This is a genomic window from Catenibacterium sp. co_0103, from assembly GCF_004168205.1.
Lineage (GTDB): Bacteria > Bacillota_I > Bacilli_A > Erysipelotrichales > Coprobacillaceae > Catenibacterium > Catenibacterium mitsuoka_A.
Window position 1 is genome coordinate 1 of the sequence record NZ_RCYB01000008.1, and the last position, 53,239, is coordinate 53,239.

Annotated in this window: 55 protein-coding genes, 1 tRNA gene, 1 riboswitch and 2 other annotated features; of the genes, 43 read left to right on the forward strand and 13 right to left on the reverse strand. The window is 34.4% G+C overall.

Features of this window, described 5'->3' with window-relative positions; all coding sequences use genetic code 11:
• Positions 1–123: 123 nt before the first annotated feature.
• From EAI80_RS02430 to EAI80_RS02445, 4 genes are all read right to left on the reverse strand, one after another.
• Positions 124–777: a trimeric intracellular cation channel family protein gene (locus EAI80_RS02430; protein WP_129980820.1), complete on the reverse strand. Its 654-nt coding sequence runs from the start codon at positions 775–777 to the stop codon at positions 124–126.
• Positions 778–819: 42 nt separating this feature from the next.
• On the reverse strand, positions 820–1,425 hold the full coding sequence (gene rpsD, locus EAI80_RS02435; RefSeq protein WP_129980821.1) for a 30S ribosomal protein S4: 606 nt from the start codon (positions 1,423–1,425) through the stop codon (positions 820–822).
• A 209-nt stretch (positions 1,426–1,634) separates the two neighbouring features.
• Positions 1,635–2,153, reverse strand: a complete 519-nt coding sequence (locus tag EAI80_RS02440; RefSeq protein WP_129980822.1) for an O-acetyl-ADP-ribose deacetylase — start codon at positions 2,151–2,153, stop codon at positions 1,635–1,637.
• Between the two features lie 212 nt (positions 2,154–2,365).
• Complete coding sequence (locus EAI80_RS02445) at positions 2,366–3,700, reverse strand: MATE family efflux transporter (RefSeq protein ID WP_129980823.1); 1,335 nt, start codon at positions 3,698–3,700, stop codon at positions 2,366–2,368.
• Positions 3,701–3,872: 172 nt separating this feature from the next.
• On the opposite strand from EAI80_RS02445, the gene EAI80_RS02450 reads away from it, so the two are divergent.
• The 5 genes from EAI80_RS02450 (at position 3,873) to EAI80_RS02470 (ending at position 9,689) form a co-directional block, all read left to right on the forward strand.
• Positions 3,873–5,615 (forward strand): septation ring formation regulator EzrA, encoded by a 1,743-nt coding sequence (locus tag EAI80_RS02450; protein ID WP_129980824.1) that lies wholly within the window; start codon positions 3,873–3,875, stop codon positions 5,613–5,615.
• A 49-nt stretch (positions 5,616–5,664) separates the two neighbouring features.
• Positions 5,665–6,801 (forward strand): cysteine desulfurase family protein, encoded by a 1,137-nt coding sequence (locus tag EAI80_RS02455; protein WP_129980825.1) that lies wholly within the window; start codon positions 5,665–5,667, stop codon positions 6,799–6,801.
• A gap of 4 nt (positions 6,802–6,805) precedes the next feature.
• Positions 6,806–8,002 (forward strand): tRNA uracil 4-sulfurtransferase ThiI, encoded by a 1,197-nt coding sequence (thiI, locus tag EAI80_RS02460; protein WP_022425401.1) that lies wholly within the window; start codon positions 6,806–6,808, stop codon positions 8,000–8,002.
• 82 nt (positions 8,003–8,084) lie between these two features.
• Positions 8,085–8,160 (forward strand) — tRNA-Lys (locus tag EAI80_RS02465).
• 107 nt (positions 8,161–8,267) lie between these two features.
• Positions 8,268–9,689 carry an HAD hydrolase-like protein gene (locus tag EAI80_RS02470; RefSeq protein ID WP_161220270.1) on the forward strand — a complete coding sequence of 474 codons (1,422 nt, stop codon included), beginning with the start codon at positions 8,268–8,270 and terminating at the stop codon, positions 9,687–9,689.
• A gap of 10 nt (positions 9,690–9,699) precedes the next feature.
• Here EAI80_RS02470 and EAI80_RS02475 read toward each other — a convergent pair whose 3' ends face one another.
• Complete coding sequence (locus tag EAI80_RS02475; RefSeq protein WP_055233635.1) at positions 9,700–10,233, reverse strand: NUDIX hydrolase; 534 nt, start codon at positions 10,231–10,233, stop codon at positions 9,700–9,702.
• Between the two features lie 73 nt (positions 10,234–10,306).
• Between EAI80_RS02475 and EAI80_RS02480 the strand changes: the two genes are divergently transcribed.
• The 16 genes from EAI80_RS02480 (at position 10,307) to greA (ending at position 27,145) form a co-directional block, all read left to right on the forward strand.
• Entirely contained in the window at positions 10,307–11,275 is a 969-nt protein-coding gene (locus tag EAI80_RS02480) for an RluA family pseudouridine synthase (protein ID WP_129980827.1), read from the forward strand.
• A 48-nt stretch (positions 11,276–11,323) separates the two neighbouring features.
• Positions 11,324–12,250, forward strand: a complete 927-nt coding sequence (locus EAI80_RS02485; RefSeq protein ID WP_129980828.1) for an ROK family protein — start codon at positions 11,324–11,326, stop codon at positions 12,248–12,250.
• A gap of 61 nt (positions 12,251–12,311) precedes the next feature.
• A complete protein-coding gene (gene mnmA, locus EAI80_RS02490; RefSeq protein ID WP_129980829.1) occupies positions 12,312–13,442 on the forward strand; it encodes a tRNA 2-thiouridine(34) synthase MnmA in 1,131 nt (376 codons plus the stop codon).
• On the forward strand, positions 13,442–15,631 hold the full coding sequence (locus tag EAI80_RS02495; protein ID WP_129980830.1) for an ATP-dependent RecD-like DNA helicase: 2,190 nt from the start codon (positions 13,442–13,444) through the stop codon (positions 15,629–15,631). Before mnmA ends, EAI80_RS02495 begins: the two co-directional genes overlap by 1 nt.
• Positions 15,632–15,777: 146 nt before the next feature.
• Positions 15,778–16,749, forward strand: coding sequence for a Na/Pi cotransporter family protein (locus tag EAI80_RS02500; RefSeq protein ID WP_129980831.1), 972 nt, complete (start codon positions 15,778–15,780; stop codon positions 16,747–16,749).
• Between the two features lie 42 nt (positions 16,750–16,791).
• Positions 16,792–16,989 (forward strand) — a binding site (T-box leader).
• A 32-nt stretch (positions 16,990–17,021) separates the two neighbouring features.
• Entirely contained in the window at positions 17,022–19,628 is a 2,607-nt protein-coding gene (alaS, locus tag EAI80_RS02505; RefSeq protein ID WP_129980832.1) for an alanine--tRNA ligase, read from the forward strand.
• Positions 19,629–19,685: 57 nt separating this feature from the next.
• Positions 19,686–19,943 (forward strand): IreB family regulatory phosphoprotein, encoded by a 258-nt coding sequence (locus EAI80_RS02510; RefSeq protein ID WP_006506263.1) that lies wholly within the window; start codon positions 19,686–19,688, stop codon positions 19,941–19,943.
• On the forward strand, positions 19,943–20,365 hold the full coding sequence (ruvX, locus tag EAI80_RS02515; RefSeq protein WP_006506262.1) for a Holliday junction resolvase RuvX: 423 nt from the start codon (positions 19,943–19,945) through the stop codon (positions 20,363–20,365). Before EAI80_RS02510 ends, ruvX begins: the two co-directional genes overlap by 1 nt.
• A gap of 3 nt (positions 20,366–20,368) precedes the next feature.
• The gene (locus EAI80_RS02520; RefSeq protein WP_129980833.1) at positions 20,369–20,692 is read left to right on the forward strand and encodes a DUF1292 domain-containing protein; all 324 of its coding nucleotides are present in this window, start codon (positions 20,369–20,371) and stop codon (positions 20,690–20,692) included.
• A 37-nt stretch (positions 20,693–20,729) separates the two neighbouring features.
• A complete protein-coding gene (locus EAI80_RS02525) occupies positions 20,730–21,821 on the forward strand; it encodes a beta-propeller fold lactonase family protein (protein ID WP_129980834.1) in 1,092 nt (363 codons plus the stop codon).
• A 79-nt stretch (positions 21,822–21,900) separates the two neighbouring features.
• Positions 21,901–22,932, forward strand: coding sequence for an endolytic transglycosylase MltG (mltG, locus tag EAI80_RS02530; protein WP_129980835.1), 1,032 nt, complete (start codon positions 21,901–21,903; stop codon positions 22,930–22,932).
• Positions 22,932–23,543, forward strand: a complete 612-nt coding sequence (locus EAI80_RS02535; protein ID WP_129980836.1) for a class I SAM-dependent methyltransferase — start codon at positions 22,932–22,934, stop codon at positions 23,541–23,543. Before mltG ends, EAI80_RS02535 begins: the two co-directional genes overlap by 1 nt.
• The gene (locus EAI80_RS02540; RefSeq protein ID WP_129980837.1) at positions 23,527–24,447 is read left to right on the forward strand and encodes a U32 family peptidase; all 921 of its coding nucleotides are present in this window, start codon (positions 23,527–23,529) and stop codon (positions 24,445–24,447) included. The genes EAI80_RS02535 and EAI80_RS02540 overlap by 17 nt, the downstream gene beginning before the upstream one ends.
• Positions 24,431–25,681, forward strand: coding sequence for a U32 family peptidase (locus EAI80_RS02545; RefSeq protein WP_129980838.1), 1,251 nt, complete (start codon positions 24,431–24,433; stop codon positions 25,679–25,681). The genes EAI80_RS02540 and EAI80_RS02545 overlap by 17 nt, the downstream gene beginning before the upstream one ends.
• The gene (gene udk / locus EAI80_RS02550; RefSeq protein WP_006506255.1) at positions 25,671–26,297 is read left to right on the forward strand and encodes a uridine kinase; all 627 of its coding nucleotides are present in this window, start codon (positions 25,671–25,673) and stop codon (positions 26,295–26,297) included. Before EAI80_RS02545 ends, udk begins: the two co-directional genes overlap by 11 nt.
• 368 nt (positions 26,298–26,665) lie before the next feature.
• Positions 26,666–27,145: a transcription elongation factor GreA gene (gene greA, locus EAI80_RS02555; RefSeq protein WP_022425416.1), complete on the forward strand. Its 480-nt coding sequence runs from the start codon at positions 26,666–26,668 to the stop codon at positions 27,143–27,145.
• A gap of 218 nt (positions 27,146–27,363) precedes the next feature.
• Here greA and EAI80_RS02560 read toward each other — a convergent pair whose 3' ends face one another.
• From EAI80_RS02560 to glmS, 5 genes are all read right to left on the reverse strand, one after another.
• Positions 27,364–28,158 carry an ATP-binding cassette domain-containing protein gene (locus EAI80_RS02560; RefSeq protein WP_022425417.1) on the reverse strand — a complete coding sequence of 265 codons (795 nt, stop codon included), beginning with the start codon at positions 28,156–28,158 and terminating at the stop codon, positions 27,364–27,366.
• The gene (locus EAI80_RS02565) at positions 28,151–29,074 is read right to left on the reverse strand and encodes an ABC transporter permease (RefSeq protein WP_129980839.1); all 924 of its coding nucleotides are present in this window, start codon (positions 29,072–29,074) and stop codon (positions 28,151–28,153) included. Before EAI80_RS02565 ends, EAI80_RS02560 begins: the two co-directional genes overlap by 8 nt.
• Before the next feature lie 13 nt (positions 29,075–29,087).
• On the reverse strand, positions 29,088–30,056 hold the full coding sequence (locus tag EAI80_RS02570; RefSeq protein ID WP_129980840.1) for an ABC transporter substrate-binding protein: 969 nt from the start codon (positions 30,054–30,056) through the stop codon (positions 29,088–29,090).
• A gap of 49 nt (positions 30,057–30,105) precedes the next feature.
• Positions 30,106–30,306, reverse strand: a binding site (T-box leader).
• Between the two features lie 109 nt (positions 30,307–30,415).
• Positions 30,416–31,663, reverse strand: coding sequence for a hypothetical protein (locus EAI80_RS02575; RefSeq protein ID WP_129980841.1), 1,248 nt, complete (start codon positions 31,661–31,663; stop codon positions 30,416–30,418).
• 75 nt (positions 31,664–31,738) lie between these two features.
• A complete protein-coding gene (gene glmS / locus EAI80_RS02580; RefSeq protein ID WP_129980842.1) occupies positions 31,739–33,538 on the reverse strand; it encodes a glutamine--fructose-6-phosphate transaminase (isomerizing) in 1,800 nt (599 codons plus the stop codon).
• 350 nt (positions 33,539–33,888) lie between these two features.
• Between glmS and EAI80_RS02585 the strand changes: the two genes are divergently transcribed.
• The 4 genes from EAI80_RS02585 to EAI80_RS02600 are packed head-to-tail and all read left to right on the forward strand — an operon-like array spanning position 33,889 to position 35,997.
• Complete coding sequence (locus EAI80_RS02585; protein ID WP_129980843.1) at positions 33,889–34,413, forward strand: hypothetical protein; 525 nt, start codon at positions 33,889–33,891, stop codon at positions 34,411–34,413.
• A 36-nt stretch (positions 34,414–34,449) separates the two neighbouring features.
• Positions 34,450–35,145: an AzlC family ABC transporter permease gene (locus EAI80_RS02590; RefSeq protein WP_022425423.1), complete on the forward strand. Its 696-nt coding sequence runs from the start codon at positions 34,450–34,452 to the stop codon at positions 35,143–35,145.
• A complete protein-coding gene (locus tag EAI80_RS02595) occupies positions 35,142–35,447 on the forward strand; it encodes an AzlD domain-containing protein (protein ID WP_129980844.1) in 306 nt (101 codons plus the stop codon). The genes EAI80_RS02590 and EAI80_RS02595 overlap by 4 nt, the downstream gene beginning before the upstream one ends.
• Positions 35,448–35,472: 25 nt before the next feature.
• Entirely contained in the window at positions 35,473–35,997 is a 525-nt protein-coding gene (locus EAI80_RS02600) for a flavodoxin family protein (RefSeq protein ID WP_129980845.1), read from the forward strand.
• Positions 35,998–36,084: 87 nt separating this feature from the next.
• Here EAI80_RS02600 and EAI80_RS02605 read toward each other — a convergent pair whose 3' ends face one another.
• On the reverse strand, positions 36,085–36,630 hold the full coding sequence (locus EAI80_RS02605) for an energy-coupled thiamine transporter ThiT (protein ID WP_022424243.1): 546 nt from the start codon (positions 36,628–36,630) through the stop codon (positions 36,085–36,087).
• A gap of 46 nt (positions 36,631–36,676) precedes the next feature.
• Positions 36,677–36,778, reverse strand: a riboswitch (TPP riboswitch).
• Positions 36,779–36,877: 99 nt separating this feature from the next.
• On the opposite strand from EAI80_RS02605, the gene EAI80_RS02610 reads away from it, so the two are divergent.
• The 13 genes from EAI80_RS02610 (at position 36,878) to scpB (ending at position 48,376) form a co-directional block, all read left to right on the forward strand.
• Positions 36,878–38,068: an acetate kinase gene (locus EAI80_RS02610; protein ID WP_129980846.1), complete on the forward strand. Its 1,191-nt coding sequence runs from the start codon at positions 36,878–36,880 to the stop codon at positions 38,066–38,068.
• Positions 38,069–38,224: 156 nt separating this feature from the next.
• Positions 38,225–38,788, forward strand: coding sequence for a DUF402 domain-containing protein (locus EAI80_RS02615; protein WP_006506926.1), 564 nt, complete (start codon positions 38,225–38,227; stop codon positions 38,786–38,788).
• A complete protein-coding gene (gene tsaE, locus EAI80_RS02620; RefSeq protein WP_129980847.1) occupies positions 38,769–39,215 on the forward strand; it encodes a tRNA (adenosine(37)-N6)-threonylcarbamoyltransferase complex ATPase subunit type 1 TsaE in 447 nt (148 codons plus the stop codon). Before EAI80_RS02615 ends, tsaE begins: the two co-directional genes overlap by 20 nt.
• Positions 39,208–39,813, forward strand: coding sequence for a tRNA (adenosine(37)-N6)-threonylcarbamoyltransferase complex dimerization subunit type 1 TsaB (tsaB, locus tag EAI80_RS02625; protein WP_022424244.1), 606 nt, complete (start codon positions 39,208–39,210; stop codon positions 39,811–39,813). Before tsaE ends, tsaB begins: the two co-directional genes overlap by 8 nt.
• Positions 39,804–40,241, forward strand: a complete 438-nt coding sequence (rimI, locus tag EAI80_RS02630) for a ribosomal protein S18-alanine N-acetyltransferase (protein ID WP_129980848.1) — start codon at positions 39,804–39,806, stop codon at positions 40,239–40,241. Before tsaB ends, rimI begins: the two co-directional genes overlap by 10 nt.
• Positions 40,241–41,254, forward strand: a complete 1,014-nt coding sequence (tsaD, locus tag EAI80_RS02635; RefSeq protein ID WP_022424246.1) for a tRNA (adenosine(37)-N6)-threonylcarbamoyltransferase complex transferase subunit TsaD — start codon at positions 40,241–40,243, stop codon at positions 41,252–41,254. Before rimI ends, tsaD begins: the two co-directional genes overlap by 1 nt.
• Positions 41,247–41,891, forward strand: coding sequence for a redox-sensing transcriptional repressor Rex (locus EAI80_RS02640; RefSeq protein ID WP_022424247.1), 645 nt, complete (start codon positions 41,247–41,249; stop codon positions 41,889–41,891). The genes tsaD and EAI80_RS02640 overlap by 8 nt, the downstream gene beginning before the upstream one ends.
• Before the next feature lie 5 nt (positions 41,892–41,896).
• On the forward strand, positions 41,897–43,282 hold the full coding sequence (asnS, locus tag EAI80_RS02645) for an asparagine--tRNA ligase (protein ID WP_129980849.1): 1,386 nt from the start codon (positions 41,897–41,899) through the stop codon (positions 43,280–43,282).
• A 42-nt stretch (positions 43,283–43,324) separates the two neighbouring features.
• A complete protein-coding gene (locus EAI80_RS02650; protein ID WP_192923988.1) occupies positions 43,325–44,752 on the forward strand; it encodes a metallophosphoesterase in 1,428 nt (475 codons plus the stop codon).
• Entirely contained in the window at positions 44,749–46,128 is a 1,380-nt protein-coding gene (locus tag EAI80_RS02655; RefSeq protein ID WP_129980851.1) for an NAD(P)-dependent oxidoreductase, read from the forward strand. Before EAI80_RS02650 ends, EAI80_RS02655 begins: the two co-directional genes overlap by 4 nt.
• Positions 46,129–46,247: 119 nt before the next feature.
• Positions 46,248–47,051 carry a folate family ECF transporter S component gene (locus tag EAI80_RS02660; protein ID WP_129980852.1) on the forward strand — a complete coding sequence of 268 codons (804 nt, stop codon included), beginning with the start codon at positions 46,248–46,250 and terminating at the stop codon, positions 47,049–47,051.
• A gap of 10 nt (positions 47,052–47,061) precedes the next feature.
• Positions 47,062–47,799 (forward strand): segregation/condensation protein A, encoded by a 738-nt coding sequence (locus tag EAI80_RS02665; RefSeq protein ID WP_022424251.1) that lies wholly within the window; start codon positions 47,062–47,064, stop codon positions 47,797–47,799.
• On the forward strand, positions 47,786–48,376 hold the full coding sequence (scpB, locus tag EAI80_RS02670; RefSeq protein ID WP_129980853.1) for an SMC-Scp complex subunit ScpB: 591 nt from the start codon (positions 47,786–47,788) through the stop codon (positions 48,374–48,376). Before EAI80_RS02665 ends, scpB begins: the two co-directional genes overlap by 14 nt.
• A gap of 14 nt (positions 48,377–48,390) precedes the next feature.
• Here scpB and EAI80_RS02675 read toward each other — a convergent pair whose 3' ends face one another.
• A complete protein-coding gene (locus EAI80_RS02675) occupies positions 48,391–48,753 on the reverse strand; it encodes a hypothetical protein (protein WP_022424252.1) in 363 nt (120 codons plus the stop codon).
• Between the two features lie 113 nt (positions 48,754–48,866).
• On the opposite strand from EAI80_RS02675, the gene EAI80_RS02680 reads away from it, so the two are divergent.
• Both EAI80_RS02680 and EAI80_RS02685 read left to right on the forward strand, forming a co-directional pair.
• Complete coding sequence (locus EAI80_RS02680; protein ID WP_129980854.1) at positions 48,867–49,421, forward strand: DUF5662 family protein; 555 nt, start codon at positions 48,867–48,869, stop codon at positions 49,419–49,421.
• Positions 49,422–49,451: 30 nt separating this feature from the next.
• The gene (locus EAI80_RS02685) at positions 49,452–50,195 is read left to right on the forward strand and encodes a pseudouridine synthase (protein WP_129980855.1); all 744 of its coding nucleotides are present in this window, start codon (positions 49,452–49,454) and stop codon (positions 50,193–50,195) included.
• A 29-nt stretch (positions 50,196–50,224) separates the two neighbouring features.
• Here the strand turns inward: EAI80_RS02685 and EAI80_RS02690 are convergent, their stop codons facing one another.
• Positions 50,225–50,401, reverse strand: coding sequence for a ferredoxin (locus EAI80_RS02690; RefSeq protein WP_022424255.1), 177 nt, complete (start codon positions 50,399–50,401; stop codon positions 50,225–50,227).
• 117 nt (positions 50,402–50,518) lie between these two features.
• Here EAI80_RS02690 and EAI80_RS02695 point away from each other — a divergent pair, with 117 nt between their 5' ends.
• From EAI80_RS02695 to der, 3 genes are read left to right on the forward strand one after another with little or no spacing between them, the layout of a single operon-like run.
• Positions 50,519–51,139, forward strand: coding sequence for a hypothetical protein (locus EAI80_RS02695; protein ID WP_129980856.1), 621 nt, complete (start codon positions 50,519–50,521; stop codon positions 51,137–51,139).
• Positions 51,140–51,151: 12 nt separating this feature from the next.
• A complete protein-coding gene (cmk, locus tag EAI80_RS02700) occupies positions 51,152–51,814 on the forward strand; it encodes a (d)CMP kinase (protein WP_129980857.1) in 663 nt (220 codons plus the stop codon).
• Positions 51,815–51,825: 11 nt separating this feature from the next.
• Positions 51,826–53,133 (forward strand): ribosome biogenesis GTPase Der, encoded by a 1,308-nt coding sequence (gene der, locus EAI80_RS02705; protein ID WP_117459621.1) that lies wholly within the window; start codon positions 51,826–51,828, stop codon positions 53,131–53,133.
• Positions 53,134–53,239: the final 106 nt, after the last annotated feature.

The window sequence follows — 53,239 nt, forward strand, 5'->3', positions numbered from 1 at the left end:
GGAGCCACAGTGTGACCCCCACAGATTTAAAGGTGCTGTTTCCAAGACCCCCAAATATTTAGAGCGAAGGTCTGACCTCCACAAAAATTAAAGACCCAAAAAAATAGGTTCTCACGCGAGAACCTATTTTTGTTTGTCTTCATAGTATTCAATTGTTGGTAAATCCCATCGATAATGGGCTGCCAGTACTCTGATAAGTACAACTATAATAAAGCCTAATATAACTGCAGTATTCGTTTCCCAATACTTTATAAATAAACATGTAATGATGGAACCAACGATGGAAGCAGATGCATAGATCTGTTTCACACATACCTGCGGTAATTCATTTGCAAGAACATCACGGATAATACCTCCACCTACACCTGTCATCACACCAAGGAAGGCAGGAAGAAATATTCCTGTATGAACTGCCATACCTGCATTCACTCCGTCCATTGTGAATGCAGCAAGACCTAAAGTGTCAAAGATAAATAATAATTGAGTTGTTAGAGATTCAATACTCTTTCTAGTTGTTTTCTTATGAAAATATAATATTAAAATTGTCAAGTTGGCAGTCACTAATGCAATGATTACAAAGATTGGATTTCTAAACATAACAGGGGGAGTGACACCAATCAGTACATCTCTGACCATCCCTCCACCAACTGCTGTACAGAGTGCAAGAATATTTATACCAAACAAATCCATCTTTTTCTTACTTGCAACCATAACACCAGAAATTGCGAAAGCAATCGTGCCAATAATATCCATGACTAAATTAAATGTTGCATTCATACATACTCCAATAAAAAAGCAGCCCTAAGGCTGCTAATAGAATTAACCAAGTCTGTTATAGTATTCGACGATTAGCTGTTCGTTGATTTCCTGATTTAATTCAGATCTTTCAGGAAGTCTAGTGAATTTACCAGTTCTCTTTTCAGCATCTACTTCAACGAAGCCAGGAACATGAGTCTGAGCTTCTAAAGCTGTCTTGATAACATCTAACTGCTGAGATCTTTCCTTAACAGTAATAACGTCACCAGGATTTACTCTACATGAAGGGATATCAGTCTTGATACCGTTTAATAAAATATGACCATGGTTTACTAACTGTCTAGCTGCTCTACGAGTAGTTGCAAATCCCATTCTATAAACTACGTTGTCTAATCTTGATTCAAGTAAGAATAAGAAGTTTGAACCAGTTACACCTTCCATCTTAGAAGCGCGGTCGAAAGTGTTGTGGAACTGCTTTTCGTTAATACCATACATATGTCTTACTTTCTGCTTTTCTGCTAACTGAAGACCATATTCAGTGCTCTTGTGTCTCTTCTGACCATGCTGACCTGGAGCATAAGGTCTCTTGTTTAATTCTTTTCCGTTTTCCAATACTGAGAAACCAAGTCTTCTAGACTTTTTCCAGATTGGGCCTGTATAACGTGCCATTGACGTTACCTCCTTATTGTTTTATTTGCATAAAACAATAACAATTCATAACTCACCCTGCGTATGTTCTTATTAAGCATTTCTCTTGCGGTAAGATACTTTGCATCCCTAAGTCAAGAACGTAGCTGCACGACTGTTATGTACCGCTATTCATTTTATTGCGAGTTTGATTATACTGAATAAAGTAGTGAAAGTCAAATAAAAGTTGATTAAAACAACATAAATTTCTTCGATTCTGCTTCATATACAGATTGAGTATGAGAATTAAAGAGAACCCATTCTACCAAATCAAAATCATTAGTATGTTCTTTTAAGAATTGAGATACTGTCTCGAGTGCAATATGCGCCGCTTTTTCAACCGGGAAATGATAGACACCAGTAGAAATAGAAGAGAAGGCAATCTTTCTAATACCATACTCCATTGCAAGCTTCATCGAATTATAATAACAATTAGCCAGTAATTCTTCTTCATTATGATTTCCACCATACCATATTGGTCCCACAGTATGAATCACATAATCACAAGGAAGATTATATGCTTTTGTGACTTTAGCTTCTCCTGTCTCACATCCATGAAGTGTCCTACATTCTTTAAGTAGTTCACCTCCAGCAGCCTTGTGGATTGCGCCATCTACGCCTCCACCACCTAAAAGAAGATTATTCGCTGCATTCACAATAGCCTCTACATCTGTTACTTTTGTGATATCACCTAGAATTGTTTTAATCATATGTTACCTCTTTCTGCAAGCTTCTAGCATAAAAAATGGCCAGGGTAGCCTGCTTGATAATAAAATCAGAATCAGCTGGAATCCTAGTCTCAGATAATACTTCATCTGATTCCTTTAAAACAGCATATAAACTATAAGTTTTCTTATGGATATTCAGTTCAATATCAATTATACCACTACAAAAAAAGAATATCGGAATAATATCGATATTCTTATACATGATCTAACCAATGTACACGGAAGTAATAAATAAGTAAACCAATCATACAGATCACCCATGTAACTGGCCATCCTGCAAATACAATACCAATGTTATGAGTTAAAGGTACTGCAATCGCAAGATAAATCTGTCTTAAAAAGACAAAAGTACCTACCATGAAATACATAGGAATATTAGATAAACCAACACCTCTTAATGCACCAGATATAATCTGTATGACAGGTAATGTAAGATAACCTGCTGCGAATATTCGAGCCATTAAATAACCATATTTAATCACTTCAGGATCGCTAGAGAAGATACCTACCAATTGTTCTCCAAATATATAAATAATAAGCACTCCAATAGTTGTTACTCCAAAAGTCATTGCCATTGTCGTACGAAGACCTTTCTTAACACGATCTATGGCATGCGCACCAATGTTCTGTCCAGTAAATGTCGTAATAGCCATCGCAAAACTTTGAATTGGCAGCTGTAGGAATCCATCAATTTTAACATAAGAAGTATAGCCAGCCACTGCATTGGCTCCAAAAGTATTGATATAAGACTGAACGATTACATTACTAAAAGATACAATGGATTGTTGCAAGGCAGTAGGAATACCTATTTCAATAATCTTTTTTAAAATAGGCATATCGATAGAAATATCTTTAAACTCTACTTTATAGATTTCTTTAGAGAATACTAATTTGATCATAACAAGTAATGCACTGATTCCCTGGGCAATAAAAGTAGCCCATCCAGCCCCAGCAACACCCATATGAAAATATAATACAAAAACAAAGTCTAAGATAATATTAATAATAGATGCAACAATTAAATAGTATAAAGGAGTTTTAGAATCACCTACAGCACGTAATATACCAGATCCCATATTATAAATACATACAAAAGAAATACCACCAAAATAAATACGTAAATATAAAGAAGCGGGAGCCATGACTGAACCAGGAGAACCAATAAGAATTAAAATCTGTTTTGATAATCCAATCCCTAGAATAGTGAATAATACACATAAAATAAGAGTTAAGGCAATTGAAGTATGAATTGCTTTTTTCATCTTATTTAAGTGATTGCCACCAAAATATTGGGCAATGACTACTCCAGCACCTGTCGCAAGACCAGTAAAGAAACCAACAAGAGTGTTAATGATTGGTGTAGACTGCCCAACTGCTGCAAGGGCACCTGAACTTACAAAGTTCCCTACAACATAGGAGTCTACAGTATTATAGAGCTGTTGAAATAAATTCCCCACTAACATTGGAATAGAAAACCAGAGGATGGCTTTCCATATCTTTCCATTAATTAAATCTGTACTTTCATTCATTTTTTACCCTCCCTAAACAATACAATCATATTCCTATTTTTAGGAAAGAGTAAATATTTTCACAAAAAGAAATATACATATGTGTATTTTTTAATAGTGTTTCACGATTCCATAATGAAATGACTTGGAAAATATGATAAAATTATATCGATATGTAAGAGAGGGATGTTTTATGGATTATATGAAGAATTTTATAGAATATGTAGGAGTAAGAAACTTAATAATATTTGGAACTATTCTTGTTGCTTTGATTATTTTTATGATCGTATATCATTCGATTAAATTAAAGATATATCGTCAGGAAATATTGGACTTACAAAACCAGATCAATGGAATTAAAACACTACCATTACAATATAGATTAGGTCGTGTACAGTCTATTGCGAAAAATATGCCAGAAGTGGCTGAAGAATATGAACAATTCACAAAAGATTTTGAAAAGATTACTGAATTCCAGAAGAATGAATTAGGTGTTCTTGTGAATGAAGTGGATGAATCTTTATTTTATGGAAAAACCCATGGCATAAAGAAGAAGTTTGCGTTGATTCATGAAATGACACAGCGTTATGATCATGACGCTAAAGACCTTCTTACGCGTATTGAGAAGGTGACAGAAATAGAAAACATCCAGCGTGTAGAAATCATTAGAGTAAAAGGAAAATACCGTGAGGTAGGCAATGAGTATGAAAAGATTCGTGTTAAAGTAGAAGAATTTGTACCACATGCTTTAGAAATGTTTAAAGAATTAGATGATGATTTTGTGAAGCTTGAAACATTGATGAATAATCAGATGTTTGCGGATGCAAAGAATTTTACTGAAGAAATTGAAAATCGTATTGATAGTCTTCAAGAAAACTTAAAGGATCTTCCTTCTTATGTATATGTTGTATCTGACTTATTACCAAGTAAGATTGATAAGGTGGATGAATTGATTACTTCTTTAGAAGGTGATGAATATGCACTTGAAGAAATGAATATTGCAGCACGTCGTCAGGAAGTAGATGAACAGATGGAAGAATCTATTGCCCATGTAAAGAATGTTGATATCAAGGGTGCCGCAGAAGTACTTGAACCGTTAACTGGATTAATTGAAGAATTAGTGATTGATTTAGGTAAAGAACTTGATTCTTATAAGCGGTTCAAGGAAAAATGGAGAGAAAGTTATAATGAACTTCAGAGATTGACAGATGTTTATCAAAATACAATGAAAGAATATCATCGTTTGATTACTGAATTTGTGATTGATGAAGAAGAAGTTGTAATCAGCAAGAAGTATGAAGAATTTAAACAGATTCAAAAGTATGCCAATGATTTAATTGAACAGATGGAATCTGGACATTTCGCTTATGCAAATATGTTGGAACATGTAGAAAATCTATATGATCGAATGATGCAGCATGATACATATCTAGAAGAATTTGAAAAGCAGAAAGAAGATATTGATACTAAGAATCAGAAAACAGAAGAACTCTTAGAAAATATCAATATTGTCTTATTAGAAATTAAGTCAGAAATCAAGAATGAACATCTTCCTTTAGTAAATGATTCTTATCGTGATTATATTGCGGATTCTTATAATAAAGTAGAAGAAATTAAACATTTTAAAGCCCATAAACCAGTTGTATTGAATGAACTATGTGCCAAGGTAGAAGGGGCAAGAGATGTGATTTATAAGCTTTATGATAATGTACATAATATGATAGTAACTGCAGGTATGGTTGAAGATGCGATTGTTTATGCGAACCGTTATCGTTCAATGTTCTTAGAAGTGAATACAGAACTTACAAAGGCTGAAGTCTTATTTAGAAATGGTGAATATCGTAATGCATTACAAGTTGCAGTAGATATTCTAGAAAGACTTGAACCAGGAAAATATGAAGAGCTTATTAAAAGGAAAGAAATTAAGTCCGCTTAGGGTGGACTTTTTTCTTTTATCTCGTTATTATTTAAAGCGAGGTGATTAGATGATTTATCTAGACTATGTAGCTACGACACCTCTTGATGAGGAAATACGCTCTACATATACAAAACTTTTAACAACTTATTTTGCGAATTCTGATTCTACATATGCACCAGGTTACGAAGTAAGTCGCTTAATTGAGCAATCAAGAGCTCATATTGCGAAATTACTTCATGTCTCTCCTGATGAACTGATCTTTACATCATGTGCATCAGAATCCAACAATACAGCAATTAAAGGAACAGCTTTCCAATATATGAATAGAGGAGAGCATATTATTACAACAGCTTTTGAACATTCAAGTGTTGCCAATACATTTAAACAATTAGAGGAAGTGTTTGGCTTTGATGTAGATTATGTGTCTATTGATTCAAAGGGACATCTTGATTTAAAAGAATTAGAATCTTTAATAAGAGAAGATACAATTCTTGTTTCTACAATGTATGTGAATAATGAAGTAGGAACAATTAATCCTATTCATAAAATTGCATCTATTGTACATAAAAAGAATCCTAAGACTAAATATCATGTAGATATGGTACAGGCTTTAGGTAAGCTTCCCATTACATTAGATGATATAGATTTAGCTACTTTCTCAGCTCATAAGGTATTTGGCTTAAAGGGAAGTGGATTACTCTATAAGAAGCGTACTGCAAGCATTGTGCCTCTTATTAATGGTGGTCAGCAGGAAAATGGCTTAAGAGGTGGTACAAGTAATGCATGCGTGGATATTGTACTCGCAAAGACAATGCGTAAAGCTATTGAATCACAAAAGAATCATTATGATTATGTAAAGTCACTGAATGACTATTTACGTGTACAATTAAGTGCGATGGACAATGTAGTGATTAACTCACCAGAGGATGCAAGTCCATTTATTTTAAACATTTCATGTCCACACTATAAACCAGAAGTTATTGTGCATGATTTAGAAACAAAAGGAATCTATATTTCTACTAAGAGCGCATGTTCAAGTAAAAAAGTAGAAATCTCTCATACCCTTGCTGCTATGCATTTAGATCCCCGTATTGGTACAAGTGCACTTAGACTCTCATTTTCACATCTCACTACAAAAGAGGAATTAGATACATTCCTAGATGCTTTAAAAGATACATTAAACAGAATTAAGAAACAGAGGTAATTAGATGAAACCAGATCATATTCTTGTTCGTTTTGGAGAACTTACAACTAAAGGAAAGAACCGTAAACTATTTATTAGAAAACTATTAAAGAATACAAAAGAAATACTTCATGACTATTCTGCCTTAGAATATGAATTAACATATGATCGTCTTTATATTTATTTAAATGAAGAAAATGCGGAAGAAGTGACAGATAAGTTAAAGACAATCTTTGGTATTCATAACTTCTCATTATGTTATAAGGTGGAACATGACTTAGAAAAAGCAAAAGAAGTTGTTACTTATATTATTGATCATGATGAAGGAAATACATTTAAGATTGATACAAAAAGACATGACAAGTCATATCCTAAGACATCTATTGAGATGAATAAAGAAATTGCAGGCTATGTATTCCATCATACAACTAAAGAATTATCTGTTGATGTACATAACCCAGATATCTTAGTGCGTGTAGAATATAGAAAAGATGCGATTTATATTATGGATAATATGATTCCAGGTGCAGGAGGCTATCCAGTAGGTATTGGTGGTAAAGCTTTATTAATGCTTTCTGGTGGTATTGATTCACCTGTGGCAGGTTATCTCACTATGAAGCGTGGTGTAGATATTGAATGTATTCATTATGCTTCTCCACCTTATACAAATGAAATGGCGAGAGAAAAGGTATTAGATCTAGTCAATGTCTTAAAAGACTATACACATGGCTCTATTAAAGTACATATCGTGCCATTTACTGATCTTCAGTTATCTGTATATGATCATTGTGATGAATCTTATGCTATGACAGTGATGCGTCGTATGATGTATAGAATTGCGGAAGGTGTTGCAAAGAAGAATGATTGTTTGGCTATTGTAAATGGTGAAAGTATCGGACAGGTCGCATCTCAGACACTTGAATCTATGAATACAATCAATCAGGTGATTACTACTCCGGTTATTCGTCCAGTTGCATGTATGGATAAATTAGAAATCATTAAGATTGCGGAAAAGATTGGTACATATGATATCTCTATTAGACCATTTGAAGACTGCTGTACAATCTTTACACCACATAACCCAGCTACTAAACCTAAGGCTTATAAAGCAGAAGGCTATGAAGCAGAATGGGACTTTGCATCAGAAGTACAGAAGTGTATTGATCATACAGAAACAATCATCATAAACTCTAAATATAAGAACAATGATGACTTGTTTTAAAAAAAGTAAAAAAAGTTCATAAAGTAGTTGACGAAGTGTCCTTAATCGTGTAATATATAACTCGTCGGTTGAGGACATATCTCTCTCCGTAGCTCAGTTGGTAGAGCATCTGACTCTTAATCAGAGGGTCCACGGTTCGAGCCCGTGCGGGGAGACCATTTGTAAACAATGCAGAACTTCGGTTCTGCTTTTTTATTGTATATGATAGCATATCATTTGGGAATTTGCTATAATGGAGGTTAGATTAGGGAAAGGGGTATTATTTATGAGAGAGGATACGGAATTAAAACTAGCAATCATAGAATTGGATGGATGTATATTCCCCCTAAACAGACTCCGCTATAATTTCTATAAGAACTTATGTAAAAAGAAAAATATTACTGTCATTCCTGAAGAGTTCTATCATGCTTTAGGTAATATGTATTCAATGTATGACACTCTTCCACTTGCGACGATAATTAATAGTCAGAAGCTTAATGCAACTGTAGAAAAAGATTTATATAATTATTTGAACATGAAGGGTTTATCACCAAAAGATGGTGTTATTGAGTTATTTGAATACTTTCGTCAGAATAATATTCCAATTGCAGTTGTTTCTACTCATAAAACTAAAACAGCTATTAATTATCTAGAACTTGGATCTTTATATCGTAAGGTTGATTATGTTATTGGATGTGATACAGATATTAAAGCACTTCCTTCAGAAGAACTGCTTGCTTATATTGATAAAAGATTCCAAGTAACACCTAAAGATACATTAGTCATTACTTCTATGAATAGTATTCTTCATTCAGCTAATAATATCGGAATGAATACTATTTATTTAAATGATTTGGTAGAAGCAGGAGATGATGAAATCAGCTGTTCTTATCAGGTAGCCAATACAATGTATGAAGCATTAAATGATATTCTTTTTGGTCGTTATGAAGATTATAAGATCTTTGAACCACTTCTTGGTATGGACAAAGAAATGTCTGTTGCTAAATTAAAGGCTTTATTCGCAAACTTGCAGGAAGTCTATAAGGATGACCCTGACTTATTAAAAATCATTAAATCTACTTATATATCTAAACTCTCTGAACTCACTAAAGAACGTCCAAGACGTTTTACCTTCAGTGATGAGGATCTAGCTGAATTAGAGAAGGAAGAAGAACCTGTAGTAGAAGAAAATAAAGAAGAACTTACCGCATTATCACTGAATGCGCAGGATACGGCTGCATTGAATGATGTCATCGCAAAGGTTATGGAAGCTGAAAACAATGCTCCAGAAGAAAAAGAGGAAGAAAAAGAAGAACCAGTGGTAGAAGAACCAAAAAAGAAACCTGATCATCATATTATTAATACTTTTATTAATATTAGTTATGTCTTATTATTATCATTGATGATTCTCTTACTTGGTTTAGTAGTTCATATTGCGCTAGGTAATATGATGGATCAGCCTGTTGTGAAGGTATTGCATGCAATTAGTTTAGGCTATATTGATGTTGTTGAATCAATTTTTGAATTCATCTTCAATGGTCTTCATTCTATTACGAATGTTATTCCGGATTACTATACTTATATGAATGATAATACATTGATGACTCTTTCTGCTTTAAAGATGATTCATTGTTATATTATGAATGTAGTGATTGTTTCAATCGTAGAAGTTGTTAAATACTCTATACTAAGTAAAAAGAGCTCTTAGAGCTCTTTTATTATTTACAATGTTTTCTGTTATAAGCATACATAACTGCAATGACAGTTTTACCATCAATAATACGTCCGTCAAAGATTGCTTTGTAAGCTTCATCGATAGGCATCTTAATGATATTTAAGAATTCATCTGCATCACACTGTAAAGAATCTTCTACTTCTTTAAAGTCTTCTGCTTCATAAATTCTAAGTATTTCACTTGAATAACCAGGCGTAGGAAGCATCTTTAAGATAGGACGCATATTTTTAGCACGTCTGTTTGTTTCTTCCTCAAATTCACGATAACAGGCCTTATCAGGATCTTCTCCTAGTTCTAGCTTACCCGCAGGTATTTCTAATGTATCGCATCTATTTGGATAACGGAACTGCTTTACAAGAATAATTTCATCATCCTCTATCGCAAGAATACATACACCACCATGGTGATATACACATTCACGTACAGCAGTATTACCGTCTTGTAATAATACATGTTCCTTAGTCACCTTCATGATGGCTCCATCATAAATTGTTGTTGAATCTATTTGTTTTTCCATGATTGTCACCTCGACTTTTATTATACCATAATCTAAGAGGTGTATGCTATAATGAGGAGGTAAAGGAGACATTATGAAAAAACTAGTAATCGATCAATATGATGATCATCAAAGAATAGATAAATACTTAAAGAAAGTGTTAGTCCAGGCACCTTCTTCACTTATATATAAGATGTTAAGAAAAAAAGATGTTAAAGTAAATGGTAAAAGAGTAAAGGAAAACTATATTCTTCATTTGGGGGATGAGGTGGAACTATTCTTATATGAAGATAAATTCAAGGAATATACAAAGCCTTTAACTATTTATGAATTACCTATTACTTTTAAAGTTGTTTATGAAGATGCACATATTCTTATTGTAGATAAACCTGCAGGATTGCTTGTTCATGAAGATATCAATGAATCAGTGAATACATTATCTAACCAGGTACTCACTTATTTATATCAGAAGGGTGAATATGATCCAGAAAAGAATATCAGCTTTACACCAGGTCCGGTGCATCGCTTAGATCGTAATACAAGTGGACTTGTAATCTTTGGTAAAGATATGCGTGCACTTCAGGATTTAAATACAATGATGAAAACAAGACAAGGCATTGAAAAGAAGTATCTCACTATTGCGATGGGACATATGAAGGATGCTACATTATCAGGATATGTCAAAAAGAATGAAGATGAAGGAAAGATGTATTTAGTAAAAAAAGATACACCGGGGGCTTTATCTATGAAAACAATAGTGCATGTCTTAAAAAGATGTTCTACATGTTCTTTAGTAGGAGTACAGCTTATTACTGGCCGTACACATCAGATTCGTATTCATTTAAGTGCGACAGGCCATCCAGTAATGGGTGATAGTAAATATGGAGATTTTGAATGGAATAAGGAAGTAAAGAAGAAATTCCATCTTAATCATCAGTTCCTTCATGCTTATCAATTAACTTTTGTGGATCCGATAGGCTCTATGAGTTACTTAAAAGGTAAAACGGTTACTTCACAGTTACCAGAACAGTTAGAAAAGATACAAAAAGAACTTTTTTCATAGCGTGAAAGTGTAATCTGTAATATAATATTTCAAGGAGGTATAGAGAACATGAAGTATTTTATTGGAATTGATTTAGGTGGTACAAACGTAAGAACTTTACTTGTTGATGAAAATGGTCAGTCATATAGTGAAGTGAAGGATGCTACTGAAAGAGAAAAAGGACCAGATGCTGTTACTGCAAAAATCTGTCGTCAGATTGAAGCAATCGATTATACAGTATGTGGTGGAATTGAAAATGTAGAAGGTATTGGTATTGGTGTACCTGGACCAGTTGATGTTGTAAAGGGTGTTATGATTATGGCAAGCAACCTTCCTGGTTTTGAAAATTATCCAATTGCGGAAAAGTTATCTACAAAATTCAATAAACCTGTATTCTTAGATAATGATGCAAATGTTGCTGGTCTTGCTGAAGCGGTATTAGGTGCTGGTAAGAATTATCCAACTTGTTATTATGTAACAGTTTCTACTGGTATTGGTGGCGCTTTCACAGTCAACAAACAGTTAATCTCTGGTGGTAGAGGACATGCTGGTGAAATCGGTAATATTATCGTTAAGAATAATGGTTATAAGCAGGGTGCTTTAAACCCAGGTGCTGCAGAAGGAGAATGCTCTGGTACTGCAATCACTAGAAAGGGTCAGGAAGCTCTTGGTAAAGATTTAGTACATCATGCAGGTGATGTATTTAGATTAGCTGCTGAAGGTAATGAAACAGCTCAGGGTATTGCGGATGAATGTGTTAGTGAACTTGCTACATTATTCGCAAATATCGCACATACAGTTGATCCACATTGTTTTGTAGTAGGTGGCGGTGTTATGAAGTCTAAGAAGTATTTCCTAGACCAGTTAACAAAAGAATTCAATCAGAAGATTCATGTCGGTATGAGAAATCATATTCCACTACTTGAAACAGAATTAGAAGACTGTGGTGCTATCGGTGCTGCAATGCTTCCAATGACAAGAATGAAGGCAGAATAATAGGAGGCTCTTTCAAGAGCCTTTTTTGTGTGGTAGAATACTAGACAAAGGGAGGTAGAACATGAAAAGAGTTGTACTTGGATTAAGTGGCGGTGTGGATAGTGCCGTTGCTGCTTATTTATTAAAGAAACAAGGTTACGAAGTAATCTGTGTATTTATGAGAAACTGGGATAGTTCATTAAATAATGATATTCTAGGTAACCCCACAAATGATGACGATGTATGTCCACAAGAAAAAGATTACCAGGATGCGCAGGCTGTTGCATCACATTTAGGACTTGAAATCCGTAGAGTGGATTTTATTAAAGAATACTGGGATCAGGTTTTTACATATTTCTTAGAAGAATATGCGAAAGGACGCACACCTAATCCAGATATCCTATGTAATAAACATATTAAATTCAAAGCTTTCTTAGATTATGCTAAGTCTATAGATGCTGATTATATTGCGACAGGACATTATGCCCGTGTTGTACATACTGAAGGAAAAGAATCAGTGATGCTTCGTGGTGTAGATAATAATAAGGATCAGACTTATTTCTTATGTCAATTGAATCAGAATCAGTTAAATAACTCACTGTTCCCAATTGGTGAACTCACTAAACCAGAAGTAAGACAGATTGCAGAAGAACTTGATCTTCCTGTAGCACATAAAAAGGATTCTACAGGAATCTGTTTCATTGGTGAAAGAGATTTTAGAGAATTCTTAAAGAACTATATTCCGGCTAAATCAGGCAAGATGGTAGATATTGTCTCTAAGAAGGTTATTGGTGAACATCAGGGTATTATGTATTATACAATCGGACAGAGAAAAGGTTTAGGTATTGGTGGTAATGGTGAACCTTGGTTTGTCGTAGGAAAAGACTATGACAAGAATATTCTTTATATTGCTCAGGGTGATAGTAATAAATGGTTATTATCTCATGGCGCATTGATTACTGATGTCAACTGGGTCTCTGCAACAAAGCCAGAAGGAGAATATGACTGTACTGCTAAGTTTAGATATCGTCAGAGGGATAATGATGTTTCATTACACTTTATTGATGAAACAACACTTTATGTTACATTTAAGAAACCAATCAAGGCTGTCACCCCAGGTCAGGCTGCTGTCTTCTATGATGGAGATGTATGTCTAGGTGGAGGTGCAATTGATAAAGTCTATAAAGACGGCAAGGAGATTGACTATTTATAATGGAAGAATACGAAGGCATTATTAGTAAAGTTATTTTCTATAATCCAGAAAATCAATATATAGTAGCAGCTTTTGAGACAGATGATGAAAAAATCACTATTATAGGAAATATGTCCTATGTGAATAATGATGATCGTTATCGTATTAAAGGAAGCTATGTCACACATCCCCGTTATGGTAAACAATTCAAAGTGTCTTCTTATGAAATAATTCTAGCGGATGATCGTAGTGAGATTATCCGCTATCTTTCTTCACCACTCTTTAAGGGCGTAGGTAAGAAGATGGCTGAAAGAATTGTGGATGCATTAGGGGAGAAGGCCTTAACTCTTATTAAGGATAACCCTGATTGTTTAAATAACATTCCCCATGTTACAGAAATAATTAAGAAGAATATTGTAGGTGTATTGACAAGTCAGGATTATGATCAACAGGTCTTATCTTTCTTTATGGGAAATGGTATTTCTACACGTAATTTACCACTCATTCAAAACTTCTATAAAGAGAAGACACTTGATGTATTACAAAATGATCCATATCGCCTTATTGATGATATAGAAGGTATTGGTTTTAAGAGTGTTGATGAACTCGCAATGAAAACAGGTGTAGAACCATTAGATGATAAACGTATCCAGGCAGGTATACTTGCTTCTTTAATTGATTTATGTTTCCAAACAGGAAGTACTTATAGTGATTATGAATCCTTTTATCATCACTTTAGACGTATGTTGCCTGAATGTCCTGATGATTTATTTGCGAAGAATCTAGATAAAATTATAGCGAATAAGGTTATTCAGGAAGAAGACCGTTATTATCCAAGAGATTTATATGAAAGTGAGACAATGATTGCGGAAAAGTTTGAACGTTATCTTAAACAATCAACGCAGTCTATTGAAGATTCTGTCATTGATGAAAAGATTAAAAGAACAGAAGAATTACAGGGTATTACTTATGATGAAATACAGAAGAATGCGATTAAGAAGTTTTTAGAAGAATCAGCACTTATTTTAACAGGTGGTCCTGGTACTGGTAAAACAACGATTGTACAGGCTATATTAAAGGTTTATCGTTCATTATATCCTGATGAAAAGATAGGGCTCGTAGCTCCTACAGGGCGTGCAGCGAAACGATTATCAGAACTTACTAAACTCGAAGCATCTACTATTCATAGATTATTAAAATGGGATATTTCTACCAATACATTTTCTATGAATTGTGATCATCCATTAGATATTGATTTACTTGTCATTGATGAGTTCTCAATGGTTGATTCACTCTTATTTTCTAAATTATTAGATGCTTGTGGTCATGTACATAAAATATTACTTATTGGTGATGAACAGCAGCTTCCATCAGTGTCACCAGGTAATGTCTTAAAGGATATGTTATTGAGTGGTATTCCACATATCTGCTTACAGACAATCTATCGTCAAGAAGAAGGCAGTGGTATTGTCGCATTATCTCATGATATCAGAAATGATCATTATGATTCTCGTGTTTTCCAAAATTATCGAGATATTCATTTTACAGTATGTCCTAACAAGGATGTTGTACAATGTGTGCAGGCTATTGTAAAAAAAGCGGTAGAAGAGGGATATGATGCATCCGATGTACAGGTATTAGCACCCATGTATAGAGGTATAGCAGGTATAGATGCTTTAAATGAATCTTTACAGGCTATCTTTAACCCGCCAGCAAGTGATAAAGCTGAAATTAAAGTGCGTGGTAAGATCTTTAGGGAAGGAGATAAGCTTCTTCAATTAAGAAATCGTCCCGATGATGATGTTTATAATGGGGATGTAGGAATCTTAGTAGAAATTGAAAAGAAAGAAGATACTGGATTACCTTATGACACTCTTATTGTTGATTTTGATGGGCAGTTTGTAAACTACCGTACGACTGAATTCGATATGTTAAGACATGCTTATTGTATCTCTGTTCATAAATCTCAGGGTAATGAATTTAAGATTGTTATTATGTCAGTACTTCCAGAGTACAGCATTATGATGAAGAAAAACTTATTATATACAGGTATCACAAGAGCCAAGCAGTCTTTATTTATCCTAGGAGATCATAGTGTCTTTATTCATGGCCTTCATAATAATCAGGATGAACAAAGACGTACAACATTACTCAAACGCTTTCAGGAGAGACATAAAACTTCTTCTTTTTCGATATCTGACTTCGAATAATCAAATAAATAGTTCGTTAAAAACATTAAATTTAAGTTATTTTTGTAAAGTACTTTACATAAACTTAAGATTATTTTAACATTTAGTTAACGACATTTACGTAGAGACACGTTATAATGTAGTGGTAAAAGAAGGAAAACGAGATTATGAAAATAACGAATTGGCTTGACTTATTAGGTGGGCTGGCACTCTTTTTATATGGAATGCAGGTTTTAAGTGATTCCTTAGAAGACGCTGCAGGTGACCGCTTAAAAACTATCTTAGAAAAACTAACAAATACAAAATTTAAAGGTGTTCTTGTCGGAATCGGTGTAACAGCTGCTGTACAGAGTTCTTCTGCAGTGACTGTTATGTTGATTGGTTTCATGAATGCCAGCTTGATGACATTAAACAGATGTATCTGGGTTGTAATGGGTTCTAATATCGGTACAACCATCACAGCACAGATGATTGCAATTAATGTAGGTGTTGTCGCACCGGTCTTTGCAGTTGTGGGTGTCTTCATGTGCTTATTCTTTAAGAGTCGTAATGTAAGAGGTATTGGTTCAGTTATGACTGGATTTGGTATTCTCTTCATGGGGCTTAATATGATGAGTGCGGCCGTTGTGCCACTTCAGAAGGAACCTGTCTTTATTAAATTAATGACAACTCTTTCTAATCCAATACTTGCCGTATTATTTGCGGCTGCTTTTACTGCTTTGATCCAGTCTTCTGGAGCTGCAGTAGGTATTCTATCTGCACTTGCAACTAAAGGATTAGTACCATTTAGTACAGCAGCATTCATGGTATGTGGACTAAATATCGGTACTTGTATTACAGCCGTTCTTGCATCAGTGACTGGATGTAGAAACTCTAAGCGTATTGCGACATTCCATGTCCTATTTAACTTAGTAGGTACAATCTTCTTCTTGATTATATGTTCTACTACACCATTATTGTCATGGATTGCAGAATTCTCTGGAACTCCAGCACATCAGGTGGCAAACTTCCATACAATATTCAATATTGTAACTACAGTAATCATGTTACCATTTGATGCAGTATTTATGAAACTGATCTACAAGTTATTACCAATCAAGGGCGAGATGCTTGCAGAAGGTTCTTTAATCGAAGAATAAAGATAAGGCTTGCGCCTTATCTTTTTTTTATGTATAATAGGTGCATAATCGTTGAGAAAGACAAGTACTTCATAGAGGTCTTAAGAGAGAGAACGGGTGGTGCAAGTTCTTGGGTGTATGAAGGAAGGCTCCTTTCGAGAGTGATGTAAACATCAACGTATGACTGCGTTAAAGTCATAAAGGGCATAGATATATTTATCTATGAATAAGGATGGTACCGCGATTTAAGTCGTTCCTTTTAAGGAATGGCTTTTTTATTTTAGGAGGATATTATGAAAAAGTTAACAGGTAATCAGACTCGTGCATTATTCCTTGAATATTTCAAGAAACAGGGACATATGGTTGAACCAAGTGCTTCATTGATTCCCCATGATGACCCAACATTATTATGGATCAATGCCGGTGTAGCCGCATTAAAGAAATACTTTGATGGTACAGAAAAACCAGCATGTAATCGAATCACAAATGCACAGAAATCTATTCGTACAAACGATATTGAAAACGTAGGGAAGACAGCACGTCACCATACATTCTTTGAAATGTTAGGTAACTTCTCTATTGGTGACTATTTTAAGACAGAAGCAATTCATTTTGCATGGGAATTCTTAACAGGTGAAGAATGGCTTGCTTTTGATAAAGATAAACTATATATCACTGTTTATACAGATGATGAAGATGCATACAATGTATGGACTAAAGAATGTGGTGTAGATCCATCACATATTTTAAAGACTACAGATAACTTCTGGGAAATCGGTGCAGGACCTGGTGGACCAGATAGTGAAATCTTCTATGACCGTGGAGAAAAATATGACCCAGATCATATCGGTGAAAGACTATTCTTTGAAGAAATGGAAAATGACCGTTATGTAGAAATCTGGAATATCGTATTTTCTCAGTTTGATTGTGATCCTACAATTGATCGTAAAGATTATAAAGAATTACCACATAAGAATATTGATACTGGTATGGGTCTTGAAAGAATTACTTCAATCATCCAGGAAGGTGAAACAAACTTCGACACAGACTTATTCTTACCAATCATTCATGCAGCTGAAGAACTAGCTGATGTAAAGTATGCAGAAGATAAAATGGCTTATAGAGTTATTGCCGACCATATCCGTACTGTAACATTCGCATTAAGTGATGGTGCTATGTTTGACCGTGCAGGTCGTGGTTATGTATTAAGAAGAATCTTAAGAAGAGCTGTTCGTTATGGTAAGAACATCGGTATTGATAAGCCTTTCTTATATACTTTAGTGGATGTTGTAGTAGATAACATGAAAGAATTCTATGATTATCTTCCAGAAAAAGCAGAATTCGTTAAGGAAGCTGTTAAGAAAGAAGAAGTGGCATTCCATAAGACATTATCTCAGGGTGAAAAGAAGATCAAAGATGTTATTGCACACTCTGATAATAAGATGATTGATGGTTCTACTGCCTTCATGTTATATGATACATATGGTTTCCCATTAGAATTAACTATTGAAATCGCAGAAGAATCTGGATTTACTGTTGATAGTGAAGGATTCCAGGTAGAAATGAAAGCACAGCAGGATCGTGCTCGTGCAGCCCGTGGTGAAAGAGAATCAATGGCTTCTCAGAAGATTGATTTAATGGATTTCACTACACCTTCTACTTTTGTTTATGACACAGCACCTTGTAAGACTACAGTTATAGGCTTATTCAAAGATGGAGAAAAGGTGGATGAACTCACTGATGAAGGTGAAATCATCGTTGAAACAACTAACTTCTATGCTGAAATGGGTGGTCAGTGTGCAGATACAGGTTCTGCGCATTCAGATCAGTTTGATGCAGAAGTCACTAATGTATTAAAGGCTCCTAATGGTCAGCATTTACATTATATTAAATTAAAGAGTGGCAGCGTACATTTAGGTGATACTGTAGAACTCACAGTGGATACAGCACGTCGTGCATTAATTGAAAATAACCATACTGCAACACATTTATTAGATGCTGCATTAAAGAAAGTCTTAGGTGCACATGTTGGTCAGGCTGGGTCATACTTAGATGAAAACAGATTACGTTTTGACTTCACTCATCCATCAAAGATGACAAAAGAAGAATTAACAGCTGTAGAAGATATGGTCAATGAATATATCTTCAAGAGTGTTGATGTAGATGTTAAAGAAATGCCTAAGGAAGAAGCCATCAGTGCAGGAGCAACAGCTTTATTTGATGAAAAATATGGTGATGTTGTAAGAGTTGTACGTGTAGGTGACTTCTCAGTAGAATTATGTGGTGGTACACATGTTTCTAATACTGCAAAGATTGGTTTATTCAAGATTGAAATGGAAACTTCAGTTGGTTCTGGTGTAAGAAGAATTGAAGCAGTCACTAATGTAGCGGCTTATAAGGCATTAAGAAAATCTGAAGAAACTTTAGAAGAAGTAGGTACAGTACTTAAGGTAAATGATTTCAATAAGATCGTAGAAAAAGCTGAAAGCACAATGACTACACTTAATACAATGAAAAAAGAAATTGAAACATTAACTAGTAAGTTAAATGCTTTAGAAGCAAAGAACCAGGCTTCTCAGGTTGAAGAAGTTAATGGTGTGAAGTTCCTTTATACTCATGTAGAAAAAGATAATGCAGCCGCTAAACAGATGGCATTTGATTTTAGAGATCAGTTAGGTAGTGGTGTTGTAGTAGTAACTAGTACATTTGAAGGTAAGAATTCTTACTTTGTAGGTATTACTAAAGATCTTACAAATACATATAAAGCAGGTGTCTTAGTAAAGGCTATGAATGAAGTTCTTGATGGCCGTGGTGGAGGAAAACCTGATTTCGCTCAGGGTGGTGCACCAACACTAGATAAGATTGATGAAGCAGTTGCTGCAGTGAAATCTAAATTGTAAAAAAATTGAATTTTATCTTCGTTTATACTAAAATAAGTGATATAGGGAGGGTTCATTATGGCACAAGATTATACACAGACAAGAGTATTTAACTCAGAAGATCTCAAACGAGAAGTAATTAGAAACAACTTAATGACAGTTGCTGAGGCTTTAGAAGAAAGAGGATATAATGCAGTTCACCAGATTGCTGGTTATCTGATTTCTAATGATCCTGCTTATATTTCAAGTCATAAGAGTGCAAGATCTATTATTCAGCAAGCTGATCGTGATGAAATTATTGAAGAACTTGTAAAGTTCTATTTGGAGTCTAAATAGTGGAAAAGATATTAGGACTTGATTTAGGATCACGTACTTGCGGTGTTGCGATAAGTGATACATTAGGAATGCTTGCACATGGTGTAGAAACTTATCATTTCAGCGAAAACGCATATAAGAAATGTGCTTATCATATCAAGAATATCGTAGAAGAGAATAATATTCATACAATTGTCTTAGGATTACCTAAGCATATGAATGGTGATCTTGGTGAACGTGCACAGATTTCTATTGATTTTAAAGAACGTTTAGAGAAGATGATGGATGTTGAAGTTATTCTTGAAGATGAAAGATTAACAACTGTTATTGCGACAAATAATCTTATTTTTGGTGATGTTTCAAGAAAGAAACGTAAACAGGTTGTTGATAAGATGGCAGCAGTTGAAATTCTTCAGGGGTATCTTGATAAGATAAGGAGATAAGCAATGGACGATAATAAAATTGTGATTACCGATAATAACGGGGAAGAAAATGTGTTTGAAATTCTTTTTACTTATGAAGATGAAGAGAATGGAAATAAATATGTCATGTATTATAGTGAAGAAGATGATGAGCAGATCTTTGCATCTCGTTATGATGATGATAATCATTTATATGATATTGAAGATCCAGCTGAATGGGAGCGTCTAGAAGAAGTTCTAGAAGACTTCAATATGCATGATGAAGAAGAAACAGATGATAAATGTGATGGCTGTGTATGCGAAGATGGGGACTGCGTCACAGATTGTTCTGAATGTGATAAGAACTAGGTAACAACCGTTACCTAGTTTTAGTAAGGAGATTATTATGGGACTTTTTAGTAAAACAAAAACAGTAGATATTTTCTTTGTAGGCAGCGAAGGAACAGATCTTGATCGTGGTATTTATGCATTCTATCTTAATGTAGATAATGGAGAAATCATCAAGAAATCATTCGTTAAGTCTCTAGCTAGCCCTCTCGCAATGAATAGACAAGGACGTTTCATGTATTTAACTTACCGTAATGGGACAGGACGTGCTCAGGATGGTGGTATCTGGCAGTATGCCTGCATGGAAACTCAGTTAGGACTTGCAGCAAGAATCGGTAACGAAGGACGTACATATATCCAGACTGTCTTAAATAAAGAGCGTGATTATGCTTATGCGATTGATTATTATAATGGTGAAGTAGTCACTATACCAATTAAGACTTCTAAAATCATTAGAGTATCAAAAACAGTAAAACTAGATGGTCATAGTATTGATCTAGTCAAACAAACTGAATCTCATCCTACATTTATGACATTCACTCCAGATAATACAAAACTTATTGTCACTGATTTAGGTGGTGATGAAGTCATCTTCTTTACTGAAGGTGAAAAGGGTGAACTTACTAAGGATGAAGAATTATCATTTAAGTTAAACCCTGGAAGTGGACCATTAAAACTTGTTTATTCTAGTAACCGCAAATTTGCCTATATTCTCAATCAAATCTCAAGCACTATTACATGTTATGCTGTAAAGCATAATAAGTTTACTTTAGTAGATGAAGTGATGACTTATTCTAAGGATGAATATGATGGTGTCAATACACCAATGGATATGGTTATTACTGAAAATGGACGTTTTATCTTTGTAATCAATAAAGGTGATGATACAATCGTTGCCTTTGAAAGAGATAAAGAGACTGGAAAGCTTACAAGAACTGATTGTATGGAAACAGATGAAGGACCTAAGTCTCTACTCTTATTTAGAGATAAGTACTTACTTGTTGCATGTAAACAGGGTGGATCACTTGAAAGCTTTGAAATCAAAGAAGATGAAAAGCGTGCTGTTTTATATGAAACACATCACCAGTTCACAATCCATGCCCCAGTATGTATGGAAAAAGGTACAGAAAACTTACGTGTAGTTAAATAAGGCATGTTCATGCCTTATTTTTCTTATGGTAATTATCGGGTTAATTCTATATAATGGTTAAGGAAAAGGAGATGTATATATGAAAAAGAAAATCATAGTGGCAGTCCTTGTAGTTGTACTATTAATAGGTGGTACTGGCTTATTTTATATAAGTGGTACAGGACATGTCTCTTCTAAAAGTGAAGTGGTACAGGTAACTGTAAAGAAAGGTGAAAATGCTTATACAGTTTTAAATACATTAGATTCAAAAGGCTTAATAAAAAATAAATTGGTGGCTAAGGTTTACTTAAAGATTCATAAGCCTTCAGTTATCTCTCAAACTTACAATTTGAATAAGAACATGTCTCTTTCAAAGATGTATAGCATCATGTCAAAGATGAACAGCTCTTATGTTGTGAAGTCTTCCTTAACTATTCCTGAAGGAATTACTATTCCTCAGGCAGCTAAAAAGGTTGCAAATGTAACTGGTAAATCAGAACAAGAAGTATTAGATAAATGGTCTGATCACACTTATTTAAAAGAGCTTATTTCTAAATATTGGTTCTTGACAGATGACATTCTCCAAAAGGGTATTTTATATCCATTAGAAGGTTATCTCTATCCTGAAACATATGTACTTTATGATAAATCTACAACAATAGAAAAAGTCACAAAAGAAATGCTGGATTATATGGATCAACAATTAACACCTTATAAGGATTCAATAACTAAGCTTGGCTATACACCTCATCAATTTTTAACACTTTGCTCAGTCGTAGAAAGAGAATCTTTATTTGATAAAGATCGTCCAGCCATTGCGGGTGTATTTATCAATCGTTTAAAGACCGGTATGAGATTACAGTCAGATATTACTGTCAACTATGCATTAAATAGAACAGGTGTCAAAGTCACTACTAAGATGACTAAGACTGATTCTCCTTATAATACATATAAATATGCAGGACTTCCTATTGGTCCTATTGCATGTGTCCCACAAAAGACTATGAATGCAGTCGCAAACTATACACCATCTGATTATTTATTCTTCTTTGCGAAGAAAGATGGGACTGTCATCTATTCAAAGACATATAAAGAACATAAAAAAGCAGTGAAGGAGAATAAGTGGTATTAATGAAATCATTTTATGAATTAGAAGAATATGCACTTGTGAAAGACGTGCCTATTATGCAAAAAGAAGGTATTGAATACCTTATTGATGAATTAAATAAAAGAAATGCGGAGTCTGTATTAGAGATTGGAAGTGCCATTGGGTATTCATCTTTAATGATGGCCACTCATGTCAAAGGTCTTCATGTTGATACAATTGAAAGAGATGATATACGTTATCAGGAAGCAGTTGTAAATATTCATGATTTTAATCAGGAAGACAACATTACAATCTATCATGAAGATGCATTAGAGTTTGATGATACATTGTTGAAGCATGTTCCTTATGATTGTCTTTTTATTGATGCAGCAAAAGCGCAGTATCAGCGTTTTTTTGAGAAATATGTTCCTTATTTAAAGGAAGATGGTTTTGTGTTAGTGGATAATCTAGATTTCCATGGTATGATTTTTGATATACCAAATATAAAAAATAGAAATACACGTGCTCTTGTAAGAAAGATCAAACGTTTTAAAGACTGGATCTTCTCTAATGATGAATATGATGCACATTATGTGCAGGTAGGTGATGGTCTATGTATCATTACTAGAAAGGATCAAAATGAAAATCGCAATTAATTTAAATGATCGTGGATACCTTCATGATTATGTTGATATGGGTGTTTCTTTGATTATGGCTGGATCAGACTATAGTGTTTTGACACCAGTGAAGTTTTCTATTGAAGAATTGAAAGAAATCAAAGAACAGGCAAAAGAACTTTATGTTTATGTGAATGCTATGTATGATGAACATGATCTAGAGGGACTAGAAAAACATATTGATGCATTACATGAGATTGGAATCGATGGATTAATCTTCCAGGATTTTGGTGTATTACAAATAGTTAATAAAAAGGGTTATGATTTCAAGATGATTTATCATCCTTTAACTCTTAATACCAATTCAAGTACACTGAATACTTTATCTCATTATGGTATTTCTGGTGCTTTTGTTTCTAAAGAAATATCTTTGAAGGAACAGCTAGAAATACGTAAAAATTGTGATATGCCATTATTTGTATTAGGTCATGGTGTACAGTATATGATGATGAGTAAGAGACATTTAATCTCTAATTATGAAAAAGCAAGTAATACAACATTAAGCCATAATAAAGACGCTCTCACAATTAATCCACGTGGACAGGATTTCCCATGTCATATATATGAAACAACTCGTGGAACGGCTGTATTCAGCAAATCTAGACTATATACATTGGATTTATTCAATACATTAAAGGACTTTGATTACCTTTATATTGAAACAATGTTTATGGATTCAAGAGAAGCTATAGAAGTTATTAGTATGTATTGTGATTGTCTTAAAGCCCTAGAAAGAGGTACATATGAAAAAGAAGTAAAAGAATATCTTCCTTTATTAAGAAAGATTTCAAAACCTCTTGATCGTGGTTTCTTATATGATGATACAATTTATCGTCTTGAAGATGTAAAGAGGAGGGATCTAGAAGATGCAGCCAATAAGTAAGATTATTAATGGTCGTCGTGTGATTGTGAAAAAACCTGAATTACTTGCCCCTGCAGGAAACCTAGAAAAGCTTAAAACAGCTATTATTTATGGTGCAGATGCAGTATTTATTGGTGGTAAGGAATTCTCTTTACGATCACAGGCATCTAACTTCTCTATAGAAGACATTAAAGAAGCAGTACAATTTGCGAATCAATATGGCGCTAAAATCCATGTTACATGTAATATCATCCTTCATCATGATAACTTAGAAGGCATTAAAGAGTACTTACAGGCATTAGATGATGCAGGTGTTACAGCTATTATTGTCGCAGATCCATATATTATGAATCTTGCGAAAAGTATGGACTTAAAGCTAGAAGTACATGTCTCTACACAAATGTCAGTCACTAATTCAACTGCTGTTAAGTTCTTTGAAGATATGGGAATGGACAGAGTAGTACTAGGTCGTGAAACAACTTTTGCTGACTTGAAGGACATTAGAAAAAATGCCCCTGATATTGATTTAGAATACTTTATACATGGTGCAATGTGTATTTCTTATAGTGGTCGTTGTATGTTATCTAACTACTATTCTAGACGAGACGCCAATAGAGGTGGCTGTTCACAAAGTTGTAGATGGTATTATGATTTAGAAGAGAATGGACAATCTATTAATGAAGATTTCCCATTTACTATGTCTTCTAAGGATATGTGTCTCATTCATCATATTGGTGAATTAATAGAATGTGGTGTGGATTCGTTCAAGATAGAAGGGCGTATGAAGTCTGTTCATTATATTGCGACAGTTGTATCTACTTATAGAAAGCTCATTGATACATATTGTGCTGATCCTGATCATTTTGCAGATTCAAAGAAATATGAAGATGAACTACAAAAAGCAGCCAATAGAGCATTCTGTCATGGATTCTTTTATGATAATCCAGGTGTAGATGAACAGCTTTATAACTTAAGAGATGAACATCCTACACAGGAATTCGTTATGCGCGTACTTGATTATGATAAAGATTCTAAACGAGCTAAAATTGAACAGCGTAACTATTTCAAAGTAGGAGACAAGATAGAAATATTCTCTCCTAGTCATTCCAATATTTATTTTACTGTTGATAAGATTTATAATGAAGATAATGAATTGGTGGAAGTAGCCAACCATCCAATGGAAATACTTTATGTAGAAATTGATTATCCAGTATTAGAGAATGATATGGGAAGGAAGGTAAACCATGGAAAATAAAGCTGTCATTATTGGGATTGCAGGTGGAAGTGCTTCTGGTAAGACTTCTATCGCTCAATCCATCTATGATCGTTTTAAAGGCAGTCATAGAGTAAAAATCATTAAACAAGATGATTACTACAAAGATCAAAGTGATAAGACAATGGAAGAAAGAGTAAAAACTAACTACGATCATCCATTTGCTTTTGATAATGATCTTCTAGTATCAGATTTAAAGAAGTTAAAAAAGAAAGAAAGAATTGAAAAACCTACTTATGATTATTCAAAGCATACAAGAAGTGATATCACAGAAGTCATTGAAGATCGTGATGTTATTATTCTAGAAGGTATCTTTGTCTTAGCAGAAGAAGAGGTAAGAGATCTTTGTGATATACTGATTTATGTGGATACAGATGCAGATATCCGCTTTATCAGACGATTAAGAAGAGATGTAGAAGAACGTGCAAGAACTGTTGATTCAGTCTGTAACCAGTATTTAGAGACTGTAAGACCAATGCATGAACAGTTCATTGAACCATCTAAGAAATATGCACATATTATTATTCCTGAAGGTGGGACTAATACTGTTGCGATTGACTTATTGATTACAAAAATAAGTAGTATTCTAGGCGATTAAATCTTTCTTGTCTAATTAAAATAAGTATGTTATTAATGAGTGGCGAAAAAAACCATAGGCTTGTCTATGGGATGAAAGCCACATAATTAAAAGAATTAAGATTAATAGAATCAAAGTATTGAATAGTGGAATCAAAATAGTATAAAATAAACATCAGGAAGATTGATTACACTTCCTTATCATAAGATAGAAATTTACCGTTAATGTGGTCGTTGGACTGCTTGGTAATAAAAGTTCTTACTTAAATAGATTTAAACTTGTATTCCAAAGTCTGAAAATGATGTACGATTATAAGCTAAACTTGACAGTAGGAACCCCACGGGCTCACCCGTGGGAGTAGTCAGATTTACGTATACGAGGTGAAAGAAATGGATAAAAAAGTGCAAATTAGTAGAGAAGGTTTTGAAAAGCTAAAAGCTGAAAGAGAAAACCTTATTAATGTTGAAAGACCAGCAGTCATTGAAGAAATTAAGCTTGCAAGAAGCCAGGGTGACTTATCAGAAAATGCTGACTACGATGCAGCAAGAGATAAACAGGCTCGTATTGAAGAAAGAATCAAAGAATTAGAAGTAATGATGCAGAATGCAGTTATCATTGGTTCTGATGTTAAGGTAGATACTCATGTTGTAAACTTAGGTGCTACTGTAACAGTTCTTGATTTATCTGAAGAAAATCCTGAACCTGATACATTTACAATCTTAGGTTCTACAGAAACTGATCCATTACATGGTAAGATTTCTAATGAATCTCCACTTGCGAAAGCATTAATGACTCATAAGATTGGTGATGTTGTAACAGTCGGTGTTGCAAAACCTTATGATGTTGAAATTGTAGATATTAAATATTAATTTGAATACCCATAATCTGCAGAAACAGTCTTTTTTATCTTTGTTTGTTCTTTGTTTCTAATACTGTTTAAGAGGAACTTATTAAAGACGTGTTTATAGCATACCTGTGGTTTGTGGGTATTCAAAAATATTAATGGTATGAAAGGACACTTCTTGGGAGGTGTTCTTTTTTACTGCACAAAAAAACATTCCAACTCGATATAGTTGGGATGTTTTCATTATTTCAACAACATTCTGTCGTTCACAAATTCACTGCCACTTGCTTCTTCAAACTTCTTAAGTAGGAAAGGAACAGTTAATTTCTTTTTCTCTTCACCTTTTACATCATAGATGATTTGACCATTATACATCATGATCAATCTATTCCCTACATCAATAGCCTGCTGCATATCATGAGTAACCATCATTGCTGTTAGCTTTTGTTCAGTGACAATCTTATTAGTCAAAAGTAATACCTTAGCACTTGTTGCTGGATCAAGAGCGGCTGTATGTTCATCAAGTAAGAGAATCTTAGGCTTTGTGACAGTCGCCATTAATAGTGTTAAGGCCTGTCTTTGTCCACCTGATAATAAACCTACCTTACTTGTCATTCTCTCTTCTAGACCTAAATTTAGAGTCTTTAAGAGGTCATAATACAACTTCTTTTCTTCTTTCTTGATACCCCACTTTAAAGTACGCTTTTGACCACGTCTTTTAGCCATTGCAAGGTTTTCATCAATCTGCATATCAGCTGCAGTACCCATCATCGGATCCTGGAATACACGACCAATAAGACCTGCACGTTTATATTCTGGATACAAAGAAATATCTTTATCATCTAGTTTAATATGACCACAATCAATAGGATAAACACCTGCAATCATATTCATTAAAGTGGATTTACCAGCACCGTTACCACCAATAACAGTAACGAAATCTCCATCATCTAATTGAAGATTAATATCAATCAAGGCTTTCTTCTCATTAATAGTGCCAAGGTTAAATGTTTTTGATACATGTTCAATCTTAAGCATTTTTCTCATCCACCTCTTTTGTAAGTTTCTTATAGTTTGCAGTCTGTTTTCTATTTGCCATTAATACTGGAATAGTTAATGCGAGAGCTACAATAAATGCAGTGAGTAGCTTTAAGTCATCAGTTGATAAACCTAACTGGATAACAATGGCGATAATAATACGATAAATAATTGAACCAACAATAATCGCAATGAGTCTCTTTAAGAAACTGCCATAACGACCAAAGATAACTTCACCAATAACGATAGAAGCAAGACCCATAACGATTGCCCCCATACCGATCTTGACATCACCATAACCAACTGACTGACCGACCATGGCACCACTTAAGGCGATTAAGGCATTTGAAATCACTAAACCAAGTAGCTTAGTATAATCAGTATTGACACCAACAGCTCTTACCATCTGTTCATTATTACCAGTCGCACGTAATGCATTACCTAATTCAGTTCCAAAGAACCAATAGAGTAGGGCAATCACAATAGTTACTGCAATAACACCTACAACTAGTGTTGACTGAGATACTGTTAAACCAACCATTGGTCCCCAGTCATATAAGCTTTCTGTCTGAAGTAATGGGATATTTGATTTACCCATTATACGTAAGTTAATAGAATATAAGCCTAACTGTGCAAGAATACCAGCAAGGATAGCAGGAATCTTACATTTAGTATGTAATAAACCAGTCACAAATCCAGCTAAAGCACCCGCAAGAGTTGCAGCAAGAATCGCAACGATTGGATTACCATGATTTGTAAGAATAACAGCACATACAGCACTTCCTGTTGCGAAAGAACCATCACATGTCATATCTGCAATATCTAACAGACGAAATGTAATATAAACACCAACTGCCATGATGCCCCATAAGACACCCTGGTAAGTCGCACTTTGTAATGCTAAAAATAAAGACATTCTCATTCACTCCTTAAATAAGTTCAGCCTTATCTAATACTTCCTGTGGAACTTTAATACCAAGCTTTTCCATCTGAGCTTTATTGACCTTTAATTTACAATCACTCGCTTTTAAGTATTCAATAGGCATAGTAGCTGGTTTACCTTTACCAGTTAAGATCTTAATGGCCTGTTTACCAGCGATACTACCTAAGTTATAGTAATCAATACCATAAGTAGCTAAACCACCTTTAGCACACATACCTTCTTCACCAACAATAACAGGGATTTTAGCCTGATCAGTTACTTTTACAACTGCTGGGATGTTAGAAGCAAGTAGGTTATCAGTTGGAATATATAAAGCATCTGCTTTACCTACAATAGAATCAGTAACTGACTGGATTTCATTAGATTCAGAAACAGTCTTTACTAATGGTGTCATACCCTGAGCTTTGATTTCTTTGACAGCCATCTTACCCTGAATTTCAGAGTTAGATTCATTACCTGCATACATAACTGCAACAGTCTTTGCGTTAGGCATAATCTGTTTTAATAATTTAATCTGTTCTTTAACTGGTGTTAAATCACTTGCTCCAGTCACATTTCCACCAGGTTTTTTATTTGATTTTACTAATTTACTGCCAGCTGGATCAGTAACAGCAGATACAACAACTGGAATATCTTTAGTCTTCTTTACAACAGCCTGAGCTGCAGGAGTTGCAATTGCATAAATTAAATCATTTCCATCGTTCACTAAGCTTTCTGCAATAGTTTCACAGTTAGAGTTTTCACCACTGGCATTCTTTAAAGTAATATTAGAAGCTTTATAACCTGCTTTTACAAGAGTATCCTTAAATCCCTTATATGATGCATCCAATGCATCGTGCTGCATATACTGGATGACTCCAACTTTTACATCAGCCTTATCTTTAGTGCTAGACTGACTACCACAGCCAGTTAATGCTAGACCGACTGCCATTAAACCACATACAAACTTCTTCATAATAGATTCCTCCCTTTTTTCTTTCCCCTAAAAACAAAAAAATTCACCCCAAGAGGGCGAATTATCGCGGTACCACCTCTAGTTCATTAGTCATAGACTAACCTCACTAAATAGCGATAACGGGCAACCCGGGAAGTATTTTGTACTTCCAACTCCATGGTGAATTCAAGAATGTCTGCGTATGATTCGCACCAGCCATCATATCTCTTATGCCTCACATTTCTTTACTATGTCATTTCTCTGTTTTTATAATATAAAAATATAATATAGAAATATTAAGGAAAAGTCAAATAAAACTTTTAAAAGTTAGGGAAAAAACAAAAAAGAAATATAAGAAAAAAGAGCAGATATTTCTGCTCTTAGTAGTTGATTTCTTCGTAAAGAACTTTTAAAAGGACAGCCTTAGAACTCATCTGCTGACGCTTTCTATCATAAGTCTTAATTACGCTGTATTCAACAACGTCATACTTTTCAACTTCTTCATCATCAAGGAAATCAGCCTGTCTGAAGAATAAGTTTTCTTCATCATCCTGGAAGATACTACCAAAATTCTTATCATGATTGTAGAATACTACTTTACCTTCATGACGAGTAATGTAGTTTTCTAGATGATAAACAACTTCACTATATACACGATCAAATGTATCGCTGGCAGTTAAATCAGCATAATCAGCTAAATCAGCATCAGCTTCATATGTTTTACCATTTTCTTCTTCTAGCTTCTTAATGAGGCATTCTGCAAGTGCATGAGCCTTATCCTGACCCTTAGCCTTTGCCATTGCTGAAATCTTTTTATAATCTTCGATATTCTTATAATCGAATCCACCCTTGAAGAATTTATCGATTAGAAGTGTATAAGCATCATCTTCACGATTTGTATTCATATAAAGCTTATAAAGGATTTCAAATGAATCTACTGCATTGAAATGACCCTGTAAAGCGATGAATTCATTTTCAGCTTCTTCATAACGTCCAAGTTCAACTAGAGAGCTTGCACGATAATATTTAACCCAATTAAGGTTGTTATAATGCCACTTTAAGTTATAAGTGAAAGCAATGTTCGCAGTTTCAACACATGCTCTATATGATTCAAGTTCATATAATGCACGTACTTTCATACGATACCATTTCTCTTTCTTACTTTCGAATTCTTTACCATCTTTATTTACAAATGGTTTATCTTCTAGAGTAGGTGCATCTAAGTAGTCTAATAATTCAGATAACTTCTTATAGTCTACTGGATCAGCCTTTAATACATGTTTAATAGCCTTATTGACTGCAGCTTCAAGTGGAGAATATCTCTCCTGCTTACAATATTTAGCAATTTCTTCTAAGATACCATAGAATAAACTTTCGTTCTTAGAAATTTCTTCATCATCGATGTTGATATACTTATTATAAAGAGCATAGCCAAAATAATTGATATATCCTTTTAATTCTGGTGCCATTTCAAGGAATGTTCTTCCTACTTCAATAGCTTCATCAGTCTTACCCTGATTCTTTAATTCTTTAACGAAATCACGTGCCTGGAATTCGCTGAATGAAGAGGCATCCTCTTCGAAACGGTTCTTATAAGCCGTTAAATCTTTTACTTTTGATTCTTCCACATTATCACCCCTACGAGATATTATACATTTTTTTATTATTGATGTGAAGAAAAAACGAACGGAGTTCTCCGTTCGTTATTCTACAGTCACTGATTTAGCAAGGTTACGAGGTTTATCTACATCACAACCCTTAATACATGCTGTATGATATGCAATGAGCTGTAATGGGATAGCTACAAGTACACTCTGTAATAAAGGATTGATATTTGGTAAGTAATAGATGTTTTCTACACCACTGACTTCCTGTCCTTCTACAGTAAATAGGATGACCTCAGCACCTCTTGCGATTGTTTCTTGAATATTAGAAATAGTCTTAGCTGCAACATGAGGCTGAGTGGCTACTGCAATTACTACAGTACCTGGTTCAATTAAGGCAATAGGCCCATGCTTTAATTCACCAGCAATATAAGCGTCAGCATGTACATAAGAAACTTCCTTAAGCTTTAAAGCACCTTCTAATACACTTGCATAATCTAAACTTCTACCAATAAAGTAGCAGTCATGTTTATCTTTCAATGCTTTTGCGTAGTTTTCGAAGATTGCTTCATCATCAATTAACTTAGATACATATTCTGGAAGGTTATTTAACTGTTCCATTAAATCAGTATCTACAGTATCTCCTCTTTTATCTGCAATATATAATGCGATTAAAGTAAGTAATACTAACTGAGTTGCATAAGCTTTAGTAGATGCAACTGCAATTTCAGGTCCTGCACAAGTATAAAGTGTATGCTGTGCCTCTCTAGAAATTGTAGAACCTAAGACGTTAGTCACAGCAATAGTTGTACATCCTTTTTCATTAGCAAGTTTTAATGCAGCAAGAGTATCAGCTGTTTCACCAGACTGTGATACAAAGATACATAATGTCTTTTCATCAATGATTGGATCATTATAACGGAATTCACTTGCTACCTGAGTAAGAACTGGTAAACGTGTTGCACGTTCAAGAATAGATGCTCCACATAAGCCTGCATGATAAGCAGTACCACATGCAACATAATAAACCTTATTAAACTTATTGAAATCAACATCTTTTAATTCATCTAATACGATTGAATGTTCAAAGATACGACCTCTTAAAGTTTCCTGAATGACATGAGGCTGTTCATTGATTTCCTTTAACATATATGTATCAAAACCATTCTTCTGAGCCGCTTCCATATCATAAGGAATAGTAGTCATTTCTTTAGTGATTTCTTTACCATCTTTATTATAGAAAGTAATGCTGTCTTTCTTTAATACAGCCATTTCTAAGTCATCTAAGAAATAAACATCTTTAGTATAAGCAAGTAAAGCTGGAATATCACTCGCTGCCACACTTGCATCTTCAGTATGTCCAATAACTAATGGACTTGCCTTTTTCGCAACAACAACTTCATCAGGGTGTTCTGTAGAAACAATACATAAAGCATAACTTCCATCAATACAGTTTAATGTTTTCTTTACTGCTTCTAGAAGATCTCCTTCATAGAAATAGTCTAAACACATAACAACAACTTCTGAATCTGTTTCACTTTGGAATGAATAACCCTTTTCTAACAAAATATCCTTTAATTCTCTATAGTTTTCAATAATACCATTGTGTACAATAGAAATAGTGTTACTTGGATTTGTATGAGGATGTGAATTTAAGTTAGAAGGGACACCATGAGTTGCCCATCTTGTATGACCAATACCTACATGACCAGTCATCTCGTGATCCTTTAACTTTTCTTCAAGGTTCTTTAAACGACCTTTACATTTTACAGTTGTAAGTACATTATTTAATACTGTTACACCTGCAGAGTCATATCCTCTATATTCTAATTTTGCGAGTCCCTGCATTAAGAAAGGTAGGGCTTCACCATTGCCACAATAAGCTGTAATACCACACATAATCTTGTCCTCCTTGTTTTGTGGAATAAAAACGTTAAAACAAAGGAGTACCTGATGAAATCTGTTCATTGATCACTCAATGTTTTTGTTCATCGCTTAGGCAGTACTATGCCTCTAGACCATCCGCCGAATAGTTCGATTAATCTAGTCCTCGTCAACTTATACAAGTCCTGGCGCTATTTTTAATATCACTTTATCTTAACTGTGTCTATTATATGCTTGATATGTGATAAATCAATCAACAATGTTGACATTTTAAAAATATGAAAACTATATATAATTTTATATATAAATTAGGGAGAAATATAAAAAAATTAAAAGTATATATATAAGTAGGAGGGGATTTTTATATGAAAGAAGATCTAGAAGGAAATATTGAAGAAATGAAGAAATACTTAAAGAAGTTAGATGAGAGTGGCTTATATGATGCAGAGAAATATTCACGTTCTTTATTACATCAAACAAGTCAGTTATCTTATTTCTATTGTTCACTTGTAAAGGATGGTTCACCATCGGATACTTATTATCACGTCCATAAGCGTCCAAAAGAACATCAGATGGCTTATTTTAATATCGGTAGGGGATTTCCTAAGGAACTCATGGATGGGCATTGGTGTTATGTTGTAAAAGATTTAGGCTATAAGATGTTAATTATACCTTGTACATCCATAAAAAAAGAATCATCACCAGTCAATCCACACTTTGAAAAGGACTTAACAGTCCTAGATGAGCATGGGATGATTACGCATTCTAGAATGCAGTTAACTGATTTACGTACAGTAGATATTCAAAGACTGGATTGTCGTAAACCATTCTATAACGTCTGTGATGATCAAGAAGAAATTAGAAAATTCATAATAGAACACTTATTTTAAGTTCTATTTGTGCTATGATACTCGTGGTGATGAAACATGAATGAAATAATGAAAGGAATGAAGAAAAGTATTCCAATCGCATTAGGATACTTCCCTGTTGCCTTTTCTTTTGGAGTATTATGCGTCTCAAGTGGCTTGCCTCTAGGACTAGCCACTTTTATATCTCTTACAAACTTAACTAGTTCAGGACAGTTTGCAGGAGTACAGTTAATTTTATCTGATAGCACTTATTTAGAGATTGCGATTACGTTATTATTGATTAATTTTAGATATTTCTTGATGAGTCTCTCTTTATCGCAGAAGATTGATGAGAAGATGAATACAATTGAACGTATGATCATCTCTTTTGGAATTACAGATGAAACATTTGCGTTAGCCAGTCTGCAACCTGGTAAACTCACATTTAAGTTTATGCTAGGCTTTATTCTTACACCTATTATAGGATGGGTAGGAGGTACTCTTGCCGGAGAATTTATTATGGGCTTATTGCCTTTAGCACTGCAGGGTGCTATGGGAATTGCCTTATATGGTATGTTCTTAGCTCTTATTGTCCCTGCAATGAAGGATTCAATACCAGTAACTATAGTGGTATTAATTTCTATTGGAGTTCATACACTCTTTACTTATGTGCCATTATTTAATGTCATGAGTACTGGTGTACGTCTTATTAGTGCAACACTCATTGCGACATGTATGGGAGCCTGGTTATTTCCAAGGGAGGATGAAGCATGACAAGATATCAGATACTAGCTGTCTTAGTGATGGCACTCTTTACTTATCTGCCTCGTTTTCTACCACTTACTTTCTTTAGAAAGAAGATTACATCTAAGTTTATTAATTCAGCTCTTTATTATTTGCCTTATGCAGTATTAGGAGCTTTGACTTTTCCAGGTGTCTTTAACTCTACACCAAACTTAGTAGAATCATGTGCAGGTATTCTAGTTGCAGTATTTTTTAGTTATAAGGGAAAAGGACTTGTATTTGTGGCTGTTGCAGCCATACTTGCATCTTATATTGTGCAGTTTATGATTTAAAAATCGGAAGTTGGAGGATATACGCATGAAAATTGTAATCATTAATGGAAGTGCCAGAAAAGGAAATACGCTGGCAGCAATCAATGCATTTATAAAAGGAGCATCAGAAAAGAATAAAATTGAAATCATTGAACCTGACAAACTCAACATTGCACCATGCAAGGGATGTGGTGTCTGTCAATGCTCTAAGGGATGCGTCGATAAGGATGATACAAATTCTGCAATTGATAAAATTGCTGTCGCAGATATGATTCTTTTTGCTACACCAGTTTATTGGTGGGGAGTGTCAGCACAATTGAAACTTATCATTGATAAGTGCTACTGCCGTGGATTGCAGTTAAAAAACAAAAAAGTTGGTACAATTGTTGTAGGTGGTTCTCCCGTAGGCAGTATCCAGTATGAGCTGATTGATAAGCAGTTTGACTGTATGGCAAAATATCTTTCATGGGATATGCTTTTCAAAAAATCATATTACGCAACAGCCAGAGATGAACTTGAAAAAAATAAGGATTCCATGAACGAACTTGAGTGGATCGGAAAAAATTTATAAAGCACACACCAAATTCCCGTTTGCTGAAGGGACGTATAGAAACTATACGTTCTTTTTTAATACAAAAAAAACAGTGGTTTCCCACTGTTAAATAGCCTTAAATGCTTTCTGAAGTTTTGGATAAATAAGTGCAAATACTACATAAGTTAAAATAAGTGTACCTACATTATAACCAATGTTGTATAAGAATGAATAAACCCAAGGGTTCATGTTCTTAGGTGCATAGCTTGCAAATAATACAGCACCAGATAATAAATGTGAAATGAACTTAAGAATCATTCCTACAAAAATACCTGTATAAACTTCAGTCTTGCCTGATTTAAAATTAGGAATAAAGCCTGCAATACCAAGTGCTGATAATGGTACAAGATAGTCTAATACAACAGACCAAGGTCCATAATATAAAGCAAGACCTAATACAAACTGCATAGCAGTGGCACCAACACCGACAATAATTCCATACTGTGCACCCATTAAATAGCTTGCAAGTACGATTGGTAATAAACTTAAAGTAATAGAACCACCCTGTGGCTGTCCTGGAATCACCTTAAATAGTACTTCTAGAACTAACTGCATAGCGATAAATAACGCAACATAAGCAATTGCTCTAGTGGATAATGTCTTCTTATTCATTTATAAATCTCCCCTTTCTAATGACTAAGATGACGCAAAGAAGTCACTAAAAAAAGTACGGCCTCTCTACGCTGGTATTACCCAGATCAGATGCTAAGGGACAAGGCTTTCACCTATCTCAGCAATAAATGCGCCCCTGGCAGTAATGATTATATTACAGAACATTCTTTTTGTCACGTAATCTAAATTTATAGTAGAAATGTTAGGGGTTTCTGATTATAATAGGGGTGTTTAGGAGGATATAAGCATGTCAAAAGTTTTAGCAGTTAACTGTGGAAGTTCTTCATTGAAGTTCCAGTTATTTGAAATGAATACTGAAAGTGTTATCACTTCTGGTATTATTGAAAGAATCGGTATGGAAGATTCAATCTTCACTATCAAGTATAATGGTACTAAAGATAAGAAGGTCTTTGCAGTTCCTACTCACAAGGAAGCAGTACAAGTATTACTTGATACATTAATTGAAAAGAAGATTGTTGAACATTTAGATGAAATCAAGGGTATTGGTCATCGTGTTGTACAAGGTGGTCCTTATTTTGATGGGTCTTGTGTTGTAGATGATGATGTGATCGCTAAGATTGATGAATTATCACCACTTGCACCACTTCATAACCCTGCACATATTATTGGTATCAAAGCATTTAAGGAAGCTATTCCTACTGCAGGTGCTGTTGTAGTATTCGATACAGCATTCCATCACTCTATTAAGCCTGAAAATGCAGTTTATCCAATCCCATATAAGTTCTATGAAGAAAACAAAATTAGAAAATATGGTGCACATGGTACTTCTCATTACTATGTATCAAAGCGTACTCAGGAATTATTAGGAAACCCTGAGCATGCTAATATTATTGTATGTCATTTAGGTGCAGGTGCTTCACTTTGTGCTGTCAAGGATGGTAAATCTATTGATACTTCAATGGGTCTTACACCTCTTGCTGGTGTCATGATGGCAACTCGTTCTGGTGATATTGATGCATCTGTTGTAGACCACTTAATTGAAAATCTTGGATATGATATGAAGACTGTATTCAAGATGTTGAATAAGGAATCTGGTTTATTAGGTGTATCTGGAGTGTCTGGTGATATGAGAGATATCATTGATGCAAAAGATGCTGGTAACCAAAGAGCCGAATTAGCTTTTAACATGTTTAGAAAACGTGTTGCTGATTATATTGGTTCTTATTTTGTAGAACTTGGACATGTTGATGCAATTTCATTCACAGCAGGTATTGGTGAAAACAGCTTTATCGCAAGAGAAGCAATTATTAATCTAATAAAAGAAGCATTAGGCATCGTATTAGATGATAAGGCTAATGTAGAAGGTCATGGTGAAAGATTAATTTCTGCACCTGAATCTAAGATCAAGGTATTCGTAGTACCAACTGATGAAGAATTAGTGATTGCAAGAGATACAAAAGAATTATTAAACTTATAAAATAAGTGAGCATCGCTTTAAGGCGATGCTCATTTTTTTAATACAAAAACAAAACAATAACTTAAAAAGGCTTTATTTAGGAAAAAACAGGTGAGGTTTATGTACATTTTACCTGTTTTTTGCTATGATATTCGATAGGTTGAAAGAGGTTTGATTATGAAGAATTCATTAGTGGGGCAGGATGTGCTCATCCATTGCTATAAACATGACGGTAAACCACATCGTACGTGGTCACGCTGTAAGATATTAGAAGAAACAGATCGCCATTTTATCGGTATAAATAATAATACATTAGTTACAGAATCAGATGGTCGTTCCTGGGTCACTAAAGAACCAGCTATCTGTTATTTTCCTAAGGATAGATGGTATAATGTAATTTGTATGATCCGTAGTGATGGTATCTATTATTATTGTAATATTGCCTCTCCTATATTATATGATGGAGAAGCACTTAAATATATTGATTATGACCTTGATTTAAAGGTATGGCCTGGCTATCGTTATAAGGTGTTAGATGAAGGTGAATATGCGGCTCATCGTATTAAATATCAATATTCAGATGAATTAGATGAGATATTCCATGAACAGCTCAATCGTTTGATTGTGATGACGATGAATGCATCTGGTCCTTTTCGTGCAGGATTTGCCCAGGAGTGGTATAATAAGTATCAGCAGATGATGAAAAATAGAGGAACTAAAAATGATAAACTTAAAAAATGAAGCTGAAATGATTGCTTTTGGTAAACGTATTGGAGAAACAATCTTTCCCCATTCTATTATCACATTAACAGGTGATTTAGGTGCTGGTAAGACTACATTCACAAAAGGAATAGGGCAGGGACTTGGCATCAAGAAGATCATCAATTCTCCAACTTTTACTATTGTGAAGGTTTATTCTGGACGTATGACCCTCTATCATTTTGATGCATATCGCCTAGAAGGGGCAGATGATGATTTGGGGTTTGAGGAGATGTTTGAAGATGATGGCTTATGTGTGATTGAATGGCCACAGTTTATTGAAGACATTATTCCAGAAGAAAGATTAGAAATAGAAATAATAAAGAATGAAGATGAAACACGTTCTTTAAAGCTTCATCCTATCGGTGAAAAATATGAGAACTATGTGAGGGAGGTTACACATGATTAGTTTAGTGATGGATACATCAAATAGTTATTTAGCTGTAGGCTTATATCAGGATAATGTGTGTCTAGAAGCCTTCCAGGAAAAAGGCTCTAGAAGACAATCAGAAAAAGCAATTCCTACATTAAAGGAAGTGCTTGATCGTCATCATATTGCATTGAAGGATGTCAATGAAATGATTATCACATCAGGACCTGGCTCTTATACAGGTGTCAGAGTAGCTATGACTATCGCAAAGACACTTGCTGCAGTGTCTGATGTAAGAATTAAATCAGTCAGTTCTTTAGCTGCTTATGCAGGTATGAATCAGGCATTAAGTGTTATTGATGCAAGAGGACATAAGGTCTTTGTTGGTGTTTATGAAAATGGTCTTCCTTTAATTAAGGAACAGGTCGTGACTTTAGAAGACTTTGCCCACTTACGTGCTGAATATGAAGACTTTGAACTTGTGGGTGAAGTAGGATGTCTTGGATTAGATGAAAAAGAATGTGATCTTTGTGCTAATATTTATGCATTAGGTCAGATGGCTGATCCAATCAAGAATGTAGATCTATTAGTACCGACATATATTAAAGATGTTGAGGCTAAGAAAGCATGTTATTAAGAGAAATGCAGGAAGAAGATCTTGATGAAATTGAAAGACTAGAAGGGTTATTATTTACTCCTGCCTGGTCTAAAGAAGATTTTCTTCATGAATTAAAGACAAATGATTATGCTCATTATTATGTTCTTGTAGATGACAAAATTGTTGGTTATGCAGGATTCTGGTATGCTTATGAAAACTGTGAACTGACTACAATTGGTATTGATCCAAATTATCAGGGAAAAGGCCTTTCTAAGTTATTGATGGATTATGGATTAAAAGAAGGACATAATAAAGGATGTATGAATTATAGTTTAGAAGTACGTGTATCAAATGAACGTGCGATTCGTTTATATAAGAGGTATGGCTATGAGATATGTGCTATACGTAAAGATTATTATGCAGACCATGAGGATGCCTATCTCATGGTAAGAAAGGAGGAAAAATAATGGCTGTTATTCTTGCTATTGAATCAAGCTGTGATGAAATGAGTGTTGCAATTCTTAAGGATGGAAAAGAGTTATTAAGTCATGTTGTTGCATCACAGATTGATATCCATAAACAATATGGTGGTGTTGTTCCAGAAATTGCCAGTCGTAAGCACGTTGAATGTGTCAGCACTGTTTTAAAGGAAGCACTTAGTCAGGCAGATATTTCTATTGAGGAGATTGATGCAATTGCAGTCACTAAAGGACCAGGACTTGTAGGTTCTTTGCATGTTGGGATGCAGGAAGCCAAGACATTGGCTATTTATTTAAATAAGCCTTTGATTGGTGTACATCATATTGCGGGGCATATTTATGCCAATGAACTCGTAAATGATATTGAATATCCTGCAATGGCATTAGTTGTTTCAGGAGGACATACAGAACTTGTTTATATGAAAAAGGAATTCTCTTTCGAGGTTATTGGTACAACATTTGATGATGCAATTGGAGAAGCCTATGACAAGGTAGGACGTGTTTTACATCTTCCATATCCTGGAGGACCTGTATTAGATAAAATGGCACATGAGGGAACTCATAGCTATACACTTCCTAAACCGCTTGATGATGGAAGCTATAACTTCAGTTTCAGTGGCTTAAAGAGCGCTGTCATCAACTTAAAGCATAATGCAGACCAAAGAGGAGAGGAAATCAATGGCAATGACTTAGCCTGCTCATTCCAGGATGTGGCTATGGATACGATTGCTTCTAAAGCTTTAGCAGCTGCTCATGATCTTGGTGTAAAGCAGATTATTGTAGCAGGTGGTGTAAGTGCGAACAAAGGTCTCAGAGAAAAAATGAGTACAAGTGATATTCCTGTTATTTTTCCACCATTGAAGTATTGTACAGATAATGCAGCAATGATTGCATCTGCTGCAAGTATCATGTATAAATATAATATGTTTGCCCCTTTGGACTTATCTGTTAAGCCGGATTATGACTTAGAGGCGGAAAGTGTAGGAGACAACTATGAGTAATGAAAAGAAACAGAAAATTTCACGTGCGACGATGACACGTTTTCCTGTTTATTTGAAGGCTTTAAGAGTTATGGGGCATGAAGGTAAAGAAAACTTCTTATCGAGTGAACTTGCAGAAGTTACTCATATCCAGGATACGACTATTCGTCGTGATTTTGGCTTTTTGCCTCAGAAGAATACACTTGGTAAAAGAGGCTATGGTTATGATACAAAAGAGATGATTGAAACACTCAGTGACTTCTTAGGTTTAGGACTTGATGAACCTATTATTCTCATTGGTGTGGGTAATTTAGGATCAGCTATTTTGAAATATAACCGCTGGAAATATACAGTGGGACAGATTGTCTGTGCTTATGATAAAGATGCTAATATTGAAGGTGAACGTTTTGGTGTCAAGATTCATAAGAGTGATGATTTGGAAAAAACATTTCCTAAGGACTGTAAGATTGCGATTCTCGCAATTTCTGATAATGTACAGGAAATGGTGGACCGCTTAGTAGCATTAGGGATTAAAGGCATTGTAGACTTCACCCACTCTCATTTCATTGTACCTCAGGGAGTTGAAGTACAGAATGTGGATGTTGTTGTCGCAATACAAGAATTAGAATTAAAAATGAAATCGAATACAAAGGAGTAAGAAGGATGTTTGAATTTATGACAGTAAGAGAACTTTATGAAATCTGTCGTGCAGATAACGCAGTAGAAACAGATAACGTAGAGTATGTAGAATTAGAAGGATGGGTAAGAACAAATAGAGATAGTGGTAAACTAGGATTCATCGCATTAAATGATGGTTCTTATTTTAGAAACTGTCAGGTTGTTTACTTAAAAGAAAAATTAAAGAACTTTGATGAAGTTTCACATATCTCAACTGGTTCAGCTATTCATGTATTAGGTAAATTAAAATTAACACCTGATGCAAAACAGCCATTTGAAGTAGAAGCCACTGAAATTATTCTTGAAGGTGACTGTGATAGTGATTATCCATTACAGAAGAAGAGACACTCTTTTGAATTTATGAGAGAAATCCCTCATTTAAGACCAAGAGCAAACTCATTCTATGCTATCTTCAGATTAAGATCTGTATTATCTATGGCTATTCATGAGTTCTTCCAGGATCAGGGATTCGTCTATGTACATACACCAATCATTACATCTAATGATGGTGAAGGTGCTGGAGAAATGTTTAGAGTCACAACTATTGATGATACTGATTTCTCTAAGGATTTCTTTGAAAAAGAAGCTTACTTAACAGTAACAGGACAGTTACATGTAGAAGCATTCGCTATGGCATTTAGAGATGTATATACTTTTGGTCCTGCATTTAGAGCTGAAAACTCAAATACATCAAGACATGCCAGTGAATTCTGGATGGTAGAACCAGAAATCGCATTTGCTGATCTTGAAGATGATATGTGTTTAATTGAAGAAATGGTTAAATACTGTATTCAGTACTGCTTAGATAATGCTCCAGAAGAAATGAAATTCTTTGAACAGATGGTTGACCATGACTGTATCAACCGTATCACAAAGGTTAGAGATTCTCACTTTGCACGTATGACTTATACAGAAGCTATTGATCATTTATTAAAAGCTGATGTGAAGTTTGACAACAAGGTTGAATGGGGTATTGACTTAAATGCTGAACATGAACGTTATATCTGTGAAGAAGTTGTAGGTGGTCCTGTATTCTTAACAGATTATCCAAAAGAAATCAAAGCGTTCTATATGCGTTTAAATGATGACAACAAGACAGTTGCAGCTTGTGACTTATTAGTACCTGGCATCGGTGAATTAGTTGGTGGTTCACAGAGAGAAGAACGTTATGATGTTCTTGAAAAGCTTATGGATGAAAAGGGCATGAACAAAGAAACACTACAGTGGTATATGGATTTACGCCGCTTTGGTGGATGTAAGCATGCTGGATTCGGCTTAGGTTTTGACCGTTTCTTAATGTATTTAACTGGTATGGCTAACATCAGAGATGTAGAACCATTCCCACGTACACCACGTAACTTAAAATTCTAAAAGACCACATATGTGGTCTTTTTTCTTAAAGGAAGTACTATTATGGATGAATTTAGTGGTATTAATGCTTTTTTTAATATGATTTATCATCATGACCGTGCTTTTTCTCGCGCTTTATTGGATTACCAATCTTTTAATGATTATCGACAGTGGTTAAGAAATCATCACATAGAAATTAGAGAACTCGATATGATTGATGAGTATTCATTCAGTATGATTCGTCCTGGTATGACAATCAAGGATATATCCATGCTGACACATACTAATTTGCAGGAAGGTTTACAACGTATCCGTTCTTTCCTTAAAGATAAGATTTTCTTATTTCTTATTCCTGGTATTAATAAAGAAATTAAAGACTATTCTTTTACAGGGGTGGACTATATCTTTACAATAAGCAAACATTTTAAGCAGGAAGACTTGTCTTTCTTAGATCCATTCCCTGGACTACTTGAAGCTTTATTTTATGCAGATGAATGGCCTGGAGGACTCATATTTAATTCTCAACATGCATCCTTTTACCCATTACATAGTATTTCCCAGGCAAAGGCATTACAAAAGAGAATTGATGAGAAGACAATGTTTAATAAAGAAGGTCATTCTTCATTTATTTATCATTTATCTGATTTACATCTAGGTCCTAAAAAGAAGCTGAAAGCAGTCTCTAATTTACTAGATTCATTAGATGAATGTGATCAATATGCACAGAGTTCTCATCAAAAGCAGGTCTTTATTACAGGAGATCTTATGAACTCTCCTAATACAAAGAATATGTATCAGGCCAATGGCTTTATGACAATGATTAGAAAGAGATATAAGGCAGATATCACCTTTGTGTTAGGTAACCATGATATGATAGTAAAAGGCTTGAGTATTGGTGGAAGACAACGTACAAAAGTCATAGCCTATTTACTAGGTGAAAAGATCAAGGTTATAGAAAAAGATAAGATTGTACTTGTAAAGATAGATTCTAATGCTGGTGGTAATTTAGCTAGAGGAATGATCACAAGAAGACAATTAGATCAAATAGATTCAGAACTTGCAGGTATAGAAAATCTAGAAGATTATACGATTGTGGTCTTACTACATCATCATGTATTTAAAGTCTCTAAGTCAGACTTCTTAAAAATACAATGGCGTGAAAAATCTATATTTGGAAGTATATTGGATAAATCTAAGGCACTTGTAGATGCAGAAATGTTTGCCACATGGCTCACACAGCGTCATATTAAATATGTGCTTCATGGTCATAAGCATGTGCCTTATTTCATGAATAAAAAAGGTACATACTATATCTCAGCAGGAAGTGCAACAGGTGGCTTAAAAGAAAGTGAAAGTCATTACTATTCTTATAATGTATTGCGTTATGATTATATGGATAAGAAGATGAAAACATGTCTGATCTTCTATGATGATAAAAAGAAAGCAGAAAGACAACGTGTTGAAGTATATTTAATGGAGGAAGATGAATGAAATTAGTTGATAAAATGAAAGATGAGCGATTAGGAATTGCGATTTTATATAACTTCTCAAAGGGATATGAAAAACCTGTTCCTATGGAACTTTATGACATTGTATTGCCTTTTATTTATCATGATGCATTTAGAAAAGAAATTTTAAAGCATGATACATTAAAAGATGTTATTGAAGCATCAATTGAAGCAGATCCACATTTTAAAGAAGTGATTCTTGAAGCCATTAATGATGATGAAGGCATTACCTCTAAAGCATTAGGTATGGCTATGATGGGTGGAATGCTCACATATGAGATGATTGATGGAAAAGTTTGTGGAAAATTACATGAAGCTGAAGTTTTAGACTTTAATGAATGTATTATTTTTGGTAAGATGATGCAGGACCATACAAAAGAAGAAATTATTGATTTATTACATCAGGAACTTCGTATTGTCTTCTTGCAGGTAGAAACACTTGGAAAAGATGTGGATACACATATCTTTGATGATCTTGGAAGAGTGACTTATCATGAAAATGTAGACCAGTTAGATGTCATTTCTCTTTGTAAGGATGCAGATATTGTTATTACAAATAAGAATCTGTTTAGAAAAGTAGAAATTGACCGCTGTCCATATCTTAAGATGATTGCTGTAACAGCCACTGGTACAAACAATGTAGATTTAGATTATGCAAAAGAAAAAGGAATCCGAGTAGCTAACGTAAAAGGATATTCTACTGAAGCCGTTGCTCAGCTTACTCTTGCATTATGTCTAGAACTCATTGAACATACATCACGCTATGATAGTTATGTAAAATCACATCAATATGAAAAGGATAAGGTCTTCTCATTCTTTGGTTACTCGTTTCATGAACTATCTACTATGACTTGGGGAATTGTTGGTCTAGGCGCAATCGGTCAGCGCGTTGCACGTATTGCGGAAGCATTAGGATGTCAGGTGCAGTATTATTCTACAACTGGACATCATCAGGATGAACACTTCAAGCAGGTGGATTTTGATACATTACTTAAAACAAGTGACATTATTTCTATTCATTCACCTCTTACAAAAGAGACAGAACATTTATTTGATGCAGAAGCTTTCAAGAAGATGAAAGATACAGCTTATCTTATTAATGTAGGACGTGGTCCTATTATCGATGAAGAAGCATTAAGTGATGCATTAAATAATAACCTTATTGCTGGAGCAGGTTTAGATGTATTTGAAAAAGAACCACTTCCTTCAACAAGTCCTTTATATAGTGTTGATCCTCACAAGGTCGTTTTCACACCACATGTCGCATGGGGTTCAGTAGAAGCAAGACATCGTTTGATTCTTGAAGTACGTGAAAACATTATCGCTTTTATTAAAGGCGAGGACCGTAATAACTGTTAAAAAAGAAAAGGAGGAGCCTATAAGAAGGCAAGTGTACGGTCAGAGATGATCGGAATTAACGTCTGTGGACTAGCGATAGGTTGAAACAGAAACATTTGTTTATTGTAGCATTTAAAAAAATGATTCAAATTATTATTGTATGTATTTTAGTATTACTTGGTATTTACTGTTTTAAGTTTTACCCATTAGAAAGAAGAAATACCAAAAAGCTCGCATTTAGTGCTTTAATTATTATCATCACATTGATTTTGAAGAGACTTACTATTATGGTACCGTTATTTGGTGCTGAAAGCTTAAAGATTGGTTTTGAATATATTCCTGTTATGTTAGCAGGTGTGATTCTTTCACCAAGCTATGCTTATCTCATTGGTTTAATTACTGATTTACTTGGTTTAGTGATATCCCCAACAGGATTCCCATTCTTTGGATTTACACTCAATCAGGTACTGATTGGTTTAATCCCATCACTGATTGCTGTAAAAGTAAAGAATGTAGATGGAAAACGATTCAGTAAGATTGTATGTCTCATGATTGCATTATTTGGTGGAGCAGGATCGCTTTTTGTTGCTTTACAAAAAACAATCTCTATCGGTAAAGTCACTTATACATTAACATCTTTACAAAAAGGTGTTATGATTGGACTCTGCCTTATTGCCTCTATAGGTTTTATCTTGTTCATGTTGAAACGCACAAAGAATATGAAAGACAATGATGTGTTATTATTTGGTACTTGGCTATTAAGTGTTATTCTAGTAGAACTTGCAATTACATTCTGCTTAATACCTTTCTGGCTACAGATCATGTATGGCATTCCATTTGTGGTATCTGTAAGTATTCGTGTGATTAAGGCATGCTTTATTATTCCATTAGAAATCATTATTGGATTCCCATTATTGAAACAGATGGATAAATTATATAAATAGGAGTATAGATATGGAATATCAGGTCACAGTTGACCAGTTTACTGGGCCGCTCGATCTCTTGCTTCATCTAATAAAAGAACATGATATGGATCTTCTTGATCTTGATGTAGCGGCTGTATGTGACCAGTATCTCGCTTATATTCAAACAATGGATCCTTCACTCTTAGAAGCTGTCTCTGAATATTTAGTTATGGCAGCCTGGCTTATTGAAATGAAAAGTAAACTATTACTTCCTAAGCCAGAAATAGATGAAGAAGATGATTATGAAGCAGAAAGAAAAAGAATGATTGAAAGACTGATTGAAAAGAACCGTATTAACGGTATCTTAGAAGCCTTTGAAGCTTCTTATGATAAACGTCAGACAATGCATTCTAAAATACCTTCAGCACTTGAAGAATATCTTCCTAGTGGTGAAGAAACTATTCCTGAGGGAATGGAAGTATATGATCTCATCAAGGCAATGCAAAGAGTCATGCAAAGACGTGCATTACTCCAGCCCCTTGAATCAAAGATTGCACGTGTAGAAATATCTATTGATGAAAGAACTGAACAGATCAGAAGCTATTTCTTACGTCATAAAGATAAAACTGTTGATTTTGAAGACTTGTTTGATGAAGGAGACCGCTATTTTGCGATAGTCACATTCCTTTCTATTCTAGTCTTAGTGAAAAACAGTGAGTTATTGATTACTCAAAGTGGTAATTTTGAAAAGATTTATTTGAAAGGAACAAGCTATGGACAAGAATGAGTATTTATCAGTCATAGAAGGTATGCTTTATATCTATGGTGATGAAGGTGTTACAATTAAAGATGTTGCGGAAGCATTAGAAATCACTAAGAAAGAAGCATATGAACTGATGGATGAATTACTCTCTTATTATGCTTCTAAAACAGTTAAGGGTGTAGATATATGTGATTTTGGTGGTACTTATAAGATGGTCACATTGCCTCAGCATGATGTCTATTATAAGAAGATGATGACTACAAGTGGTAGAAAACTATCTAAATCAGCCTTAGAAACATTAGCTATTGTGGCTTATTATCAGCCTGTTACTAGAATTCGTATTGAAGAAATACGTGGTGTAGGCTGTGAATCAATGATTCGTAAGCTTTTAGCACAAGCCCTTATTAAAGAAGTAGGACGTGATGATTCACCAGGTAAACCAGTCTTATATGGTGTTACTGATGAATTCATGGATGCTTTTAACTTAAAAAGCTTGGATGAATTACCAGAACTTAAAGAAATTGAATCTGAATTTGATGAAGAAGATATCTTCAATACAAAATATCAGGAAAAGGTAGAAGAAAAGCCAGAAACGAATTAGTTTCTGGCTTTTTTTTATAGTTTACATTCTTTTAATAGTTTTAAACGACGTTTATAATACTCTATCTTTTCTTTAACCTGTTTCTTTACTGCCACAGAAGTTGATTCTGCAAGAGAAATGGTACCAAGCATGATCAAGAGTGTCACGATTGGCATTCCAAATAAGAATAACTTAGAATGACTAATAAAGAAAAGGATACCTAATACGACAATACTTATTAATGCATATCTTAAAGTACGCATACCTAAGCAGTAACTATATATTTCTGCTCTCACATTTTTGTAGGAATTCTCTAAGAAAGTAATAACCTCCTCACAGCTTTCTACATCAAGTGAAGCATCATCAATATTTGTTTCTATTTCAATGTGAAATGCCATAGTTCTACCTCCAATTCTCTATCATTATAACATTGAATTCTAAAAAGAAAAGACATATACTTAAGAATGATTTTATGTTATAGTTGTAGACACACAGAAATGAGGAAAATACAGTGCATATATGGGGACATTTTAAAACAATCACAAAACATAAGATATTAGTAGGAAAGCTATGCTTTAAAGTACACTTATATAAGCAGGGCTTATTACATGACTTATCTAAATATACTCCTACTGAATTTATTACAGGAATCAAGTATTATAAAGGTACTTATTCTCCTAATAGTGCTGAAAGAAATGAAATAGGCTATTCAACAGCCTGGCTTCATCATAAAGGCCGTAATAAACATCATTGGGAATATTGGGTGGATTTTACTAGAAAAGGGCAAGTACCTGCCAAAATGCCTTATAATTATGTACTAGAGATGTTCTGTGATAGAGTTGCAGCAAGTAAGATATATGAAGGAAAGAATTATACAGATGCCTTTCCTCTACAATACTATGAATCAGGACAATATTCATATATATTACATCCTGAAACACGTGCCTTACTTCGTTTTATGCTTGTCTATTTAAAGGATCATGGACTTGATGATACAATCAAGATGATTAATAGACATCATGATTATGATGAATATTTTGTTGAATTTAAGGACGATTTAATGTAGATTAGTTAATGGAAAAGAAAGGGTGAAACAATGGAAGAAAGATTACAAAAAGTCATTGCACAGAGTGGTTATACTTCACGTCGTAAAGCAGAAGAACTCATTCAGCAGGGTAAAGTTACTGTGAATGGTGAAGTGGTAACAGTGCTTGGTACTAAGGTCACTAAGAAAGATACAATCTGTGTCAATGGAAAACTTATTAATAAAGAAGATAAAGTATATTATTTATTCTATAAACCAGAAAAATGCGTATGTACTATGAGTGATGAACATGATCGTACATGTGTAGCAGATTATTTTAGTGATAGTAATGAAAGAGTTTATCCAGTAGGAAGACTTGACTATGATACAACAGGTGCTTTATTTATGACAAATGATGGTGAATTTGCGAACCTTATTATGCATCCATCTAGCCATTTAGAAAAGGTGTATGAAGTATCTGTTAAGGGATTACTTACTAAGGCTGAAAAGAACCAGCTAGAAAGAGGAATTTATCTAGAAGGTGTTAAAACATTACCTTGTGAAATTGCGATTACTGGAAATGATGAAGAACATGGTACAACTATGTTGATGATCCGTTTAGTAGAAGGCAAGAACAGACAGATCAAGAAGATGTTTGAAGAAGTAGGACATCCTGTTAAGCGTTTAAGAAGAATTATGATTGGTCCAATCGACTTAAAGGGATTAACTCCTGGTACTTATCGTCGTTTAAAGCCTAAAGAAGTTAATGTATTACGTACTATGGCTTTAAAAAAGAAGAACGCAAACAAAAAATAAAAGAGGATGCATCGCATCCTCTTGCTTTATTATTCAGCTTCAATTACGCCAACTGGGCAGCCGTCGATAGCATCCTGAACAGCTGGATCTTCAGTTTCTTCAACGATTACCTTTGCTAATCCTTCGTCATCTAATTCGAAAACGTCTGGACAGATTCCTGTGCAAGCACCGCAACCTAAGCAGCCTTCATTAACTTTAACTTTCATTTACATATCCTCCTTATTTCATATAAATCTATTATAACGGATTATGAGGTTTTTTGAAAGTTATTTTCTTAATTTTATAGGTATGCTATAATAGATACGATTAGGTGGTGATATTATATGTCAGAACAGACAAGAATGTCTAAGTATAAAGATTTACGTGATAATATTGATGATGATATGAGTTATGTACCTCATGAAGAGGATGATAGTGATGATGATTTCTTATCATTTATTCCAAAATCAAATCATCATGAAAGTCTAGAACCAAAGACATACGAGACACTCAAATATGAAAGCAACCCATTTGAATCATTACATGAAGAACGTGATAGTGTGGCTAGAACACGTATTGATACACGTCTTGATATTTTGAATGCAATGAAAGAGGATGCTTCTTCACAGGATACCACCTGTGATTATCATACGTCTGAGTTAAGAAGAGGACATGCGGTAAAGGGCGGTAGTTTGATGGATAAGCTTGCTGCAATGTCACCTGAAGAAGATGTTGAAGCTTTTAGAAAGTATAGTGAAGAAATACCACATCGTGAACCAGTAAAAACTGAACCAGTAGTAAGAACTACAGCACACGCTGAGCATGAGAGAAGACATGCACAAAAAAGAGCACCATTACCTGAAAAACAAGAAGATTCTAAACTTACAAAGATCTTAAATGGTGTTGTAGGATTACTTGTTGTTGCGGTGATTGTATTTATTGTTATGACTTTTCTGAATATTTAGGGGGATTTTAGAATGAAGAAAATTGCTATTGCGATTGATGGGCCTGCAGCTGCGGGTAAGTCTACGATTGCTAAAAGAGTTGCAAATAATCTAGGTTATACTTATATTGATACAGGCGCAATGTATCGCTGTGTGGCATATTATGCACTTGTTAAAGGCGTTGATTTTCATGATGAAAATGCTGTCTGTCGTTTATTACCAGAAATCAAGATTAAATTGATGCCTGATAACACTGTCTATTTAAATGATCGTGATGTAACTTCAGATATTCGTGTCAATGAAATTAGTGCAGGTGCATCTATTGTTTCTGCTTATTCTAAGGTAAGAACATATTTAGTAGCACAACAAAGAGAAATGGCCAAAGAAGGTGGCGTTATTCTTGATGGTAGAGATATTGGAACTGTCGTATTACCAAATGCAGAATTAAAAATTTACCAGGTAGCATCTATTGAATGTCGTGCTTTACGTCGTCATAATGAAAACTTAAGTCGTGGATTGAATTCTGATCTTGATGAAATCAAGAAGGAAGTGGCTGCACGTGATGAAGCAGATATGACACGTGAGATTTCTCCATTGAAGAAAGCAGATGATGCGATTGAAATTGATACTTCAGATATGACTATTGATGAAGTTGTTGCTCATATTATGAATTTAGTTGAAGAAAAGACTCAATAAGGAGGCGAAATATGAAAAAAGGTATTGTTGCGATTGTAGGTCGTGCAAATGTTGGGAAGTCTACATTATTTAACCGTATTATTGGTGAACGTGTTTCTATTGTAGAAGACGTACCAGGTGTTACAAGAGATCGTATTTATGCGAAAGCAAGCTGGCTTACAAAAGAATTTAGAATTATTGATACCGGTGGTATTGAATTAAAGAATGCTGATTTTAGAGAACAGATCAAGACTCAGGCTGAGATTGCGATTGAAGAAGCTGATGTTATTATCTTTGTAGTTAATGGACGTGAAGGTTTAACAAGTGAAGATAACTTTGTTGCAAGAATGCTTCAGAAGTCAGGTAAACCTGTACTTTTAGCTGTTAATAAGATTGATGATGTCGCATTTAGAGACAACATTTATGATTTTTATAGTTTAGGTATTGGTGAACCAATTCCTGTCTCAAGTGCTCATGGTATTGGTGTAGGGGATCTTCTTGATGAAGTCATTAGAGTGCTTCCAGATGAAGAAGATGAATTTGAAGAAGATGAAATCAAGGTATCTATTATTGGTAGACCAAATGTAGGTAAATCTTCTTTAACTAATGCAATCCTAGGTGAAGACCGTGTTATTGTTTCTAATATTGAAGGAACAACAAGAGATGCCATTGATACAGCATTTGAAAAAGATGGTTATAAGTATAGAATCATCGATACAGCAGGCATGCGTAAAAAAGGTAAAGTCTATGAGAATATTGAAAAATATTCAGTACTACGTGCTTTAAAGGCTGTAGAACAGAGTGATGTTATTCTTTGTGTTGTCGATGGTGAAAGAGGTATTATTGAACAGGATAAGCATGTAGCTGGTTATGCACATGAATTAGGTAAATCTGTTGTTTTAGTTGTTAATAAGTGGGATGCTGTCACTAAAGATGAAAAGACAATGGCTAAGATGGAAAAGACTTTAAGAGAACAGTTCAAGTATCTTGACTATGCACGTATTGCCTTCGTTAGTGCTTTAAAGAAACAACGTATTAATACATTATTTGATTTAATTGTAGAAGCTTATATGAATGCTCATAAACGTGTAACTACAAGTGTATTAAATGATGTTATTGTAGATGCTCAGGCAATGAACCCTACAACTACATTTGAAGGTGGAAGACTTAAGATTTATTATGCCAACCAGGTTGCAGTACAGCCACCAACATTTGTATTATTTGTAAATGATCCTAAGTTTATGCATTTCTCATATAAGCGTTATTTAGAAAACTGCTTAAGAGATCGTTTTGGATTTGAAGGAACTCCAATCCATATTATTTGTAGAAAAAGAGACTAAACTGACCATAAAAGGTCAGTTTTTTTGCACGTGTGCCGGGCATGGCACTAATTCAGTCGGAGATAGTCTGACCACAGGTATTTACCGCCAAGTGTAGTGAACCACA

Bases quoted from the DNA above. Each gene is read 5' to 3' on its own strand.
- EAI80_RS02655 (WP_129980851.1), top strand. From the start codon at position 44,749: ATGAAATTAGTTGATAAAATGAAAGATGAGCGATTAGGAATTGCGATT.
- EAI80_RS02475 (WP_055233635.1), bottom strand. From the start codon at position 10,233: ATGGAAAAACAAATAGATTCAACAACAATTTATGATGGAGCCATCATG.
- tsaB (WP_022424244.1), top strand. From the start codon at position 39,208: ATGATTAGTTTAGTGATGGATACATCAAATAGTTATTTAGCTGTAGGC.
- EAI80_RS02640 (WP_022424247.1), top strand. From the start codon at position 41,247: ATGAGTAATGAAAAGAAACAGAAAATTTCACGTGCGACGATGACACGT.
- thiI (WP_022425401.1), top strand. From the start codon at position 6,806: ATGAAACCAGATCATATTCTTGTTCGTTTTGGAGAACTTACAACTAAA.
- glmS (WP_129980842.1), bottom strand. From the start codon at position 33,538: ATGTGTGGTATTACAGCTTATTGTGGCAATGGTGAAGCCCTACCTTTC.
- alaS (WP_129980832.1), top strand. From the start codon at position 17,022: ATGAAAAAGTTAACAGGTAATCAGACTCGTGCATTATTCCTTGAATAT.
- tsaE (WP_129980847.1), top strand. From the start codon at position 38,769: ATGATAAACTTAAAAAATGAAGCTGAAATGATTGCTTTTGGTAAACGT.
- EAI80_RS02540 (WP_129980837.1), top strand. From the start codon at position 23,527: ATGAAAATCGCAATTAATTTAAATGATCGTGGATACCTTCATGATTAT.
- EAI80_RS02520 (WP_129980833.1), top strand. From the start codon at position 20,369: ATGGACGATAATAAAATTGTGATTACCGATAATAACGGGGAAGAAAAT.
- asnS (WP_129980849.1), top strand. From the start codon at position 41,897: ATGTTTGAATTTATGACAGTAAGAGAACTTTATGAAATCTGTCGTGCA.
- EAI80_RS02675 (WP_022424252.1), bottom strand. From the start codon at position 48,753: ATGGCATTTCACATTGAAATAGAAACAAATATTGATGATGCTTCACTT.
- tsaD (WP_022424246.1), top strand. From the start codon at position 40,241: ATGGCTGTTATTCTTGCTATTGAATCAAGCTGTGATGAAATGAGTGTT.
- EAI80_RS02650 (WP_192923988.1), top strand. From the start codon at position 43,325: ATGGATGAATTTAGTGGTATTAATGCTTTTTTTAATATGATTTATCAT.
- EAI80_RS02595 (WP_129980844.1), top strand. From the start codon at position 35,142: ATGACAAGATATCAGATACTAGCTGTCTTAGTGATGGCACTCTTTACT.
- scpB (WP_129980853.1), top strand. From the start codon at position 47,786: ATGGACAAGAATGAGTATTTATCAGTCATAGAAGGTATGCTTTATATC.
- EAI80_RS02590 (WP_022425423.1), top strand. From the start codon at position 34,450: ATGAATGAAATAATGAAAGGAATGAAGAAAAGTATTCCAATCGCATTA.
- EAI80_RS02495 (WP_129980830.1), top strand. From the start codon at position 13,442: ATGGAAGAATACGAAGGCATTATTAGTAAAGTTATTTTCTATAATCCA.
- EAI80_RS02695 (WP_129980856.1), top strand. From the start codon at position 50,519: ATGTCAGAACAGACAAGAATGTCTAAGTATAAAGATTTACGTGATAAT.
- EAI80_RS02565 (WP_129980839.1), bottom strand. From the start codon at position 29,074: ATGTCTTTATTTTTAGCATTACAAAGTGCGACTTACCAGGGTGTCTTA.
- EAI80_RS02685 (WP_129980855.1), top strand. From the start codon at position 49,452: ATGGAAGAAAGATTACAAAAAGTCATTGCACAGAGTGGTTATACTTCA.
- EAI80_RS02600 (WP_129980845.1), top strand. From the start codon at position 35,473: ATGAAAATTGTAATCATTAATGGAAGTGCCAGAAAAGGAAATACGCTG.
- EAI80_RS02455 (WP_129980825.1), top strand. From the start codon at position 5,665: ATGATTTATCTAGACTATGTAGCTACGACACCTCTTGATGAGGAAATA.
- EAI80_RS02430 (WP_129980820.1), bottom strand. From the start codon at position 777: ATGAATGCAACATTTAATTTAGTCATGGATATTATTGGCACGATTGCT.
- greA (WP_022425416.1), top strand. From the start codon at position 26,666: ATGGATAAAAAAGTGCAAATTAGTAGAGAAGGTTTTGAAAAGCTAAAA.
- EAI80_RS02560 (WP_022425417.1), bottom strand. From the start codon at position 28,158: ATGCTTAAGATTGAACATGTATCAAAAACATTTAACCTTGGCACTATT.
- EAI80_RS02500 (WP_129980831.1), top strand. From the start codon at position 15,778: ATGAAAATAACGAATTGGCTTGACTTATTAGGTGGGCTGGCACTCTTT.
- EAI80_RS02510 (WP_006506263.1), top strand. From the start codon at position 19,686: ATGGCACAAGATTATACACAGACAAGAGTATTTAACTCAGAAGATCTC.
- EAI80_RS02535 (WP_129980836.1), top strand. From the start codon at position 22,932: ATGAAATCATTTTATGAATTAGAAGAATATGCACTTGTGAAAGACGTG.
- EAI80_RS02615 (WP_006506926.1), top strand. From the start codon at position 38,225: ATGAAGAATTCATTAGTGGGGCAGGATGTGCTCATCCATTGCTATAAA.
- cmk (WP_129980857.1), top strand. From the start codon at position 51,152: ATGAAGAAAATTGCTATTGCGATTGATGGGCCTGCAGCTGCGGGTAAG.
- EAI80_RS02525 (WP_129980834.1), top strand. From the start codon at position 20,730: ATGGGACTTTTTAGTAAAACAAAAACAGTAGATATTTTCTTTGTAGGC.
- EAI80_RS02445 (WP_129980823.1), bottom strand. From the start codon at position 3,700: ATGAATGAAAGTACAGATTTAATTAATGGAAAGATATGGAAAGCCATC.
- EAI80_RS02665 (WP_022424251.1), top strand. From the start codon at position 47,062: ATGGAATATCAGGTCACAGTTGACCAGTTTACTGGGCCGCTCGATCTC.
- EAI80_RS02440 (WP_129980822.1), bottom strand. From the start codon at position 2,153: ATGATTAAAACAATTCTAGGTGATATCACAAAAGTAACAGATGTAGAG.
- udk (WP_006506255.1), top strand. From the start codon at position 25,671: ATGGAAAATAAAGCTGTCATTATTGGGATTGCAGGTGGAAGTGCTTCT.
- EAI80_RS02660 (WP_129980852.1), top strand. From the start codon at position 46,248: ATGATTCAAATTATTATTGTATGTATTTTAGTATTACTTGGTATTTAC.
- EAI80_RS02480 (WP_129980827.1), top strand. From the start codon at position 10,307: ATGAAAAAACTAGTAATCGATCAATATGATGATCATCAAAGAATAGAT.
- EAI80_RS02610 (WP_129980846.1), top strand. From the start codon at position 36,878: ATGTCAAAAGTTTTAGCAGTTAACTGTGGAAGTTCTTCATTGAAGTTC.
- EAI80_RS02570 (WP_129980840.1), bottom strand. From the start codon at position 30,056: ATGAAGAAGTTTGTATGTGGTTTAATGGCAGTCGGTCTAGCATTAACT.
- EAI80_RS02690 (WP_022424255.1), bottom strand. From the start codon at position 50,401: ATGAAAGTTAAAGTTAATGAAGGCTGCTTAGGTTGCGGTGCTTGCACA.
- EAI80_RS02470 (WP_161220270.1), top strand. From the start codon at position 8,268: ATGAGAGAGGATACGGAATTAAAACTAGCAATCATAGAATTGGATGGA.
- der (WP_117459621.1), top strand. From the start codon at position 51,826: ATGAAAAAAGGTATTGTTGCGATTGTAGGTCGTGCAAATGTTGGGAAG.
- mnmA (WP_129980829.1), top strand. From the start codon at position 12,312: ATGAAAAGAGTTGTACTTGGATTAAGTGGCGGTGTGGATAGTGCCGTT.
- rpsD (WP_129980821.1), bottom strand. From the start codon at position 1,425: ATGGCACGTTATACAGGCCCAATCTGGAAAAAGTCTAGAAGACTTGGT.
- EAI80_RS02485 (WP_129980828.1), top strand. From the start codon at position 11,324: ATGAAGTATTTTATTGGAATTGATTTAGGTGGTACAAACGTAAGAACT.
- EAI80_RS02585 (WP_129980843.1), top strand. From the start codon at position 33,889: ATGAAAGAAGATCTAGAAGGAAATATTGAAGAAATGAAGAAATACTTA.
- EAI80_RS02545 (WP_129980838.1), top strand. From the start codon at position 24,431: ATGCAGCCAATAAGTAAGATTATTAATGGTCGTCGTGTGATTGTGAAA.
- EAI80_RS02605 (WP_022424243.1), bottom strand. From the start codon at position 36,630: ATGAATAAGAAGACATTATCCACTAGAGCAATTGCTTATGTTGCGTTA.
- mltG (WP_129980835.1), top strand. From the start codon at position 21,901: ATGAAAAAGAAAATCATAGTGGCAGTCCTTGTAGTTGTACTATTAATA.
- rimI (WP_129980848.1), top strand. From the start codon at position 39,804: ATGTTATTAAGAGAAATGCAGGAAGAAGATCTTGATGAAATTGAAAGA.
- EAI80_RS02450 (WP_129980824.1), top strand. From the start codon at position 3,873: ATGGATTATATGAAGAATTTTATAGAATATGTAGGAGTAAGAAACTTA.